At 41.2% G+C, this 56029-nt stretch carries 70 protein-coding genes, 3 pseudogenes and 1 other annotated feature (1 of these 74 cut by a window edge); of the genes and pseudogenes, 70 read left to right on the top strand and 3 right to left on the bottom strand.

Features of this window, described 5'->3' with window-relative positions; all coding sequences use genetic code 11:
• The 54 genes and pseudogenes from BLT_RS0120735 to rpsI (BLT_RS0120475) form a co-directional block, all read left to right on the top strand.
• Positions 1–314 carry the 3' portion of an NYN domain-containing protein gene (locus BLT_RS0120735; protein ID WP_017729616.1) on the top strand. Its footprint begins 196 nt before the window's first position, so the window shows 314 of its 510 coding nt (coding positions 197–510); its start codon lies beyond the left edge, outside the window; it ends in the stop codon at positions 312–314.
• A 79-nt stretch (positions 315–393) separates the two neighbouring features.
• Positions 394–1053 carry an RNA polymerase sporulation sigma factor SigH gene (sigH, locus tag BLT_RS0120730; RefSeq protein WP_017729615.1) on the top strand — a complete coding sequence of 220 codons (660 nt, stop codon included), beginning with the start codon at positions 394–396 and terminating at the stop codon, positions 1051–1053.
• Positions 1054–1224: 171 nt separating this feature from the next.
• The gene (rpmG, locus tag BLT_RS23515) at positions 1225–1374 is read left to right on the top strand and encodes a 50S ribosomal protein L33 (protein WP_081599712.1); all 150 of its coding nucleotides are present in this window, start codon (positions 1225–1227) and stop codon (positions 1372–1374) included.
• A gap of 300 nt (positions 1375–1674) precedes the next feature.
• Positions 1675–1869 carry a preprotein translocase subunit SecE gene (gene secE / locus BLT_RS0120725; RefSeq protein ID WP_017729614.1) on the top strand — a complete coding sequence of 65 codons (195 nt, stop codon included), beginning with the start codon at positions 1675–1677 and terminating at the stop codon, positions 1867–1869.
• 82 nt (positions 1870–1951) lie between these two features.
• The gene (gene nusG / locus BLT_RS0120720) at positions 1952–2485 is read left to right on the top strand and encodes a transcription termination/antitermination protein NusG (RefSeq protein WP_017729613.1); all 534 of its coding nucleotides are present in this window, start codon (positions 1952–1954) and stop codon (positions 2483–2485) included.
• A 158-nt stretch (positions 2486–2643) separates the two neighbouring features.
• Positions 2644–3069 (top strand): 50S ribosomal protein L11, encoded by a 426-nt coding sequence (rplK, locus tag BLT_RS0120715; protein WP_017729612.1) that lies wholly within the window; start codon positions 2644–2646, stop codon positions 3067–3069.
• A gap of 74 nt (positions 3070–3143) precedes the next feature.
• The gene (gene rplA / locus BLT_RS0120710; RefSeq protein WP_026105225.1) at positions 3144–3884 is read left to right on the top strand and encodes a 50S ribosomal protein L1; all 741 of its coding nucleotides are present in this window, start codon (positions 3144–3146) and stop codon (positions 3882–3884) included.
• 59 nt (positions 3885–3943) lie between these two features.
• Positions 3944–4077, top strand: a sequence feature (ribosomal protein L10 leader region).
• 38 nt (positions 4078–4115) lie between these two features.
• Complete coding sequence (gene rplJ, locus BLT_RS0120705; RefSeq protein WP_017729610.1) at positions 4116–4613, top strand: 50S ribosomal protein L10; 498 nt, start codon at positions 4116–4118, stop codon at positions 4611–4613.
• Between the two features lie 58 nt (positions 4614–4671).
• Complete coding sequence (gene rplL / locus BLT_RS0120700; protein ID WP_017729609.1) at positions 4672–5034, top strand: 50S ribosomal protein L7/L12; 363 nt, start codon at positions 4672–4674, stop codon at positions 5032–5034.
• Positions 5035–5155: 121 nt separating this feature from the next.
• Positions 5156–5761, top strand: coding sequence for a class I SAM-dependent methyltransferase (locus tag BLT_RS0120695; RefSeq protein ID WP_017729608.1), 606 nt, complete (start codon positions 5156–5158; stop codon positions 5759–5761).
• A 586-nt stretch (positions 5762–6347) separates the two neighbouring features.
• Complete coding sequence (gene rpoB, locus BLT_RS0120690) at positions 6348–9890, top strand: DNA-directed RNA polymerase subunit beta (RefSeq protein ID WP_017729607.1); 3543 nt, start codon at positions 6348–6350, stop codon at positions 9888–9890.
• Between the two features lie 132 nt (positions 9891–10022).
• On the top strand, positions 10023–13646 hold the full coding sequence (gene rpoC, locus BLT_RS0120685) for a DNA-directed RNA polymerase subunit beta' (RefSeq protein ID WP_017729606.1): 3624 nt from the start codon (positions 10023–10025) through the stop codon (positions 13644–13646).
• Positions 13647–13736: 90 nt separating this feature from the next.
• Positions 13737–13985, top strand: a complete 249-nt coding sequence (locus BLT_RS0120680; protein ID WP_017729605.1) for a 50S ribosomal protein L7ae-like protein — start codon at positions 13737–13739, stop codon at positions 13983–13985.
• Between the two features lie 113 nt (positions 13986–14098).
• Positions 14099–14518, top strand: coding sequence for a 30S ribosomal protein S12 (gene rpsL / locus BLT_RS0120675; RefSeq protein WP_017729604.1), 420 nt, complete (start codon positions 14099–14101; stop codon positions 14516–14518).
• Between the two features lie 56 nt (positions 14519–14574).
• On the top strand, positions 14575–15045 hold the full coding sequence (gene rpsG, locus BLT_RS0120670) for a 30S ribosomal protein S7 (RefSeq protein WP_017729603.1): 471 nt from the start codon (positions 14575–14577) through the stop codon (positions 15043–15045).
• Positions 15046–15096: 51 nt separating this feature from the next.
• Positions 15097–17175 (top strand): elongation factor G, encoded by a 2079-nt coding sequence (gene fusA / locus BLT_RS0120665; protein ID WP_017729602.1) that lies wholly within the window; start codon positions 15097–15099, stop codon positions 17173–17175.
• A gap of 126 nt (positions 17176–17301) precedes the next feature.
• On the top strand, positions 17302–18492 hold the full coding sequence (gene tuf, locus BLT_RS0120660; protein WP_017729601.1) for an elongation factor Tu: 1191 nt from the start codon (positions 17302–17304) through the stop codon (positions 18490–18492).
• A gap of 186 nt (positions 18493–18678) precedes the next feature.
• Positions 18679–19157, top strand: a pseudogene (gene tnpA / locus BLT_RS22515) (IS200/IS605 family transposase).
• 765 nt (positions 19158–19922) lie between these two features.
• Positions 19923–20231, top strand: a complete 309-nt coding sequence (rpsJ, locus tag BLT_RS0120650; RefSeq protein ID WP_017729599.1) for a 30S ribosomal protein S10 — start codon at positions 19923–19925, stop codon at positions 20229–20231.
• Between the two features lie 75 nt (positions 20232–20306).
• Positions 20307–20936 (top strand): 50S ribosomal protein L3, encoded by a 630-nt coding sequence (rplC, locus tag BLT_RS0120645; RefSeq protein WP_017729598.1) that lies wholly within the window; start codon positions 20307–20309, stop codon positions 20934–20936.
• Positions 20937–20961: 25 nt separating this feature from the next.
• Positions 20962–21585, top strand: coding sequence for a 50S ribosomal protein L4 (rplD, locus tag BLT_RS0120640; RefSeq protein WP_017729597.1), 624 nt, complete (start codon positions 20962–20964; stop codon positions 21583–21585).
• A complete protein-coding gene (gene rplW / locus BLT_RS0120635) occupies positions 21585–21875 on the top strand; it encodes a 50S ribosomal protein L23 (RefSeq protein WP_017729596.1) in 291 nt (96 codons plus the stop codon). Before rplD ends, rplW begins: the two co-directional genes overlap by 1 nt.
• Before the next feature lie 26 nt (positions 21876–21901).
• Positions 21902–22732: a 50S ribosomal protein L2 gene (gene rplB / locus BLT_RS0120630; protein WP_017729595.1), complete on the top strand. Its 831-nt coding sequence runs from the start codon at positions 21902–21904 to the stop codon at positions 22730–22732.
• A 60-nt stretch (positions 22733–22792) separates the two neighbouring features.
• Positions 22793–23071 carry a 30S ribosomal protein S19 gene (gene rpsS / locus BLT_RS0120625; RefSeq protein WP_017729594.1) on the top strand — a complete coding sequence of 93 codons (279 nt, stop codon included), beginning with the start codon at positions 22793–22795 and terminating at the stop codon, positions 23069–23071.
• A 25-nt stretch (positions 23072–23096) separates the two neighbouring features.
• Positions 23097–23438 (top strand): 50S ribosomal protein L22, encoded by a 342-nt coding sequence (gene rplV / locus BLT_RS0120620; RefSeq protein WP_017729593.1) that lies wholly within the window; start codon positions 23097–23099, stop codon positions 23436–23438.
• 3 nt (positions 23439–23441) lie between these two features.
• Positions 23442–24101 (top strand): 30S ribosomal protein S3, encoded by a 660-nt coding sequence (gene rpsC, locus BLT_RS0120615; RefSeq protein WP_017729592.1) that lies wholly within the window; start codon positions 23442–23444, stop codon positions 24099–24101.
• Positions 24102–24103: 2 nt separating this feature from the next.
• On the top strand, positions 24104–24538 hold the full coding sequence (gene rplP / locus BLT_RS0120610) for a 50S ribosomal protein L16 (protein WP_017729591.1): 435 nt from the start codon (positions 24104–24106) through the stop codon (positions 24536–24538).
• Positions 24528–24731 carry a 50S ribosomal protein L29 gene (gene rpmC / locus BLT_RS0120605; protein WP_017729590.1) on the top strand — a complete coding sequence of 68 codons (204 nt, stop codon included), beginning with the start codon at positions 24528–24530 and terminating at the stop codon, positions 24729–24731. Before rplP ends, rpmC begins: the two co-directional genes overlap by 11 nt.
• Before the next feature lie 16 nt (positions 24732–24747).
• The gene (gene rpsQ, locus BLT_RS0120600) at positions 24748–25008 is read left to right on the top strand and encodes a 30S ribosomal protein S17 (protein ID WP_017729589.1); all 261 of its coding nucleotides are present in this window, start codon (positions 24748–24750) and stop codon (positions 25006–25008) included.
• A gap of 37 nt (positions 25009–25045) precedes the next feature.
• Positions 25046–25414 (top strand): 50S ribosomal protein L14, encoded by a 369-nt coding sequence (gene rplN, locus BLT_RS0120595; protein WP_017729588.1) that lies wholly within the window; start codon positions 25046–25048, stop codon positions 25412–25414.
• A gap of 48 nt (positions 25415–25462) precedes the next feature.
• The gene (gene rplX / locus BLT_RS0120590) at positions 25463–25774 is read left to right on the top strand and encodes a 50S ribosomal protein L24 (RefSeq protein WP_026105224.1); all 312 of its coding nucleotides are present in this window, start codon (positions 25463–25465) and stop codon (positions 25772–25774) included.
• 26 nt (positions 25775–25800) lie between these two features.
• The gene (rplE, locus tag BLT_RS0120585) at positions 25801–26340 is read left to right on the top strand and encodes a 50S ribosomal protein L5 (RefSeq protein ID WP_017729586.1); all 540 of its coding nucleotides are present in this window, start codon (positions 25801–25803) and stop codon (positions 26338–26340) included.
• 30 nt (positions 26341–26370) lie between these two features.
• Entirely contained in the window at positions 26371–26556 is a 186-nt protein-coding gene (locus BLT_RS0120580) for a type Z 30S ribosomal protein S14 (RefSeq protein ID WP_017729585.1), read from the top strand.
• Positions 26557–26584: 28 nt separating this feature from the next.
• Positions 26585–26983, top strand: a complete 399-nt coding sequence (gene rpsH / locus BLT_RS0120575) for a 30S ribosomal protein S8 (RefSeq protein WP_017729584.1) — start codon at positions 26585–26587, stop codon at positions 26981–26983.
• A 33-nt stretch (positions 26984–27016) separates the two neighbouring features.
• Positions 27017–27553 (top strand): 50S ribosomal protein L6, encoded by a 537-nt coding sequence (rplF, locus tag BLT_RS0120570; protein ID WP_017729583.1) that lies wholly within the window; start codon positions 27017–27019, stop codon positions 27551–27553.
• A gap of 31 nt (positions 27554–27584) precedes the next feature.
• The gene (gene rplR, locus BLT_RS0120565; RefSeq protein WP_017729582.1) at positions 27585–27947 is read left to right on the top strand and encodes a 50S ribosomal protein L18; all 363 of its coding nucleotides are present in this window, start codon (positions 27585–27587) and stop codon (positions 27945–27947) included.
• A 21-nt stretch (positions 27948–27968) separates the two neighbouring features.
• The gene (gene rpsE, locus BLT_RS0120560; RefSeq protein ID WP_017729581.1) at positions 27969–28469 is read left to right on the top strand and encodes a 30S ribosomal protein S5; all 501 of its coding nucleotides are present in this window, start codon (positions 27969–27971) and stop codon (positions 28467–28469) included.
• Positions 28470–28482: 13 nt separating this feature from the next.
• A complete protein-coding gene (gene rpmD, locus BLT_RS0120555) occupies positions 28483–28671 on the top strand; it encodes a 50S ribosomal protein L30 (RefSeq protein WP_017729580.1) in 189 nt (62 codons plus the stop codon).
• A gap of 31 nt (positions 28672–28702) precedes the next feature.
• Positions 28703–29143, top strand: coding sequence for a 50S ribosomal protein L15 (rplO, locus tag BLT_RS0120550; protein WP_017729579.1), 441 nt, complete (start codon positions 28703–28705; stop codon positions 29141–29143).
• The gene (gene secY, locus BLT_RS0120545) at positions 29143–30435 is read left to right on the top strand and encodes a preprotein translocase subunit SecY (RefSeq protein WP_017729578.1); all 1293 of its coding nucleotides are present in this window, start codon (positions 29143–29145) and stop codon (positions 30433–30435) included. The genes rplO and secY overlap by 1 nt, the downstream gene beginning before the upstream one ends.
• 79 nt (positions 30436–30514) lie before the next feature.
• Positions 30515–31168 carry an adenylate kinase gene (locus tag BLT_RS0120540; protein ID WP_017729577.1) on the top strand — a complete coding sequence of 218 codons (654 nt, stop codon included), beginning with the start codon at positions 30515–30517 and terminating at the stop codon, positions 31166–31168.
• Entirely contained in the window at positions 31165–31914 is a 750-nt protein-coding gene (map, locus tag BLT_RS0120535; protein WP_017729576.1) for a type I methionyl aminopeptidase, read from the top strand. Before BLT_RS0120540 ends, map begins: the two co-directional genes overlap by 4 nt.
• A 268-nt stretch (positions 31915–32182) precedes the next feature.
• Positions 32183–32401 carry a translation initiation factor IF-1 gene (gene infA, locus BLT_RS0120530; protein WP_010896341.1) on the top strand — a complete coding sequence of 73 codons (219 nt, stop codon included), beginning with the start codon at positions 32183–32185 and terminating at the stop codon, positions 32399–32401.
• A gap of 96 nt (positions 32402–32497) precedes the next feature.
• A complete protein-coding gene (gene rpmJ / locus BLT_RS0120525) occupies positions 32498–32611 on the top strand; it encodes a 50S ribosomal protein L36 (protein ID WP_003322638.1) in 114 nt (37 codons plus the stop codon).
• A gap of 22 nt (positions 32612–32633) precedes the next feature.
• Entirely contained in the window at positions 32634–32999 is a 366-nt protein-coding gene (rpsM, locus tag BLT_RS0120520; RefSeq protein WP_017729575.1) for a 30S ribosomal protein S13, read from the top strand.
• Between the two features lie 21 nt (positions 33000–33020).
• Positions 33021–33413 carry a 30S ribosomal protein S11 gene (rpsK, locus tag BLT_RS0120515; protein WP_017729574.1) on the top strand — a complete coding sequence of 131 codons (393 nt, stop codon included), beginning with the start codon at positions 33021–33023 and terminating at the stop codon, positions 33411–33413.
• A gap of 166 nt (positions 33414–33579) precedes the next feature.
• On the top strand, positions 33580–34524 hold the full coding sequence (locus tag BLT_RS0120510) for a DNA-directed RNA polymerase subunit alpha (protein WP_017729573.1): 945 nt from the start codon (positions 33580–33582) through the stop codon (positions 34522–34524).
• Positions 34525–34650: 126 nt separating this feature from the next.
• Positions 34651–35013 carry a 50S ribosomal protein L17 gene (rplQ, locus tag BLT_RS0120505; RefSeq protein WP_017729572.1) on the top strand — a complete coding sequence of 121 codons (363 nt, stop codon included), beginning with the start codon at positions 34651–34653 and terminating at the stop codon, positions 35011–35013.
• Positions 35014–35221: 208 nt separating this feature from the next.
• Entirely contained in the window at positions 35222–36058 is an 837-nt protein-coding gene (locus tag BLT_RS0120500; protein ID WP_017729570.1) for an energy-coupling factor transporter ATPase, read from the top strand.
• Positions 36034–36903 (top strand): energy-coupling factor ABC transporter ATP-binding protein, encoded by an 870-nt coding sequence (locus BLT_RS0120495; protein ID WP_017729569.1) that lies wholly within the window; start codon positions 36034–36036, stop codon positions 36901–36903. Before BLT_RS0120500 ends, BLT_RS0120495 begins: the two co-directional genes overlap by 25 nt.
• A complete protein-coding gene (locus BLT_RS0120490; protein ID WP_017729568.1) occupies positions 36903–37700 on the top strand; it encodes an energy-coupling factor transporter transmembrane component T family protein in 798 nt (265 codons plus the stop codon). Before BLT_RS0120495 ends, BLT_RS0120490 begins: the two co-directional genes overlap by 1 nt.
• 18 nt (positions 37701–37718) lie before the next feature.
• Positions 37719–38471, top strand: a complete 753-nt coding sequence (gene truA, locus BLT_RS0120485) for a tRNA pseudouridine(38-40) synthase TruA (protein WP_017729567.1) — start codon at positions 37719–37721, stop codon at positions 38469–38471.
• A 229-nt stretch (positions 38472–38700) separates the two neighbouring features.
• Positions 38701–39138, top strand: coding sequence for a 50S ribosomal protein L13 (gene rplM / locus BLT_RS0120480; protein WP_017729566.1), 438 nt, complete (start codon positions 38701–38703; stop codon positions 39136–39138).
• 19 nt (positions 39139–39157) lie between these two features.
• Positions 39158–39550 carry a 30S ribosomal protein S9 gene (gene rpsI, locus BLT_RS0120475; protein ID WP_017729565.1) on the top strand — a complete coding sequence of 131 codons (393 nt, stop codon included), beginning with the start codon at positions 39158–39160 and terminating at the stop codon, positions 39548–39550.
• Positions 39551–39694: 144 nt separating this feature from the next.
• Here rpsI (BLT_RS0120475) and BLT_RS0120470 read toward each other — a convergent pair whose 3' ends face one another.
• Positions 39695–40204: a tyrosine-type recombinase/integrase gene (locus tag BLT_RS0120470; RefSeq protein WP_017729564.1), complete on the bottom strand. Its 510-nt coding sequence runs from the start codon at positions 40202–40204 to the stop codon at positions 39695–39697.
• 89 nt (positions 40205–40293) lie between these two features.
• Between BLT_RS0120470 and BLT_RS22510 the strand changes: the two genes are divergently transcribed.
• The 14 genes and pseudogenes from BLT_RS22510 to BLT_RS0120405 all read left to right on the top strand — a co-directional run bounded on the left by BLT_RS22510 (position 40294) and on the right by BLT_RS0120405 (position 53203).
• On the top strand, positions 40294–40461 hold the full coding sequence (locus tag BLT_RS22510; RefSeq protein WP_017729563.1) for a hypothetical protein: 168 nt from the start codon (positions 40294–40296) through the stop codon (positions 40459–40461).
• 575 nt (positions 40462–41036) lie between these two features.
• Positions 41037–41156, top strand: a pseudogene (locus BLT_RS23890) (ATP-binding protein); the annotation flags it as partial.
• A gap of 992 nt (positions 41157–42148) precedes the next feature.
• Positions 42149–43954: a DUF4954 family protein gene (locus BLT_RS0120455; RefSeq protein WP_236611123.1), complete on the top strand. Its 1806-nt coding sequence runs from the start codon at positions 42149–42151 to the stop codon at positions 43952–43954.
• A 1-nt stretch (position 43955) separates the two neighbouring features.
• On the top strand, positions 43956–44822 hold the full coding sequence (locus BLT_RS0120450) for an ATP-binding cassette domain-containing protein (protein WP_017729560.1): 867 nt from the start codon (positions 43956–43958) through the stop codon (positions 44820–44822).
• A complete protein-coding gene (locus BLT_RS0120445) occupies positions 44815–45441 on the top strand; it encodes a hypothetical protein (RefSeq protein WP_017729559.1) in 627 nt (208 codons plus the stop codon). Before BLT_RS0120450 ends, BLT_RS0120445 begins: the two co-directional genes overlap by 8 nt.
• A gap of 207 nt (positions 45442–45648) precedes the next feature.
• Positions 45649–45726: pseudogene (gene rpsI / locus BLT_RS23885) on the top strand (30S ribosomal protein S9); the annotation flags it as partial.
• Between the two features lie 294 nt (positions 45727–46020).
• The gene (locus BLT_RS0120440) at positions 46021–46791 is read left to right on the top strand and encodes an isochorismatase family protein (protein WP_338035662.1); all 771 of its coding nucleotides are present in this window, start codon (positions 46021–46023) and stop codon (positions 46789–46791) included.
• A gap of 113 nt (positions 46792–46904) precedes the next feature.
• Positions 46905–47888, top strand: a complete 984-nt coding sequence (locus BLT_RS0120435; RefSeq protein WP_017729557.1) for a Bug family tripartite tricarboxylate transporter substrate binding protein — start codon at positions 46905–46907, stop codon at positions 47886–47888.
• Between the two features lie 23 nt (positions 47889–47911).
• On the top strand, positions 47912–49417 hold the full coding sequence (locus BLT_RS0120430) for a tripartite tricarboxylate transporter permease (RefSeq protein WP_017729556.1): 1506 nt from the start codon (positions 47912–47914) through the stop codon (positions 49415–49417).
• Positions 49418–49439: 22 nt separating this feature from the next.
• Positions 49440–50072 (top strand): isochorismatase family protein, encoded by a 633-nt coding sequence (locus tag BLT_RS0120425; protein WP_017729555.1) that lies wholly within the window; start codon positions 49440–49442, stop codon positions 50070–50072.
• Positions 50073–50115: 43 nt separating this feature from the next.
• Positions 50116–50616, top strand: coding sequence for a tripartite tricarboxylate transporter TctB family protein (locus BLT_RS0120420; RefSeq protein WP_017729554.1), 501 nt, complete (start codon positions 50116–50118; stop codon positions 50614–50616).
• A gap of 229 nt (positions 50617–50845) precedes the next feature.
• Positions 50846–51283, top strand: coding sequence for a YbaK family protein (locus BLT_RS0120415; RefSeq protein WP_017729553.1), 438 nt, complete (start codon positions 50846–50848; stop codon positions 51281–51283).
• Positions 51284–51351: 68 nt separating this feature from the next.
• Positions 51352–52068: an N-acetylmuramoyl-L-alanine amidase CwlD gene (gene cwlD / locus BLT_RS0120410; protein ID WP_017729552.1), complete on the top strand. Its 717-nt coding sequence runs from the start codon at positions 51352–51354 to the stop codon at positions 52066–52068.
• 79 nt (positions 52069–52147) lie between these two features.
• A complete protein-coding gene (locus BLT_RS0120405) occupies positions 52148–53203 on the top strand; it encodes an Mrp/NBP35 family ATP-binding protein (protein ID WP_026105221.1) in 1056 nt (351 codons plus the stop codon).
• 65 nt (positions 53204–53268) lie between these two features.
• Here the strand turns inward: BLT_RS0120405 and gerD are convergent, their stop codons facing one another.
• Positions 53269–53892, bottom strand: a complete 624-nt coding sequence (gerD, locus tag BLT_RS0120400; RefSeq protein WP_017729550.1) for a spore germination lipoprotein GerD — start codon at positions 53890–53892, stop codon at positions 53269–53271.
• 146 nt (positions 53893–54038) lie between these two features.
• Between gerD and BLT_RS0120395 the strand changes: the two genes are divergently transcribed.
• A complete protein-coding gene (locus BLT_RS0120395; protein ID WP_026105220.1) occupies positions 54039–54623 on the top strand; it encodes a KinB-signaling pathway activation protein in 585 nt (194 codons plus the stop codon).
• A 24-nt stretch (positions 54624–54647) separates the two neighbouring features.
• On the opposite strand, the gene pdaB is transcribed toward BLT_RS0120395, so the two are convergent.
• A complete protein-coding gene (gene pdaB, locus BLT_RS0120390) occupies positions 54648–55406 on the bottom strand; it encodes a polysaccharide deacetylase family sporulation protein PdaB (protein ID WP_017729548.1) in 759 nt (252 codons plus the stop codon).
• A gap of 159 nt (positions 55407–55565) precedes the next feature.
• Between pdaB and BLT_RS0120385 the strand changes: the two genes are divergently transcribed.
• The gene (locus BLT_RS0120385) at positions 55566–55790 is read left to right on the top strand and encodes a hypothetical protein (protein ID WP_017729547.1); all 225 of its coding nucleotides are present in this window, start codon (positions 55566–55568) and stop codon (positions 55788–55790) included.
• Positions 55791–56029 lie beyond the last annotated feature (239 nt).

Genomic DNA, 56029 nt, shown 5'->3' with positions numbered 1-56029 from the left:
ACAACCACAGAGTTGATGTGATCTATACGAGAGAAAATGAAACGGCTGATGAACGGATTGAAAAGCTCGTCCGGCAGCTAAAACAAATCGATACACGCATTCATGTGGCCACGTCTGACTTTGCTGAGCAGTCGGTTATTTTTGGAAGCGGGGCGCTTCGTAAGTCAGCACGAGAACTTTTAATCGAAACAGAAATAGCAGAAAAGGGAATCGATAAAGCTGTCGAAATCGCAAAAAAACAGCGCCATTCGACAAAATTGCCTCTTAGTGACGAAATGGCAGAAATTTTTGAAAAATGGCGTCGAGGTGACTGAAACGCGGTTGACGCTCTAGAAAAACGTGCTATATAATGTTCCTATAATTTAGACAACAGCCAAGGTCGGAGGGATTATCGTGAGCATGGACCTTAAAGACACAGTAACGGTAATTAAGCCGAATGTTGACCAAGTTGAGGATGAGCGTTTAGTCAATAAGGTGCGTGAGGGAGACGGAGCGGCTCTTGAGTATTTAATCAAAAAATACAAGAACTTTGTCCGTGCAAAAGCTCGATCTTATTTTTTAATTGGCGCCGATCACGAAGATATTGTGCAAGAAGGCATGATCGGTTTGTATAAGGCAATCCGTGATTTTAAAGGGGACAAGCTTTCTTCCTTTAAAGCCTTTGCTGAACTGTGCATTACCCGTCAAATCATTACCGCTATTAAGACAGCGACCCGCCAAAAACACATTCCACTTAACTCCTATGTTTCTCTAGACAAGCCTTTGTATGATGAAGAGTCAGACCGTACGCTGCTCGATGTCATCTGCGGAAGCCGTGTCACTGACCCAGAAGAGCTTTTAATCAACCAAGAAGAATTTGATGATATTGAACTGAAAATGAGCGAAATCTTAAGTGAGCTTGAACGAAAGGTACTTATGCTCTACTTAGACGGACGATCCTATCAGGAAATCTCAGCTGATTTGAATCGTCATGTAAAATCAATTGATAACGCTTTACAAAGAGTCAAACGGAAGCTAGAGCGGTATGTTGAATTAAAGGGAGTCAGTTTATAATTCGTCAGAAAAGCGCTGTCTAGTCATGGAGGACAACGCTTTTCATTTTTGCCATTTAATCAAGGCAAATCTGTGCGCTGCTTTCCTGCTTGACATTTAGAAACAATTGACACTACTAATCTTGTGTGCTACATTGGGGTAGTCTGTACTATTGTCAAGTGGGAGGCGTTTATGGGGAGCAAAATAGTCTTAGCTTGTGAAAATTGTAAATCTCGCAATTATACAACACATGCAAATAAGCAAACCCATTCCGACCGCATGGAGATGAAGAAGTTCTGTAAGACTTGTAATCGTCATACGCTTCACTTAGAAACGAAGTAAAAAAGAAGCAGCGGTTGTTTTTTTGTATCTAAAAAAATGAATTTTCTGTGAAGCAAGTGTAAGATGACGACTGAGGCTTTCGTCAAATACGACGGTAAGCCAAGTCTTGTTTATACAACATTCAATAACGGTTTGCTCTTCCATTATGAATGAAAATGGCTCAAAAGATGATGCTCAGTATCACTTAATGAAGGCGCTGTAAGCGAAAGAGCTTCCTGGTTTCCTTATCTTAAGTTGGAGCGTTTTCCGAATAGAAGAGCAATCATTTGTCTATATTGATTGGTGCTGGAGGTGTCTGTCATGGCTGACGGCGTAAAAGGAATTGGTAAGTTTTTTCGTGATGTAGTGCAGGAGATGAAGCGTGTTTCGTGGCCAACTCGTAAAGAGCTGACTCGCTATACGTTGGTTGTTCTCGGTACGGTTCTCTTTATCACTGTGTTTTTTGCGATTGTGGACTTCGGGATTTCAACGCTCGTTCGTGAATTGCTCGGGTAATGTTCCTGATTTCATCGCTTTAAAAGATGTCGTACGGATTGAACCGAAGAGGAGGGAAGGACAAAAACCGTCCTAATTTACCATGGAAAAAAATTGGTATGTTGTTCATACGTATTCAGGGTATGAAAACAAAGTAAAAACAAATTTAGAAAAACGCGTTGATTCAATGGAAATGACTGATAAAATCTTTCGCGTGCTCGTACCTGTGGAAGAAGAAACAGAAGTGAAAAATGGTAAGAGTAAGTCGGTCTCGCGGAAAGTGTTTCCGGGCTACGTTTTGGTCGAGATGGTTATGACCGATGACTCTTGGTATGTCGTGCGAAACACACCAGGTGTAACGGGGTTTGTCGGGTCTGCTGGTGCTGGATCGAAACCGACACCTTTGTTACCAGATGAAGTGGATGCCATTCTTCGTCAAATGGGTATGGAAGAGCGCAAAGCCGAAGTTGATTTTGAGTTGAAAGAATCAGTGAAAGTGAAAGAAGGTCCATTTGCAAACTTCATTGGTACAATTGAAGAGATTCAAGTGGACAAGCAAAAGCTAAAGGTTCATGTCAATATGTTTGGCCGTGAAACGCCAGTGGAGCTTGATTTCACACAGATTGAAAAGATTTAGCGGAAAGACCTTGCGCTCTCAATCTGAAAGTGATAAAATTTTTATGTTTGATAATGGTTTATTCTATTGAACCATCGGGTGCATGAGTGCATCCGTTTTTTGAGTGGGAGGGTGTAAACACCCGGATAACCACATCACGGACTAAGGAGGTGTGTCACGTGGCTAAAAAGGTAATTAAAATGGTTAAATTACAAATCCCTGCTGGTAAAGCGAATCCAGCACCACCAGTTGGTCCTGCACTAGGTCAAGCAGGTGTTAACATCATGGGGTTCTGTAAAGAATTTAACGCTCGTACTTCAGATCAAGCTGGTCTTATCATTCCGGTTGAAATTACGGTATTTGAAGACCGTTCGTTTACATTCATCACGAAAACTCCACCTGCTGCTGTTCTTCTTAAGAAAGCGGCTGGAATCGAGTCTGGTTCTGGTGAACCAAACCGTAACAAAGTTGCAACAGTCAAGCGTGATAAAGTACGCGAGATTGCTGAAACAAAAATGCCAGACCTAAACGCAGCGAATGTTGAAGCAGCGATGCGTATGGTAGAAGGTACTGCAAGAAGTATGGGTATCGTGATTGAAGACTAATTGCTAAGGTTTGACGGAAGGTTGCGATTGAGGAGAAATTCCTTGCCTGGATGCCAGGCTCGCAACCTTTACTAGTGGGAGGTATAACCGCTAAAACCACAAACGAGGAGGAAAAAAGCATGGCGAAACGTGGAAAGAAATACCAAGAAGCTGTGAAGCTAATTGATCGTGAACAAGCGTACCAAGCAGACGAGGCAATTGAGCTTGTGAAAAAAGCATCAACTGCTAAGTTTGATGAGACGGTTGAAGTGGCAGTTCGTTTAGGGGTTGACCCTAAGAAAGCTGACCAACAAATCCGTGGAGCGGTTGTTCTACCAAACGGAACAGGTAAAACACAACGTGTTCTTGTTTTTGCAAAGGGTGAAAAAGCAAAAGAGGCAGAAGCTGCAGGAGCAGATTATGTTGGTGACGAAGATTTAATCAATAAGATCAACCAAGGTTGGTTTGAGTTTGACGTCATCGTTGCAACGCCTGACATGATGGCTCAAGTTGGTAAGCTTGGTCGTGTGCTTGGACCAAAAGGTCTTATGCCAAACCCCAAAACAGGTACTGTTACGTTTGAAGTTGAAAAAGCAGTAAATGAGATCAAAGCTGGTAAAGTTGAATACCGTGTCGACAAAGCTGGAAACATCCATGTTCCAATTGGGAAAGTATCTTTTGAAACAGCAAAGCTTGCTGAAAACTTCAGCACAATTATCGATACGCTTATCAAAGCGAAGCCTGCAGCTGCTAAAGGTACGTACTTGAAAAACGTTACCGTTTCATCTACGATGGGACCTGGTGTAAAAGTAAGTACTGTTGGATTAGTAAAGTAGGAGTTGACAATTAGTCACCCTTTTACGTATAATAGCTAAGGTGCAATTGCGCACCCAACTAAAGTTGAACATTCATACCGTAGACAGTAGGTGCGGATAACGCTTAATTTCCTACCGAGGTAAGCAATAGATGTTGTCTTTTGACTGACTTCTTATGCCCTCATGTCTACATGGGGGCTTTTTTGATAGCTTCTAAAAGCGGTATGGAACCAAACCACGGGAGGTGTAAAGATGAGCGTATTAGAACAGAAAAAACAAGTTGTATCAGAAATCGCAGCAAAATTACGTGATAGCAAATCGACAGTTGTCGTTGATTATCGTGGATTGAATGTTGCTGAAGTGACAGAACTTCGTAAACAGCTTCGTGAAGCTGGTGTTGAGTTCAAGGTATACAAAAATACACTTACTCGTCGCGCGACGGCTGAAGCTGAATTAACAGATTTGGACGCAAACCTTGTAGGGCCTACTGCTATCGCATTTAGTGCAGATGATGTGATTGCTCCTGCTAAGGTGCTTAACGAATTTGCTAAGAAGCACGAAGCTCTTGAAATCAAGGCTGGTGTGATTGAAGGACAAGTTGCAACAGTTGCAGAAATTAAGGCGCTTGCTGAGCTACCGTCTCGCGAAGGTCTACTTTCTATGCTTGCCAACGTACTTCAAGCGCCAATGCGTGGTTTCGCATTGGTTACAAAAGCAGTTGCCGATCAAAAAGAAGAGCAAGGCGCATAAGCTAACAGCTTTGGCAGTTAGTTAAAACAAATGAAAACGAAAATAGGGAGGATTTACAATGACTAAAGAACAAATCATTGAAGCGGTTAAAGAAATGACAGTTTTAGAACTTAACGATCTTGTAAAAGCAATCGAAGAAGAATTTGGTGTTACTGCTGCTGCTCCTGTAGCTGTAGCTGCTGCTGGTGGAGACGCTGGTGGTGCTGAGCAATCTGAATTTGACGTTGTTCTTGAATCTGCTGGTGCATCTAAAATCAACGTAATCAAGGTTGTTCGTGAAATCACAGGTCTTGGTCTTAAGGAAGCAAAAGCACTTGTTGACGGTGCTCCAGCTCCAATCAAAGAAGGCTTAGCGAAAGAAGAAGCTGAAGAAGCTAAAGCGAAGCTTGAAGAAGCAGGCGCTTCTGTAACTTTAAAGTAATCTTTCGTTTAAATTAAGAAAGGCTCGCGTTTTTCGCGGGTCTTTTTTTCTACTTTATCTCTCTCGGTAAAAGATAAGAAAGATAACAAACTGGTTTCCGATATAAAAGGAGTGGCTGTCGATGAGTGAGCATTACTATACAAACAAGCCTACAACTGAAAGCAACGAAAGAACCTGGTCTTTCCCGTTAAATGGTGAAACGTTTCGGTTCACGTCCGATCGAGGGGTTTTTTCCAAACAGGAGGTAGACTTTGGTAGCCGTTTACTGATTGAAGCATTTCATTCTCCGGACGTAGAAGGAGACCTATTGGATGTAGGTTGTGGCTATGGCCCGATTGGTTTGGCGCTAGCAAAAAGAGAGGTTGACAGAACGGTACATATGATTGATGTGAACGAACGTGCTGTCGCGCTTTCGAAAAAAAATGCAGAACAAAATGGTATTTCCAATGTGAACATTTATTTGAGTTCGCTGTTTGAAAAGGTTTCACACCAAAACTTCGCTGCCGTGGTAACCAACCCGCCGATTCGAGCTGGAAAAAAAGTTGTTCACCAAATCTTTGAAGAGTCTTACGAGTATCTAGTTAATGGAGGGATGCTCTGGACCGTGATTCAAAAGAAGCAAGGAGCCCCTTCGGCGATAGGGAAACTGCACACGCTTTATCAGCAGGTGGATGTTGTTACGAAAAAAAAGGGATACTATATTATTTGTGCAAAAAAAATTGACTGAGCCTATACTTTGTGTTAATGTTATTTAATGCGTATGAATACCCTTTTCTTTAAAAATGGTTTTTTGAAAAAGTCAAGGGAATTTGTTTGTATAAAAAAGGTAAGTTTTGGTTATCCTACTATAATCGGGGGATTGAACGGGAAATCATGGTTTATTTCTGAGCCTTTTTTCTTTTTACCCAGTTGGTGATAGGATACCGCCTCGGCCATCTGCACGTTTACGACGTTTAAGCGGAAGAAGGTATAGGGAGCCTTTTTGTACGTCTAGTACGAACACATCGCTTTAAGCTAGTCGTTTTATGTAAGTGTTTCACTTTACGAAACGTTGGTAAAGTGAGCTAACGAGTGTTTTGGTTCGATAAAAAGCAATCGTACTTTTTCGAGGTAAAAGGGCTTCTAGAACAAAATGTGTGTAGAAGGCTTTTTATTATCGCTGAGAGCACGTATGCTTTTCTTTCATGTTTAAGCCCTTGCGTCGAACGGTTAAGAACGATGAGGATCTCGCCTCATTATTCTTTTTTAACCAACAAGTTCAGACGTTTGTGCTTTTCATATTACTATAACGCGAGATTTGAGGGGTGAATCAGTTGACAGGTCAACTAGTTCAGTATGGACGCCACCGCCAACGTAGAAGCTATGCACGAATCAATGAAGTGCTGGAACTTCCTAACTTGATTGAAATCCAAACAGCTTCTTATCAATGGTTTCTTGATGAGGGACTTCGGGAAATGTTCCAAGACATTTCACCTATTCAAGACTTCACAGGAAATTTAGTTTTAGAGTTTATCGATTACAGTCTTGGAGAGCCTAAGTACTCAGTAGATGAGTCGAAAGAACGAGATGTGACGTACGCTGCACCTTTACGTGTGAAAGTTCGCTTGATTAATAAAGAGACAGGCGAAGTGAAGGAGCAAGAAGTCTTCATGGGTGATTTCCCATTAATGACAGAAACAGGTACGTTTATTATCAATGGGGCTGAACGTGTCATCGTTTCTCAGCTCGTTCGTTCACCTAGTGTGTATTATAGCGAGAAGACTGATAAGAATGGTAAAAAAGGCTTCACAGCAACTGTTATTCCAAACCGTGGTGCGTGGTTAGAGCTTGAAACCGACGCAAAGGATATTGTCTATGTTCGTATTGACCGTACAAGAAAAATCCCAGTGACGGTTCTTTTGCGTGCCTTAGGGTTTGGTTCTGATCAAGAGATCATTGATTTGCTTGGTGAAGACGAATATCTACGTAATTCATTAGAAAAGGATAATACGGACAGCACGGAAAAAGCGCTGCTTGAGATTTATGAGCGTCTACGTCCTGGTGAGCCACCTACTGTAGATAATGCAAAGAGCTTACTTGATTCTCGCTTTTTTGACCCGAAGCGTTATGATTTAGCCAATGTGGGTCGCTATAAAATTAATAAAAAGCTTCACATTAAAAACCGTCTATTCAACCAACGTCTAGCGGAAACACTTGTTGATCCTGAAACTGGAGAAGTCATTGCAGAAGAAGGAACGGTGATTGATCGCCGGACGCTTGACCGTATTCTTCCATACCTTGAAAATAACGTTGGTTTTCGACGGGTTCGTGCATCTGGTGGCGTAGTAGAAGATGAAGAAATTTATCTACAATCGATTAAAATTTACCCACCTGATGAGCAGGATGGAGAACAGCCGATTCGTATAATTGGGAATGGTCTTGTTGAAAAAGAAATCAAGAACATTACGCCAGCGGATATCATTTCCGCAATTAACTACTTCTTTAACCTTTTACATGGGGTCGGGGACACAGATGATATTGACCACTTAGGAAATCGTCGTCTTCGTTCAGTAGGTGAGTTGTTGCAAAACCAATTCCGTATTGGGTTATCTCGGATGGAGCGTGTTGTTCGTGAACGGATGTCAATCCAAGATCCGAACATGATCACACCGCAAGCGCTCATCAACATTCGTCCAGTCATTGCGTCGATTAAAGAGTTTTTCGGAAGTTCTCAGCTTTCTCAATTTATGGACCAAACGAATCCACTTGCTGAGTTGACCCACAAGCGTCGTCTTTCTGCCCTTGGACCAGGTGGCTTGACACGTGAGCGTGCAGGCTTTGAAGTTCGTGACGTTCACTATTCACACTATGGTCGTATGTGTCCGATTGAAACACCAGAGGGTCCGAACATTGGCTTGATTAACTCCCTTTCCTCTTATGCAAAGGTCAATGAATTTGGATTTATGGAGACGCCGTATCGTCGTGTTGATCCTGAAACAGGAAAAGTGACGTCTCAAATTGATTACCTTACAGCAGATGAGGAAGATAATTACGTTGTCGCCCAAGCGAATGCGAAATTAGCAGAAGACGGTTCATTTATCGAAGAAAATATTATTGCTCGTTTCCGTGGTGAGAATACCGTCGTTCCACGTAATCAAATTGATTATATGGACGTATCGCCTAAGCAAGTTGTTTCTGCGGCAACATCTTGTATTCCGTTCTTAGAGAACGATGACTCGAACCGTGCGCTTATGGGCGCGAACATGCAGCGTCAGGCCGTTCCGCTTCTTGTGCCTGAAGCACCGATTGTTGGTACGGGAATGGAGCACGTTTCTGCCAAGGATTCTGGAGCTGCAATTGTTGCGAAGTCACGAGGAATCGTTGAACGTGTTACGGCAAAAGAAATTTGGGTTCGCCGACTTGAAGAAGTTGACGGTAAGGAAGTAAAAGGTGATCTTGATAAATATCGTCTGCAAAAGTTTGTCCGTTCAAACCAAGGAACAAGCTACAACCAGCGTCCAATCGTTGCGGAAGGAGACGTTGTTGAAAAACGTGAAATTCTAGCTGACGGTCCTTCAATGGAAAAAGGGGAAATGGCCCTTGGTCGAAATGTCCTTGTTGCTTTCATGACATGGGAAGGTTACAACTATGAGGATGCGATCATTTTAAGTGAACGCCTTGTAAAAGATGACGTGTATACATCTGTTCATATTGAAGAGTATGAGTCAGAAGCTCGTGATACGAAGCTTGGACCAGAAGAAATCACACGTGACATTCCAAACGTTGGGGAAGATGCGTTAAGAAACTTAGATGAGCGTGGCATTATTCGTGTCGGTGCAGAAGTGAAGGATGGAGACATCCTTGTTGGAAAGGTTACGCCTAAGGGAGTAACGGAATTAACAGCAGAAGAACGCCTTCTACATGCTATCTTTGGTGAAAAAGCTCGTGAAGTTCGTGATACATCGCTTCGCGCTCCTCACGGTGGGGACGGAATTGTCCTTGATGTGAAAATCTTTAACCGTGAAGACGGCGATGAACTGCCACCAGGTGTGAATCAGCTTGTTCGTGTGTACATTGTGCAAAAGCGTAAGATTCACGAAGGTGATAAGATGGCCGGGCGTCATGGAAACAAAGGGGTTATTTCACGTATCCTACCGGAAGAGGATATGCCTTACTTGCCAGACGGGACGCCGGTTGATATTATGTTAAACCCTCTCGGTGTACCATCTCGGATGAATATCGGACAAGTGCTAGAGCTTCATCTTGGTATGGCTGCGCGTAAGCTTGGAATTCATGTTGCGTCTCCTGTATTTGATGGTGCTCGCGAAGAGGATGTATGGTCAACGCTTGAAGAAGCAGGCATGGCCCGTGACGGAAAGACGATTTTATATGATGGTCGAACAGGTGAACCGTTTGACAACCGTGTGTCGGTCGGTGTCATGTATATGATTAAGCTTGCCCACATGGTTGATGATAAGCTTCATGCTCGTTCTACGGGTCCTTATTCACTTGTTACCCAGCAGCCACTCGGCGGGAAAGCTCAGTTTGGTGGACAGCGTTTCGGAGAGATGGAAGTATGGGCACTTGAGGCTTATGGTGCAGCCTACACCCTACAGGAAATCTTAACGGTCAAATCGGATGATGTTGTTGGACGTGTAAAAACATATGAAGCGATCGTAAAGGGTGAAAATGTTCCTGAACCAGGTGTACCGGAATCCTTTAAGGTACTAATTAAAGAGCTTCAGTCACTTGGTATGGACGTTAAAATGTTGTCTAGCAATGAAGAGGAAATTGAAATGAAAGAGCTTGATGACGAAGATGAGCAGACGAGTGAAAAACTCAATTTGAACATTGAAACAAGCGAATCAAACGTTTAATAAAAATGTACTGACGAATCAAAGCTTTCAAAGTTACGACTTTGGAAGCTAGTTCGTCCTTTGCTGCTAATAGAGATGGACATCAAGTTTGCGTGTTGAAAAGGCATGGAAATCATAAGGGAGGTTGACCCCTTGATAGATGTAAATAACTTCGAATATATGAAAATTGGTCTCGCATCACCAAATAAGATCCGTTCGTGGTCTCGTGGAGAGGTGAAAAAGCCTGAAACGATTAACTACCGGACATTAAAGCCTGAAAAAGATGGGTTATTTTGTGAGCGAATTTTTGGACCACAAAAAGATTGGGAATGTCATTGTGGAAAGTATAAGCGTGTTCGTTATAAAGGCGTCGTTTGTGATCGTTGTGGCGTAGAAGTAACGCGTGCGAAAGTTCGCCGTGAACGTATGGGTCATATTGAACTTGCAGCGCCAGTATCACATATTTGGTATTTTAAAGGCATCCCTAGCCGCATGGGTCTTGTTTTGGATATGTCTCCACGTTCGCTTGAGGAAGTCATTTATTTTGCCTCTTACGTTGTAACAGATCCAGGTGATACGCCGCTTGAGAAGAAGCAGCTTTTATCTGAAAAGGAATACCGCTCATACTATGACAAGTATGGCCGCTCGTTCACTGCGCAGATGGGAGCAGAAGCGATTCGCAAGCTATTGATGGATATTGACCTTGAGAAGGAAGTTGACGCGCTGAAAGAAGAGCTGCTTACGGCGCAAGGACAGCGTCGCACACGTGCGATTAAGCGTCTTGAAGTTCTTGAAGCATTCCGCAACTCTGGTAACGAACCTTCATGGATGATTCTTGATGTGCTTCCAGTTATTCCGCCAGAGCTACGTCCGATGGTACAGCTTGACGGTGGTCGTTTTGCTACGTCTGACTTAAATGATTTGTACCGTCGTGTGATTAATCGTAACAACCGTTTGAAGCGTCTACTTGATCTTGGAGCGCCGAACATTATCGTTCAAAATGAAAAGCGTATGCTTCAGGAAGCGGTTGATGCATTGATTGACAACGGTCGTCGCGGTCGTCCTGTAACAGGACCAGGAAACCGGCCGTTAAAATCCCTCTCCCATATGTTAAAGGGGAAGCAAGGTCGCTTCCGTCAAAACCTACTTGGGAAGCGTGTTGATTACTCTGGTCGTTCTGTAATTGTTGTAGGACCAAACTTAAAAATGTACCAATGCGGATTGCCTAAAGAAATGGCGCTTGAGTTGTTCAAACCGTTTGTGATGAAAGAGCTTGTAAGTAAGGGCCTTGCCCACAATATTAAGAGTGCAAAACGTAAGGTTGAGCGTGTTCAGCCAGAAGTTTGGGACGTTCTTGAAGAAGTCATTAAAGAGCATCCTGTTCTATTAAACCGTGCTCCTACGCTTCACCGTCTTGGAATCCAAGCGTTCGAACCGACGCTTGTTGAAGGTCGTGCGATCAAGCTTCACCCACTCGTGTGTACAGCCTATAACGCTGACTTTGATGGTGACCAAATGGCTGTTCACGTACCTCTGTCTGCTGAAGCACAAGCGGAAGCACGTATTTTGATGCTTGCTGCTCAAAACATTTTGAACCCGAAAGACGGAAAGCCAGTTGTTACACCGTCCCAGGATATGGTTCTTGGGAACTACTATTTAACGATGGAACGAGAAGATGCAAAAGGCGAAGGTTCGATCTTTAAAGACACAAATGAAGCCCTCATCGCTTATCAGAATGGGTACGTACATCTTCATACTCGTGTCGCCATTCCGGTCGCTTCTCTAGGGAAATCAACCTTTAAAGAAGAGCAATATGATCAATTGCTTCTAACAACTGTTGGAAAGCTCATTTTTAATGAAATTTTGCCTGATTCATTCCCTTATGTGAATGAACCAACGGAAACAAACTTACAAATTGAAACACCACAAAAATATATGGTTCCAAGTACGACAAACGTAAAAGAGCTGTTTGCTGAGCGTGAGATCGTTCCGCCATTTAAAAAAGGCTTCCTTGGAAACATTATTGCTGAAGTGTTTAAGAAGTTTAAAATAACGGAAACATCAAAAATGCTTGACCGTATGAAAGACTTAGGCTTTAAGTTTTCGACTAAAGCAGGGATTACGGTTGGTGTAGCTGATATCGTCGTACTTGCTGAAAAGAAAGAGATTCTTGCTGATGCTGAAAACAAGGTTGAGCGAGTACTAAAGCAATTCCGCCGTGGTTTGATCACAGAGGAAGAGCGTTATGACCGCGTTATCTCGATTTGGAGTGAGGCGAAGGATGTCATTCAAGATAAGTTAATGGGCACATTAGATAAGCGCAACCCAATCTTTATGATGAGTGATTCTGGTGCCCGTGGTAACGCATCAAACTTTACACAGCTTGCTGGTATGCGTGGGTTGATGGCGAATCCATCTGGTCGAATTATTGAATTACCGATTAAATCAAGTTTCCGTGAGGGCTTAACGGTTCTCGAATACTTTATCTCGACACATGGTGCACGTAAAGGTCTTGCTGATACAGCCTTGAAGACGGCCGATTCAGGTTACCTAACACGCCGTCTTGTCGATGTTGCACAGGATGTTATCGTTCGATCTGACGATTGTGGAACAGATAGAGGTTTGGACGTTTCAGCAATCAAAGAAGGAAACGAAGTAATTGAGGATCTTTACGATCGTCTTGTTGGACGTGTTGCCTTCAAGACAGTGCGTCATCCTGAAACGGGTGATGTACTTGTGAAGAAAAATGAATTAATTCACGAAGACATTGCAAAAGAAATTGTAGACGCTGGTGTTGAGCAAGTTACGATTCGTTCTGTCTTTACGTGTGACACACGTCATGGTGTTTGTAAAAAATGTTACGGTCGTAATCTTGCAACAGGTAGCGATGTTGAAGTCGGCGAAGCAGTTGGGATTATCGCTGCTCAATCCATTGGTGAGCCTGGTACACAGTTAACGATGCGTACCTTCCATACTGGTGGGGTTGCTGGAGACGATATTACACAAGGTTTGCCACGTATCCAAGAGCTCTTTGAAGCGCGAAATCCAAAAGGGCAAGCAGTTATCTCTGAGATTGAAGGGGAAGTTACCCACATTAAAGAGACGGATAAGCGCGAGGTTACAATCCAAGGAGAAATGGAAACGAAAACCTACGCCATCCCATATGGCGCTCGTATTAAAGTGAAAATTGGAGATGTCGTTGATTCTGGTCAAAGCTTGACAGAAGGTTCGATTGATCCGAAAGAGCTTTTAAAAGTGCGTGGTGTTACAGGCGTCGAAGAATACTTGCTGCGTGAGGTTCAAAAAGTATACCGCATGCAAGGGGTTGAAATCGGCGATAAACACGTCGAAGTAATGGTTCGCCAAATGCTTCGTAAAATTCGTGTCATTGACGCTGGGGATACGGACGTTCTTCCTGGTTCTCTCATTGAAATTCAGCATTTTAACGATGAAAACCAAAAAGTATTACTTGCAGGCAAACGTCCGGCTACAGGTCGTCCAGTACTTCTTGGGATTACGAAAGCTTCTCTTGAAACGGATTCCTTCTTATCTGCTGCATCATTCCAAGAAACAACACGTGTTCTTACCGATGCCGCAATTAAAGGAAAACGTGATGAGCTTCTTGGCCTGAAGGAAAATGTCATTATCGGAAAACTAATTCCAGCAGGTACAGGGATGTCTCGCTACCGCAATTTAAACATTATCACTGAATACGATAAAGCCGAAGAAAATGCAGTGGATGAATCATTAGTAGAAGCAACCGTTACGCAAGAATAATTTTATTTGAGAAGTGGTTGACACGTAAAAAGCCGAGTGATATGATATCAAAGTGTGCCTGAGAAACCTGTAGCTTTTGGAGGATGAACGATGTCTTATGATAAAGTGTTACAGGCAAACGGCCTAGTAATAGGTATGAAACAAACGTTGAAGGCGCTAGAGCTCGGAGAGGTGTTTGAGGTCTTAATTGCGAAAGATGCGGATCCTCGCATTATCTACAAAGTAGAGACATTAGCAAAGGTCAAACAAATCCCCGTTGTTTACGTCGATTCGATGAAAAAGCTTGGTAAGGCTAGTGGAATTGACGTAGGTGCAGCCACTGTTGCTTTAAAAAAGTAAACCATGTTTTTGCCTTGCGGTGCCATCTGCCTGGCAAAAACTTTACTTTTGCACAAATATGAACCACCAGGATCGGTGGTCTTAATCTTTGCATAAGGAAGGGAGGAAACATCATGCCTACAATTAATCAGCTCATCCGTAAAGGACGTCAAGCGAAGATCAAAAAGTCTGATTCACCAGCACTTAATAAAGGCTACAACAGCTTCAAAAAAGTGCAGACAAACGTATCTTCACCACAAAAGCGTGGTGTATGTACACGTGTTGGAACTATGACACCAAAGAAGCCGAACTCAGCGCTTCGTAAATATGCTCGTGTACGTTTGACAAACGGAATTGAGGTTACTGCATACATCCCAGGTATTGGACATAACCTTCAAGAGCACAGTGTTGTGCTTATCCGTGGAGGGCGTGTAAAAGACTTACCAGGGGTACGTTACCACATCGTCCGTGGTGCACTTGACACTGCAGGTGTTCAAGATCGTATGCAAGGCCGTTCTAAATACGGAACAAAGAAACCAAAAGAGAAAAAATAATCTTTTGAGCTTTAATTAGTAAGTAAACTATCTATTTGCTGAAAGGAGGAAAAACTATGCCTCGTAAAGGACCGGTTGCTCGTCGTGATGTATTACCAGATCCTATTTATAAGTCAAAGCTTGTTACTCGTTTAATCAACCGTATTATGGTTGATGGAAAGCGTGGTATCGCGCAAAAGATTCTATATAATGCGTTTGAACTTGTGAAAGAGCGCAGTGGAAAAGATCCTATGGAAGTATTCGATCAAGCACTTAAGAACATCATGCCTGTTCTTGAAGTAAAAGCTCGTCGTGTTGGTGGTGCAAACTATCAAGTACCGATCGAAGTGAAGCCTGAGCGTCGTACGACATTAGGTCTTCGTTGGTTAGTAAACTATTCTCGTCTTCGTGGTGAAAAAACGATGGAAGAGCGTTTAGCTAACGAAATTCTTGATGCTGCTAACAATACAGGTGCATCTGTTAAGAAACGTGAAGATACACACAAAATGGCTGAAGCGAACAAAGCGTTTGCTCACTACCGTTGGTAAGATTCTATCTCTATTAAATACTTTGATTGAAAGAGGAAGGAGAAATAACCCATGGCTAGAGAATTCTCCTTAGAAAATACGCGTAATATCGGCATCATGGCTCACATCGATGCCGGTAAAACGACAACAACAGAGCGTATTCTTTTCTACACAGGTCGTATTCATAAGATTGGTGAAACTCACGAAGGAGCTTCCCAAATGGACTGGATGGAGCAGGAGCAAGAGCGTGGAATCACAATCACGTCTGCTGCAACAACAGCCCAATGGAAAGGCTATCGTGTAAACATCATCGATACTCCTGGACACGTAGATTTTACCGTAGAAGTAGAACGCTCTTTACGCGTATTAGACGGAGCTGTTGCGGTTCTTGATGCTCAATCTGGGGTTGAGCCGCAAACAGAAACAGTTTGGCGTCAAGCCACAACATATGGTGTACCTCGTATCGTGTTCGTTAACAAAATGGACAAAACAGGTGCTGACTTCTTGTACTCTGTAGGTACTCTTCACGACCGTCTTCAAGCAAATGCTCACCCGATTCAATTACCAATCGGTGCAGAGGATAACTTTGAAGGTATCATCGATTTGATCGATATGGTTGCTTACTTCTACGAAGATGACCTTGGAACTCGTACGGAAGCAAAAGAAATTCCTGATGAGTACAAGGAAAAGGCTCAAGAACTTCATGAAAAACTAGTTGAAGCTGCTGCTGAACTAGATGAAGAGCTTATGATGAAATACTTAGAAGGTGAAGAACTAACAAAGGAAGAGCTTAAAGCTGCTATCCGTAAAGGAACTTGTAACGTTGAGTTCTTTCCTGTTATTTGTGGTTCTGCATTCAAGAACAAAGGTGTTCAGCTTATGCTTGATGCTGTTCTTGATTACCTGCCTTCACCACTTGATGTACCTGCAATCAAGGGAGTTGTTCCTGATACTGAAGAAGAAGTAACACGTAAACCTGGTGATAATGAGCCATTTGCTGCTTTAGCATTTAAGGTTATGACAGACCCTTATGTTGGTAAGCTTACTTTCTTCCGTGTATACTCAGGTACGCTTGAATCAGGTTCTTATGTTAAAAACTCTACTAAAGACAAGCGTGAGCGTGTCGGACGTATCCTTCAAATGCATGCGAACTCCCGTGAGGAAGTTTCAACAGTTTACTCAGGTGACATCGCTGCTGCAGTTGGTTTAAAGGATACAACAACAGGGGATACACTTTGTGATGAAAAGAATCTTGTTATTCTTGAATCAATGGAATTCCCTGAACCAGTTATCTCTCTTTCTGTTGAGCCAAAATCTAAGGCTGACCAAGATAAGATGGGCATGGCTTTAGCGAAGCTTGCAGAGGAAGACCCAACATTCAAAACTCACACAGATGAAGAAACAGGACAAACGATCATCGCTGGTATGGGTGAGCTTCACCTAGACATCATCGTTGACCGTCTCAAGCGTGAATTCAAAGTTGAGGCAAATGTTGGTGCACCTCAAGTATCTTATCGTGAAACGATCCGTCAAACTGCTCAGGTTGAAGGTAAGTTCGTCCGTCAATCTGGTGGTCGTGGACAATTCGGTCACGTTTGGATTGAGTTTTCTCCAAATGAAGAAGGTGCTGGTTTCGAATTTGAAAATGCGATTGTCGGTGGTGTCGTTCCTCGTGAATACATCCCATCTGTACAAGCAGGTTTAGAAGAAGCGCTTGATAACGGCCTTTTAGCAGGGTATCCTGTAATTGACATTAAAGCAAAGCTTTATGATGGTTCTTACCATGATGTCGACTCTAGTGAAATGGCGTTTAAGATTGCTGCTTCAATGGCATTGAAAAATGCGAAATCAAAATGTAACCCTGTTCTTCTTGAGCCAATGATGAAAGTTGAAGTCGTTGTTCCTGAAGAATACATGGGTGACGTAATGGGTGATATCACGTCTCGTCGTGGTCGCGTTGAAGGCATGGAAGCTCGTGGAAACGCCCAAGTTGTTAGAGCGTTTGTTCCTCTTGCTGAAATGTTCGGATATGCAACATCCCTACGTTCTCGTACGCAAGGTCGTGGAACCTATTCTATGGTCTTTGATCACTACGAGGAAGTACCTAAGAGCATCTCTGAAGAAATTATTAAAAAGCAAACAGGTGCTTAATTTTAGCTAGAGATTGTTTCGATAGGTGATTTGTTGTAAGCTAAGAAAGGTGGTATTTGAAAAATGGGTACTCACCTTTCTTACCCATAAAATTTTAATTTTGTCTATTAAGGGAGGAAAAGATTCATGGCTAAGGAAAAATTTGACCGTTCCAAAACACATGCCAACATTGGTACAATTGGACACGTTGACCATGGTAAAACAACTTTAACAGCTGCTATCACAACTGTATTAGCTAAGCGTTCTGGTAAAGGTACTGCAATGGCGTATGACGCAATCGATGGTGCTCCGGAAGAGCGTGAGCGTGGTATCACAATCTCAACTGCACACGTTGAGTATGAAACTGAAAACCGTCACTATGCACACGTTGACTGCCCAGGCCATGCTGACTATGTTAAAAACATGATCACTGGTGCTGCTCAAATGGACGGTGGTATTCTTGTTGTATCTGCTGCTGATGGCCCAATGCCACAAACTCGTGAGCACATCCTTCTTTCTCGTCAAGTAGGTGTACCTTACCTTGTTGTATTCCTTAACAAGTGTGACATGGTAGACGACGAAGAACTACTTGAATTAGTAGAAATGGAAGTACGTGACCTTCTTTCAGAGTACGACTTCCCTGGTGATGACGTACCAGTAATCAAAGGTTCTGCTCTTAAAGCTCTTGAAGGAGATGCTGAGTGGGAAGAAAAAATCATCGAACTTATGAATGCTGTTGATGAGTATATCCCTACTCCAGAGCGTGATACTGAAAAGCCATTCATGATGCCAGTTGAGGATGTATTCTCTATCACTGGTCGTGGAACAGTTGCTACTGGTCGTGTTGAGCGTGGTCAACTTAACGTTGGTGATGTTATCGACATTATCGGTTTAACTGAAGAGCCAAAATCAACGACTGTAACAGGTGTGGAAATGTTCCGTAAGCTTCTTGATTATGCTGAAGCTGGTGACAACATCGGTGCACTTCTTCGTGGTGTAAGCCGTGAGGAAGTTCAACGTGGTCAAGTACTTGCTAAGCCGGGTACAATCACTCCACACACAAACTTCAAAGCTGAAGTTTACGTTTTATCAAAAGAAGAAGGCGGACGTCACACACCATTCTTCTCTAACTACCGTCCACAGTTCTATTTCCGTACAACTGACGTAACTGGAATTGTACAACTTCCAGAAGGTGTAGAGATGGTAATGCCTGGTGACAACATCGAGATGACAGTTGAACTTATCGCACCTATCGCTATCGAAGAAGGTACGAAGTTCTCTATCCGTGAGGGTGGACGTACTGTTGGTGCTGGTGTCGTTGCATCTATCCAAAAGTAATAAGCTAATATGTGAATCCCCTTGGCTGCTTGTAAGCTAAGGGGATTTTTGTTTGTAAAAAAGAAACCCCTAGGCCTAGCCTAGGGGTTCCGGGTCGTTTACAGCAAGGTATAAAAAAACTCATCCCTGGTGCTAAAATATATTTGGTTCGCCAACCAATATAATAGCTTACGGGGGAGTTTTTTTATGTCTAAAGACAGTAACAGTTTAGTGCATACGAAATGGAATTGTAAGTATCACATTGTATTCGCGCCATAATATAGAAGACAAGCGATATACGGAAAGCTAAAAAAGATATAGGAGAAATTTTGAGGAAATTATGTGAAAGAAAAGGGAGTAGAAATTATAGAAGCAACGGCATGTAAAGACCGCATACATATGTTAGTAAGTATTCCGCCCAAGATAAGCGTGTCAGCGTTTGTCAGGTATTTAAAGGGGAAGAGTAGTTGAATGATATTTGCCCGACATGCAAATCAAAAATATCGATACGGAAATCGGAAATTTTGGTGTACTGGATTTTATGTGGATACAGTCGGAAGAACTAAGAAAGTAATAGAAGAATATATTCGAAATCAAATCCAAGATGATATAGTCGCGTAAGTTTATTAGAATATGTAGGCCCGTTTACAGGGGAAGAAGTGAAAAAGAAGAGAAGAAAAAAATAAGGCAGGTCTGGCCAGTAGAAGTAGTACACATGGTGAACCGTTCACTAGCCCTTTAGGGTTTGGTCAGTAACAAAGGCTTCCAGCGTGGAGCAAAGAGGCTGGGACAAAACGAACGTGTACGATTGAGAAGGCGAACAATGCACAACCTTAGCGAAGTATATTTCCGAAGCGAATGCAATGCATCAACGATCATGACGTTCGGATTTCTTATCAATAAAAACTCTTTTGTCCCAGCCCCTTTGATTTGTGTCATGCCATGGTAGAATGCCGACAGTAAATACGGAAATCATAACGAGCGCAACACTGACCGATATGTATTGTGTGCGATGGAATAAAACTGCAATGATTTTAGTCAATGACAAATGGCTATATCTAACATACGACAGCATTGAGAATTACCATAAGTAGAGACATTTAAAGATTTCATACGTTTACTTGTTGGTTTTCTTCTATATAAATAGTGCAGTGTTTGTTGAGCGGTTTTAGCTGAAAAAGGACGATTGTTTATCGCCCAAAATAAAAGGAGGAAACGCCCGATCCGCTATTGCTTTCCATTAAAGAAGCCCTTATAATAGAAAAAGTGTGGCCAATGCAGATTTACACTTGCTTTGGGTTTTTTACTTGTGTATAATATTGAATGTTGGTCACTGACAGCGATGATGTGGAAGGTTGCTGATACACCCGGCCCCTTTGCCATGGCAGGGTGTAAGGAAATTTTCACGGAGTATGTCTATTTTAAAAATGGACGATAAAGGAGGGGCTATAATGGCAAAGCAAAAAATTCGCATTCGTTTAAAAGCTTATGATCACAGAGTTCTTGACCAATCTGCTGAAAAGATTGTAGAGACTGCGAAACGTTCAGGTGCTAGTGTATCTGGGCCGATCCCGCTTCCGACAGAAAAATCTGTCTACACAATTCTTCGTGCGGTGCATAAATACAAGGATTCACGTGAGCAATTTGAAATGCGTACACATAAACGCTTAATCGATATTGTGAACCCAACACCACAAACGGTTGATGCGTTAATGCGCTTAGATCTACCATCTGGCGTAGATATCGAAATTAAACTTTAATTTTAATATAGACCACAGTCACTGTGGATAAGTAATGGCAAAAAAATAATTTGTTTTATACAGGAGGTGTGACGGATGTCCAAAGGAATCTTAGGAAGAAAAATTGGTATGACTCAAGTATTTGCTGAAAATGGTGAAGTTATCCCAGTAACCGTTATTGAAGCTGAGCCAAATGTTGTTCTTCAAAAGAAGACTGTTGATTCAGATGGCTACGAAGCCGTTCAATTAGGTTTTGCTGACCAGAAAGAAGCAAATGCAAATAAGCCAGCGACTGGCCATGCTGCAAAAGCAAGCACGGCGCCTAAGCGCTTCATCAAGGAAATCCGTGGCGTAAATCTTGACGAGTATGAAGTCGGTCAAGAAGTGAAGGTTGATACATTTGCTGAGGGAGATGTCGTTGACGTAACAGGTACGTCAAAAGGGAAAGGTTTTGCCGGTTCAATTAAGCGCCATAACCAATCTCGCGGACCTATGTCTCACGGTTCTCGTTATCACCGTCGTCCTGGTTCAATGGGTCCAGTTGATCCAAACCGTGTTTTCAAAGGGAAAGCACTTCCAGGTCGTATGGGTGGAGATCAAGTAACTGTTCAAAACCTTGAAATTGTAAAAGTTGATACAGAACGCAATCTTCTTCTCGTAAAAGGAAATGTTCCTGGTGCGAAAAAAAGTTATGTAACGATCCAAACTGGAGTTAAAGTAAAATAAACAAACATAGAAAGGAGGACACATCATGCCGAAAGTAGCATTATTCAACCAAGCAGGTTCTCAAGTTGGGGACATCGAGTTATCTGACACAGTGTTTGGTTTAGAGCCAAACGAGAGTGTTTTACATGACGCTGTTGTGATGCAACAAGCTTCACTTCGTCAAGGTACTCATAAAACAAAAGGACGTTCAGAAGTGCGTGGTGGCGGTCGTAAGCCATGGCGCCAAAAAGGTACAGGACGTGCGCGCCAAGGTTCCATTCGCTCACCTCAATGGGTTGGTGGTGGAGTAGTATTTGGCCCAACGCCTCGTAGCTATAGCTACAAGCTTCCGAAAAAGGTTCGTCGCTTAGCAATTAAATCTGCCCTTTCTAGCAAAGTGAAAGCAGAAGAAATCGTAGTGGTAGAAAACCTTGCACTAGAAGTACCAAAAACAAAAGAAATGGCTAACATTCTTTCTAACTTATCTGTAGACAGCAAAGCGTTGGTTGTCACTGCTGATTATAATGACAATGTTGCATTGTCTGCACGTAACATCCCTGGTGTTACATTTCTAACAGCTGATGGTGTCAACGTACTTGATGTACTTAAGCATGATAAGCTTATCATTACGAAAGAAGCAGTCGAGAAGATAGAGGAGGTGCTTGCATAATGTCAAACGCTCGTGATGTCATTAAGCGCCCCGTCATTACAGAACGTTCTACAGACCTTATGTCTGAGAAGAAATATACTTTCGAAGTAGACGTTCGTGCTAATAAGACTCAAATCAAAGATGCGGTTGAAGAAATCTTTGATGTTAAAGTAGAAAAAGTTAACACAATGAATTACAAAGGGAAGTTCAAGCGTTTCGGTCGTTACACGGGCCATACTGCTCGTCGTAAAAAAGCCATTGTTACACTAACACCTGAGAGCAAAGAACTCGATTTCTTTGAAGGTATCTAAGTTTAAAAGAGAAGGAGGGAAAAAACATGGCGATTAAGAAGTACAAACCGACCAGTGCCGGTCGTCGTGGAATGTCAACATTAGACAACAGAGAAATCACGACTGATAAGCCGGAAAAGTCGTTGCTCGCTCCTTTACACAAGAAAGGCGGACGCAACAACCAAGGTAAATTGACAGTTCGTCACCAAGGTGGTGGCCACAAGCGTCAATACCGTATTATTGACTTCAAACGCAACAAAGATGGAATTCCAGGCCGCGTTGCTACGATCGAATATGATCCTAACCGTTCTGCAAATATTGCTCTTATCAACTACGCTGATGGTGAGAAGCGCTATATTCTTGCGCCTAAAGGCCTTAAAGTAGATATGGTTATCGAATCAGGCGCTGAGGCGGATATCAAGGTAGGTAACGCATTACCACTTAAAAATATCCCAGTGGGTACGGTTATCCACAACATTGAGTTGAAGCCAGGAAAGGGTGGACAGCTTGTACGTTCTGCTGGAACGGAAGCTCAACTTCTTGGTAAAGAGGGGGACTACGTACTCGTACGTCTTAACTCTGGTGAAACTCGTTACATTCTAGCTACTTGCCGTGCAACAATTGGTCAAGTAGGTAACCTAGAGCATGAGCTTGTGAACATTGGTAAAGCAGGTCGTTCTCGTTGGTTAGGCAAGCGCCCAACTGTACGTGGATCTGTTATGAACCCGAACGATCACCCACACGGTGGTGGTGAAGGTAAAGCTCCAATCGGACGTAAGTCTCCAATGTCTCCATGGGGTAAACCAACTCTTGGATACAAGACTCGTAAGAAGAACAAAGCATCCGACAAGTACATTGTACGTCGTCGTAAAAAATAACGGGGTTGCGCTGCGGTTCTATTCTAGAACCGTGGGCCAATCACGAAGGGAGGTACTCAAATGGGTCGTAGCTTAAAAAAGGGACCTTTTGTCGATGATCATTTAATGAAGAAAGTCGAAGCAATGAACGAAGCAGATGATAAGAAAGTGATTAAGACTTGGTCTCGCCGTTCAACGATTTTCCCTGAATTCATCGGTCACACGATCGCTGTCTATGATGGACGCAAGCATGTACCGGTTTATATTTCTGAAGATATGGTTGGTCATAAGCTTGGTGAATTCGCACCTACTCGTACGTATAAAGGCCATGCTGCTGATGACAAGAAAACAAGACGTTAAGTGAGTAAGAGAGGAGGTCCTGTCCATGCAAGCTAAAGCTGTAGCAAAACAAGTGCGTATTGCTCCTCGTAAGGTACGCCTCGTTGTTGACCTTATTCGTGGCAAGCAAGTTGGTGAGGCAATTGCAATTCTTCGTCATACACCAAAGGCTGCGTCACCTGTTGTGGAAAAATTGCTTAACTCTGCGATTGCGAATGCGGAGCACAATTACGAAATGGAACCAAACAACCTCGTAATCAGTGAAGCATATGTAAATGAAGGTGTAACGCTTAAACGTTTCCGTCCACGTGCAATGGGACGTGCAAGCCGCATTAACAAACGCACAAGTCATATTACGATTGTTGTAACAGAAAAGAAGGAGGGATAAAGCGTGGGTCAAAAAGTTAATCCGGTCGGGCTTCGAGTTGGCATTATTCGTGACTGGGAGTCTAAATGGTACGCTGAAAAAGATTACGCTGATCTACTTCACGAAGATATTAAAATTCGTGAATACATTGAGAAGCGTTTAAAAGATGCATCTGTATCTAAAGTTGAAATCGAACGTGCTGCAAACCGCGTAAATATTACAATTTCTACTGCTAAGCCTGGTATGGTGATCGGAAAAGGCGGTTCTGAAGTTGAAGCATTACGCAAAGCACTAAATGAATTAACGGGCAAACGAGTTCACATTAACATCTTCGAAATCAAGCAAGCTGACTTAGATGCGAAGCTTGTTGCTGAGAACATCGCTCGTCAATTAGAAAATCGTATTTCGTTCCGTCGTGCAATGAAGCAAGCAATCCAACGTACAATGCGTGCAGGTGCAAAGGGTATTAAAACTCAAGTATCTGGTCGTCTTGGTGGTGCAGATATCGCACGGGCAGAACACTATAGCGAAGGAACTGTTCCACTTCACACGCTTCGTGCTGATATTGACTATGGTACAGCTGAAGCTGATACAACTTACGGTAAGTTAGGTGTGAAAATCTGGATTTATCGTGGTGAAGTCCTTCCAACGAAAGGAACGAACAAAGAGGAAGGAGGCAACTAATCATGTTATTGCCAAAACGTGTGAAATATCGTCGTGAACACCGTGGAAAAATGCGCGGTCGTGCAAAAGGTGGCACTGAAGTACATTTCGGTGAATATGGTCTTCAAGCTCTTGAAGCGTCTTGGATTACAAACCGTCAAATCGAAGCTGCTCGTATTGCAATGACTCGTTACATGAAGCGTGGCGGTAAAGTTTGGATTAAAATTTTCCCGTCAAAGCCTTACACTGCTAAGCCGCTTGAAGTACGGATGGGTTCTGGTAAAGGGGCACCTGAAGGATGGGTAGCTGTAGTAAAGCCAGGAAAGATTATGTTTGAGATCTCTGGTGTTTCTGAGGAAGTGGCTCGTGAAGCGTTGCGTCTAGCTTCTCATAAGCTACCTGTAAAATGTAAGTTTGTAAAACGCGAAGAAGTGGGTGGTGACGCAAATGAAAGCTAATGAAATCCGTAACTTAACCACTGCTGAAATTGAGCAAAAGACAAAGGCTCTAAAGGAAGAGTTGTTTAACCTTCGCTTCCAACTAGCGACTGGACAACTTGATAACCCAACCCGTATTCGTGAAGTTCGTAAAGCAATTGCGCGTGCGAAGACTGTATTGCGTGAACGTGAGCTTGGAATTAACAACGGCTAAAAAGGAGGTTTGCTGAATGGAACGCAACCAACGTAAAGTATATACGGGGCGCGTTGTTTCTGACAAAATGGATAAGACAATTACTGTTCTTGTCGAAACATATAAGAAAGACCGCCTTTATGGAAAGCGTGTGAAATACTCTAAGAAGTTTAAAGCACATGATGAAAACAATAGCGCTAAGATTGGCGATATCGTTAAAATTATGGAAACTCGTCCGCTTTCAAAAGATAAACGTTTCCGCTTAATTGAAATCGTAGAAGAAGCGGTTATTATCTAAATAGATGTAGTCTCGATCCGAAGGGAGGTAAGTTCGAATGATTCAACAAGAAACCCGTTTAAAGGTTGCTGACAACTCTGGTGCACGTGAAGTTCTTTGTATTAAAGTTCTAGGTGGTTCTGGTCGCAAGACAGCTAACATTGGTGATATTATTGTTTGTTCGGTGAAACAAGCAACACCAGGTGGCGTTGTCAAGAAAGGTGACGTTGTTAAAGCGGTTATCGTACGTTCAAAGAGCGGTGTTCGCCGTAACGATGGTTCATACATCAAGTTTGACGAAAATGCTGCTGTTATTGTTCGTGACGATAAGAGCCCACGCGGTACTCGTATTTTCGGACCAGTTGCACGTGAACTTCGTGACAACCAATTCATGAAGATCGTGTCTCTTGCTCCAGAAGTTCTTTAATAGATAATGATTGAAAGGCCCTGTCAAGGAGGTGCGAACATGGCGAAGATGCATGTCAAAAAAGGTGACACAGTGAAGGTCATCTCTGGTAAAGACAAAGGGAAACAAGGCGTGGTTTTAGAAGCGTATCCGAAAAAGAATCGCGTGCTTGTAGAAGGTGTTAACATTGTCAAGAAGCACGCGAAGCCATCTCAAGATAATCCACAAGGTGGAATCTTGAATCAAGAAGCGGCAATTCATGCTTCAAACGTTATGCCTATTGATCCTAAGAGCGGTGAACCTACTCGTGTAGGTTATAAAGTAGAGAACGGCAAAAAAGTACGTATTGCAAAGAAGTCTGGCGAAGCTTTAGATAAGTAGTCAGAGGGTGAAAGGAGGTCAAACGCATGAATCGTCTTAAAGAGAAGTATCAAAATGAAATCGTACCTTCTCTCATGGAGAAGTTTAACTATTCATCTATTATGGCGGTGCCTAAACTTGAAAAGATCGTTGTGAACATGGGTGTAGGTGACGCTGTATCAAACGCAAAGGTGCTAGATAAAGCAGTTGAAGAACTAACTGAAATCACTGGTCAAAAGCCAGTTGTCACAAAAGCGAAGAAATCAATTGCTGGTTTCAAACTTCGTGAAGGCATGCCAATCGGTGCGAAGGTTACTCTTCGTGGTGAGCGTATGTATGAATTTCTTGATAAGTTAGTTTCTGTTTCATTACCACGTGTACGTGACTTCCGTGGAATTTCTAAAAAAGCATTTGACGGTCGTGGTAACTATACGCTTGGTGTGAAAGAGCAATTAATTTTCCCTGAGATTGATTATGATAAAGTCGATAAAGTTCGTGGTATGGACGTTGTTATCGTTACAACAGCAAAAACCGACGAAGAAGCACGTGAATTATTGACTCAAATGGGTATGCCATTCCAAAAATAATCGACGACGTGTCGAAGAGGAGGGAAAACGTTGGCAAAGAAATCTATGATTGCAAAGCAAAAGCGTGCACACAAGTATAAAGTACAAGAATACACAAGATGTGAGCGTTGCGGTCGTCCTCATTCAGTCATGCGTAAGTTTAAATTATGCCGGATTTGCTTCAGAGAACTTGCTTACAAAGGGCAAATTCCTGGCGTGAAAAAAGCAAGCTGGTAAGCCCCAGAACGGGAAGGAGGTTAAACACATGGTGATGACAGATCCTATTGCAGATATGCTGACTCGCATTCGTAATGCGAATACAGTGCGTCATGAGAAGCTTGAACTACCTGCTTCAAAGGTAAAAAAGGAGATCGCTGAAATCCTTAAGCGTGAAGGTTTCATTCGTGACTATGAATTCATTGAAGATAACAAGCAAGGTGTAATCCGCATCTTCTTAAAATATGGTACAACAAACGAGCGTGTTATTACTGGTCTTAAGCGTATCAGTAAGCCAGGGCTTCGCGTATATGCGAAAGCAGGCGAACTACCTCGTGTACTTGGCGGTCTTGGTATCGCGATTGTTTCAACATCTAAAGGTGTAATGACAGACAAGGAAGCACGTCAGCAGCAAGTTGGCGGAGAAGTATTAGCGTACGTTTGGTAATACAATCCTTGAAATGAATGGAGGTGTCGTAGAATGTCTCGTGTCGGTAATAAACCGGTGGTAATTCCAAGTGGAGTAACGATTACTCTTAACGAGAACTTGCTAACAGTTAAGGGTCCTAAAGGTGAATTAAAGCGTGAACTTCACCCTGATATGAAAATTACGATTGAAGAGAACCAAGTAACAGTTGAGCGTCCTTCTGATGTGAAGGAACACCGTGCACTACATGGTACAACTCGTAGCTTAATTAACAACATGGTTGAAGGTGTTTCAAAAGGCTATGAAAAAGCTTTAGAGCTTATCGGTGTTGGGTATCGTGCATCGAAATCTGGTCAAAAGCTTGTTCTTAACGTTGGGTACTCTCACCCAGTAGAAATTGTTCCTGAAGCAGGAATTGAAATCGATGTTCCTTCTAACACAAAAGTTGTTGTAAAAGGAATTGACAAAGAACGCGTAGGAGCAGTTGCTTCAAACATCCGTTCAGTACGTCTTCCTGAACCATACAAAGGCAAAGGAATTCGCTATGAGGGCGAATACGTACGTCGTAAAGAAGGTAAGACTGGTAAATAAAAGATAAGTTAACGGAAAGGAATGACGTTCAATGATTACGAAGGCTAATAAAAATGTGGCTCGTAAAAAGAGACACGCGCATGTTCGTCGTACTGTAACAGGTACACCTGAACGTCCACGCCTCAACGTTTTCCGTTCTTCTAAGCACATTTACGCACAACTCATCGATGATGTGAACGGCGTAACTGTAGCGTCTGCTTCAAGCCTTGATAAAGAGCTTAAGTTAGAGAATGGTGGCAACGTTGAAGCTGCAAAGCAAGTTGGAGAACTTGTTGCAAAGCGTGCACTTGATAAAGGATACAAAGTTGTCGTATTTGACCGTGGTGGATACGTGTATCACGGACGTGTGGCAACTCTTGCAGATGCAGCCCGTGAAGCTGGGTTGCAATTTTAATGAACAAAGGAGGGAAAACGAATGCGTCGTATTGACCCTAATACGTTGGAACTTGAAGAGAAAGTTGTTGCCGTCAATCGTGTAGCAAAGGTCGTAAAAGGTGGACGTCGTTTCCGTTTTGCTGCATTGGTTGTTGTTGGCGATAAAAACGGCCATGTTGGATTCGGTATGGGTAAAGCACAGGAAGTTCCTGAGGCAATCCGTAAAGCGGTAGAAGATGCGAAGAAAAACCTTGTTGAGGTACCAGTTGTTGGAACAACGATTCCACACGAAATTATTGGACACTTTGGAGCAGGTCGAGTACTACTTAAGCCAGCTTCTGAAGGTACAGGGGTTATTGCTGGTGGACCGGTTCGTGCGGTTCTTGATCTTGCTGGTGTCGGCGATATCCTTTCAAAATCTTTAGGCTCAAACAACCCTATCAACATGGTTCGTGCTACAATGCAAGGCCTTAAAGAATTAAAGCGTGCTGAGGAAGTTGCAAAACTTCGCGGTAAAACTGTGGAAGAACTGTTAGGATAAGGAGGGAAACCAAATGGCTAAGAAATTAGAAATTACCCTCACTCGTAGTCTGATTGGTCGTCCAGAAAACCAACGTGTAACGGTAAAAACACTTGGTTTGCGTAAAATGCACCAAACAGTTGTACAGGAAGATAATGCAGCGATTCGTGGGATGATCAACAAAGTATCACATTTGTTAACAGTTAAAGAAATCGAAGCATAATCGATCAATTTATACATGAGGAGGTGTCAACATGAAACTTCATGAGTTGAAGCCTGCAGAAGGATCTCGTAAAGTGCGTAACCGCGTAGGGCGTGGTATTGGATCTGGAAACGGAAAAACGGCTGGTAAAGGACATAAAGGGCAAAACGCTCGTTCAGGTGGCGGTGTTCGTCTTGGATTTGAAGGGGGTCAAAACCCATTATACCGTCGGTTACCAAAACGTGGTTTCACGAATCCTACACGTAAGGTGTTCTCGCTTGTAAATCTTGAAACACTTAACCGTTTTGAAGATGGAACAGAGGTAACTCCTGAACTTCTTATCGAAACAGGTGTCGTGAAGAACGTCAAGGATGGCATTAAGATTCTTGGTAATGGTAAGCTCGAAAAGAACTTAACTGTAAAAGCTAACAAGTTTTCTGCTAGTGCAGTTGAGGCAATCGAAGCAGCTGGCGGGAAAACTGAGGTGATTTAATGTTCCGAACGATCTCCAACATTATGCGAGTGGGTGATTTACGCCGGAAGGTTATTTTCACCCTACTCATGCTCATTGTATTTCGAATTGGGAGCTTTATTCCTGTTCCTGGATCGAATCGAGATGCTCTTGACTTTATGGACCAGGCGAATGCCTTTGGCTTTTTAAATACGTTTGGTGGTGGAGCATTAGGGAACTTCTCGATTTTTGCAATGGGTATAATGCCATATATCACAGCATCAATTGTCGTCCAATTGCTTCAAATGGATGTCGTGCCGAAATTTGCTGAGTGGGCAAAACAGGGCGAGGCTGGCCGACGTAAGTTAGCCCAGTTCACCCGCTATGGGACGATCGTTTTAGGTTTCATTCAAGCACTAGGAATGTCAGTCGGGTTTAATAGTTTATTCCCGGGATTAATTCCGAATCCTAGTGTACCAATGTATTTATTTATTGCGCTTGTGCTAACAGCAGGAACGGCCTTCTTAATGTGGCTTGGTGAACAAATCACGGCCAAAGGAGTCGGGAACGGGATTTCAATCATTATTTTTGCAGGTATCGCTGCAGGAATTCCGAATGGTCTAAATCAAATTTACGTTTCGCAAATCCAAGATGCAGGAGATCAGCTTTTCTTGAGCATCGTGACAATCCTTCTTCTGGCACTTGCCGTTTTAGCGATTATTGTTGGTGTTATCTTCGTCCAACAGGCGTTACGTAAAATCCCTGTTCAATATGCAAAACGTCTGGTAGGTAGAAATCCAGTGGGTGGTCAATCTACTCATTTACCATTAAAGGTAAATGCAGCAGGGGTTATCCCAGTAATCTTTGCAATGTCACTCTTTCTATTCCCGCCTACAGTTGCTGGTTTCTTTGGAACTGACAATGAAATCGCTGCATGGATCGTTCGCGTATTTGACTATACTGAGCCAATCGGTATGATCTTTTATGCGGCGTTGATTATTGGTTTTACGTATTTTTATACATTTATCCAAGTCAACCCAGAGCAGATGGCAGAGAATTTGAAAAAGCAAGGTGGATACATTCCTGGAATTCGACCGGGTAAGACAACACAGGCCTATATTACACGTATTTTGTATCGGTTAACGTTTGTTGGGGCTTTGTTTCTTACAACAGTTGCGATTATTCCAGTTTTCTTTACTCAGTTTATGGAGCTGCCGCCAGCTATTCAAATTGGTGGAACTGGTTTGTTAATCGTTGTTGGTGTAGCATTGGATACGATGAAACAGATTGAAAGTCAATTAATTAAACGTTCTTATAAAGGCTTTATTAAGTAACGAAGGGCAGGAAAGAGAAGAGAAGTGTTTCTTCCTGTTCGCCTTCTGTTCTTATATCGGAGCGATGGAGGGGATCGACATGAATCTGATTCTTATGGGGCTTCCTGGTGCCGGGAAAGGTACACAGGCAGAACGAATTGTAGAAAAGTATAACATCCCACATATTTCAACCGGTGATATGTTCCGTGCTGCTATTAAGGAAGAAACGGAACTTGGGATGAAAGCAAAGTCGTTTATGGACGCTGGTGAGCTTGTGCCAGATGAAGTAACGATTGGAATCGTGCGAGAACGCCTTAGCAAAAGTGATTGTGAGAATGGTTTCTTATTAGATGGATTTCCACGTACCGTTGCTCAAGCAGAAGCGCTTGAAAAGATGCTAGCTTCTATGGAACGTCAGCTTGATTACGTCCTTAACATCGATGTACCAGAGCAGCTATTAATGGATCGCTTAACAGGTCGTCGTGTGTCACCTACATCTGGAAGAACCTATCACGTCATGTTCAACCCTCCTAAGGTTGAAGGCATCTGCGATGTAGACGGTAGTGAGTTGATTCAACGCGATGATGATAAGCCTGAAACTGTAAAAAAACGTTTAGAGGTCAATCAAAAACAGGCACAGCCACTCATTGATTTCTACACAGAAAAAGGTTATCTGAAAAACATCAATGGTGATCAAGACATCAATAAGGTGTTTGAAGATATTGACCAACTTCTGAAAGGACTCTCTGCATGATTATTAGTAAGACAGAGCGAGAAATTGAAATCATGCGAGAAGCTGGCAGAATTGTTGCTTTGACCCATCAGGAGTTAAAGAAACACATTCAGCCTGGAGTTACAACAAAGGAATTAGATGAGATTGCAGAGAAGTTGATTCGTTCATACGGAGCAACACCTTCTTTCAAAGGCTATAATGGTTTTTCAGGTAGCATCTGCGCTTCAGTAAATGAAGAATTGGTACATGGGATTCCAGGTAAAAGGGTGCTCAAAGAAGGGGATATCATCAGTGTTGACATCGGTGCAAAATACAACGGCTACCACGGCGATTCCGCATGGACGTATGCCGTTGGAGAAATATCAGAGGAAGACCAAAGGTTACTTGATGTAACTGAAGCGTCTCTCTACAAGGGATTGGAAGAAGCAAAGCCAGGTGAGCGATTGTCAAATATCTCTCATGCGATTCAATCATATGTGGAACCTAAAGGATACTCGATTGTTCGTGAGTATGTTGGGCATGGAGTCGGGCAAGACTTACATGAAGATCCACAAATCCCTCACTATGGTCCTCCTGGTAAAGGGCCGCGTTTGAAGCCAGGCATGGTACTTGCTATTGAACCGATGGTAAACGCAGGTTCTCGATATGTGCGAACGTTATCTGATAACTGGACAGTTGTAACAGTTGATAAGAAAAACTGTGCACACTTTGAGCATACGATTGCGATCACTGAAACTGGGTATGAAATTTTAACAAAGCTAAGCTAAAAGGTAATGACAGTGGGATAACACTGGGCTAAGAGTGATCCGAATGATAAAGGTCGAGATCAAGACTAGTTTAATGGTATGATTAAACGTGTTATTCATTTCGCTAATTATCTGAGTGAAAAGCATAATACCTGAACAGCTTGCATATCTTTCATCCGTCGCTTGCTTCTGCTTTGAAATAACAGGGTGGTTACAAGCAGAATGGGAAGGGTCGCGATCACCAGGTTTTCAATAGAGTTCTGATTTACTGAAGGAAGGAGGAGCATTCATGGCCAAGGAAGACGTAATTGAAGTGGAAGGAACGGTTATTGAACCCCTTCCAAATGCAATGTTCCGTGTTGAACTTGAGAATGGTCATAAAATTTTAGCTCATGTTTCTGGAAAAATTCGCATGCATTTCATTCGAATTTTACCAGGAGATAAAGTAACCGTTGAGCTATCACCTTATGATTTAACTCGTGGAAGAATCACGTATCGATACAAGTAAGAGGTCACTTAAGGACGAATGTCTGAGAAGGATATTCGTATTTCGTAATAAAAATAACGAATGAGGCACTCCGTATTATCAAGGAGGTAAATAAAGATGAAGGTAAGACCATCAGTCAAGCCGATTTGTGAAAAGTGTAAAGTCATCCGCCGTAAAGGTACGGTTATGGTTATTTGTGAAAATCCGAAGCACAAACAAAAACAAGGTTAACATTCAAGGAGGTGTTTAGTGCATGGCACGTGTTGCAGGTGTCGATATTCCTCGTGATAAGCGAGTCGTAATCTCATTAACTTACATTTACGGAGTCGGTAAAGCAAAAGCTGCTGAGATCCTAGAAAAAGCGAACGTTTCTGAAAATACGCGCGTTCGTGATTTAACAGAAGAAGAATTAGGCCGTATTCGTGAAGTCATTGAAGGATACAAGGTTGAAGGTGACCTTCGTCGTGAAGTTTCATTGAATATCAAGCGTCTAATCGAAATTGGTTCTTATCGTGGCATTCGTCATCGTCGCGGTTTACCAGTTCGTGGTCAAAACTCTAAAAACAATGCTCGTACGCGCAAAGGTCCTCGTCGTACAGTAGCGAATAAGAAGAAATAAGTAAGGGAGGTAGCATAAAACATGGCTAAGAAAACGAATACTCGTCCAAAGCGTCGTCAACGTAAAAACGTTGAGTCTGGTGTAGCACACATTCGTTCTACATTTAACAACACGATTGTGACAATCACAGATGTTCACGGTAACGCAATCTCTTGGGCTAGTGCGGGTGCATTAGGATTCAAAGGTTCTCGTAAGTCCACACCATTTGCTGCGCAAATGGCTGCTGAAACGGCTGCAAAGGCTGCAATGGAGCATGGCATGAAGACAATCGAAGTATCTGTAAAAGGCCCTGGTGCTGGTCGTGAAGCTGCGATTCGTTCATTGCAAGCTGTTGGACTCGAAGTGAACATGATTAAAGATGTCACTCCTGTTCCTCATAACGGCTGCCGTCCGCCAAAACGTCGTAGAGTGTAAGAAATCAATCATTGTATAGATTTCCTGAAAGTGTCAATAATGGGTAAGACGAGTTTATCCAGGTTGGCAAAAAGGTGAAACGGTTGGGAACGGCCTAATGGGGAATTCCGGTTAGGCTTTCCTGGCAGTCTACCGGAGTTCGACGTTTTGAAGGAGGGTTTGTTTAATGATTGAAATCGAAAAGCCAAATATTGAAACGATTGAGATTAGCGAAGACGCTAAATATGGAAAATTTATCATTGAGCCACTAGAGCGTGGATATGGGACAACTTTAGGGAACTCCTTACGTCGTATTCTTCTCTCCTCACTTCCTGGCGCTGCCGTAACTTCTGTTCAAATTGATGGTGTGTTGCATGAATTCTCGACGATTGAAGGCGTTGTAGAAGATGTCACGACGATCATTTTAAACTTAAAGAAGCTAGCGTTAAAAATCTATTCAGATGAAGAAAAAACGCTTGAAATAGATTTCCAGGGTGAAGGCGTAGTAACGGCTGGTGATTTAACTCACGATAGTGATGTAGATGTGTTAAATCCTGACCTTCATATTGCAACATTGACTAAGGGGGCTCATCTCCACATGCGTCTTGTCGCAAAGCGTGGACGCGGATATGTTCTTGCTGAAGGAAATAAGAATGATGATCAACCAATTGGCGTTCTTCCGATTGACTCGATCTACACACCAGTATCACGTGTGAATTACCAAGTGGAAAATACGCGTGTCGGCCAAGTAACTAACTATGATAAACTAACCCTTGATGTTTGGACTGACGGAAGTATCCGGCCTGAAGAAGCAGTTTCTTTAGGTGCGAAAATCCTTACGGAGCACTTGAATATTTTTGTTGGCTTAACGGACCAAGCGCAAAATGCTGAAATCATGGTTGAAAAAGAAGAGGATCAGAAAGAAAAAGTCCTTGAAATGACGATTGAGGAGCTTGATCTTTCCGTCCGTTCTTATAACTGTTTAAAGCGTGCTGGCATTAATACGGTGCAAGAGTTAACGCAAAAAACAGAAGAAGACATGATGAAAGTACGGAACCTTGGGCGTAAATCTTTGGAAGAAGTACAAGAGAAGCTTGGTGAGCTTGGACTAGGTCTTCGTAAAGAAGAATAGGCGGGCTTGGACATACTTTCCTTGAACCCTTTCATTTTTATTGTGTTTAAAGATGAATTTTTCATGTAAGCAGGTTCTGCTTTTTTGTTCTGAGGCAGAATACGTTACAAAGGAGGGAAAACGAACATGGCATATGCAAAATTAGGTCGTGACAGTGCTGCTCGTAAGGCATTGTTCCGTGATTTAGCTACTGACCTTATCATCAACGAGAGAATTGAAACAACTGAAGCAAAAGCAAAAGAGTTGCGTTCAATCGTAGAAAAAATGATTACGCTTGGTAAGCGTGGTGACTTGCATGCTCGTCGTCAAGCTGCGGCATTCATTCGTAGAGAAGTGGCGGATGAGGAGTCTGGTCAAGACGCAATCCAAAAGCTATTCTCTGATATTGCGACACGTTATGAAGACCGTCAAGGTGGATACACTCGTATTCTTAAAATTGGTCCACGTCGTGGAGACGGAGCACCAATGGTGATTATCGAGCTTGTATAAGTTGATGTCTAAATAAGAGAGTCAAGATATGAGGCGACAAAGGGCAGGACAGGATCTGAGCAAGTTATACGCTCTGACTCTGGAGCCCTTTTTTGTTTTTATCGAGAAAAATGGAGTGAGAGGGTAAGGACAAGGCAGCTTAGAAAGTTATTTTGTTGTATAAATGGACAAAAAAGACGTCGGGAGAAGACCATAGGTGGGTGATGGAATGGGACAAGGATTTTCCTTTCAAAATGTAACCTTTCACTATGAAGGGACAGAAAAACAAGTCATTAAAGGTATGGACCTTCACATTGAAAAAGGACAGTGGGTTTCTGTCGTTGGCCCAAATGGTTCAGGAAAATCAACGATGGCAAAGCTTATGAACGGTCTTTTGCTTCCAACAGAAGGCAGTATTACGTTTGATGCGTTGTCCATTCTAGATGAAGAAGAGAGATGGGCAATTCGTAATCGAGTAGGGATGGTATTTCAAAATCCTGAGCATCAATTTGTTGCGACAAAAGTACGAGACGACCTGGCGTTTGGGATGGAAAATAGGGGTTTTTCCCGAGACTTGATGCTTGAACGGATTGAAACAGTAGCTAAGCTGGTTGGAATCGACGAATTGCTTGAACAGGAACCACATCGATTATCAGGGGGACAAAAGCAACGTGTTGCAATTGCAGGAATTCTTGCCATTGAACCAGAGGTTATCATTTTTGATGAAGCAACCTCTATGCTCGATCCAAGCGGCCGGAAGGATATTCTTAAGACGATGCAGATGCTCCATGAGCGGGGAATCACACTCCTATCCATTACTCATGACGTGGAAGAAGCCGTTTGCGCAGAGCGTGTTCTCGTCCTTGATCAAGGACAAGTCGCTATGGATGGACCACCTCAGGAGGTATTTCAGAACAAGGATGTTCTTTCTGTGTATGGACTTGACGTCCCTTTCTCTTTTCAGCTTCAAGAAGCACTTGCCGAAAGAGGAATTGAGCTTGGACCATCACTTTTAACTGAAAGGGAGGTGGTCGAGGCATTATGGACATTGAAGTTAAACAGTTAGAGCATCGTTATATGCAGGGGACACCGTTTGAAAAGATTGCCTTATCGGATGTTACGCTTTCTATCCCATCGGGCTCTTATACAGCGATTATTGGTCATACAGGATCTGGAAAGTCGACGCTCGTTCAGCATTTCAACGGGTTGATCAAACCCTCTCACGGTCAAATTAAGATCGGCCAACATACAATTGAAGCTGGGAAGAAGCCGAAGGAGCTTCGGGAATTACGCCGAAAAGTAGGGCTTGTCTTTCAGTATCCGGAGCATCAGCTGTTCGAAGAAACGGTTGCCAAAGACATTTGCTTTGGACCGATTAATTTCGGGCTCTCGGAACAAAAGGCATTGAAGCGGGCTAAAGAAATCTTACCCCTTGTTGGACTTTCAGAGGACCTATTAGAAGTGTCTCCTTTCGATTTAAGTGGTGGTCAGATGAGACGTGTTGCCATCGCAGGCGTTTTAGCCATTCAGCCAAGTGTGCTCATTCTAGATGAACCAACGGCAGGCTTGGACCCGGCTGGCCAGCGTGCAATCATGAAGATGTTCTATGAGCTTCATCAGGAAAAAGGTATGACCACTGTGCTTGTAACCCATAACATGGCCGATGCTGCTGCCTACGCCGATCATATTATCGTGATGAATGAGGGGAAGGTTGCAGCACAAGGTGACCGTTTAACGGTTTTTACCCATGTGGAAATGCTGCAGGAGCTGGGTTTAGATGTACCTAACACGCTCCGCTTTCTCCAAGCGGTGAAGCAACGATTTCAGTTAGAGCATGTTCCTGCTTTGTTTACGGTTGATGAGCTTGCTGACTATATGAAGATGCTTCTTGAAGAAGGGGGAGCACGCTAATGTTTCAAAGCATTATTATCGGACAGTTTGTTCCAACCAATTCACCATTGCACCATATGGATCCCCGGTCAAAGCTCATTTCTATCTTTTTGCTTGTTGCGATTATTTTCTTAGCAAACAGCTGGGTCAGCTATAGTATGCTCATTGCCTTTACTATCATCTTAGTGCTCTTATCAAGAGTTCCTGTTTCCTTTATCTACCGAGGGATGAGACCTATCTTTTGGCTCGTTTTTATCACACTTCTTGTCCACCTTATCATGACGAAGGAAGGACCTGCTGTGTTTGCAATCGGTGGGTTTACCATTCATGAAGCGGGTATCATAAATGGAGTGTTTATCTCATTACGCTTGTTAACGTTAGTGATTATTACGTCTTTGCTTACGTTAACAACAACGCCAATTCAAGTGACTGATGGGCTTGAAACACTTTTGGGTCCATTAAAACGCCTTGGGGTCCCGACTCATGAGCTTGCCCTTATGATCTCGATTGCCCTTCGATTTATCCCGACCTTTTTACAGGAAACGGAAAAAATTATGAAGGCGCAAATGGCAAGGGGTGTTGATTTTACAGCTGGACCGTTGCGGGAGCGATTTAAAGCAGTGATTCCGTTGCTCATTCCTTTGTTTTTAAGTGCATTCAAGCGTGCGGAGGAGTTAGCATTGGCAATGGAAGCGCGGGGATATCGCGGCGGTGAAGGACGAACGAAGCTTCGGGAACTGAAGTGGAGAGGGGCAGACACGGCTGGAATTGTCATTGTTCTTCTATTTGGAGTCGGCCTGTTTTTACTGCGGGCATAAAAAGAAGGTGAGTTTGATTTGGAACGCATTTGTTGTGTGATCGCTTATGAAGGAACAGAGTTTTTTGGATATCAAAAACAACCGAATAAACGTACGGTACAATCGGTACTAGAAAAGGCGCTTGCGACCATTCATAAGGGACAATTGATCGGCGTGACGGCATCTGGACGAACCGATACAAACGTCCATGCCCAAGGACAGGTGATCCATTTTGATACACCTTTAACGATTCCTGAAACAAAATGGCCTCAAGCCATCAATGTCCACTTACCAAAGGATGTCCGAATTCTCGCCGCAAAAAGCACCTCAAAGGATTTCCATGCCCGTTTTTCAGCAAAAATGAAGGAGTACCGCTATCGGGTGCTCGCACAGCCTCAAGAGGATGTTTTTAAGCGGAGGGTGACATACCATGTTCCGACGCCATTAAATATAAAAGCCATTCAAGCAGCAGCTAAGTATCTTGAAGGCACACATGACTTCACTTCCTTTTGTGCTGCAAAAACAGAGGTACAGAACAAAGTGCGAACGGTAAAAAGCGTGAAGGTCTGGCAAGAAGACAATGAAATTATCTTCTCAGTGATTGGAAACGGCTTTCTCTACAATATGGTGCGCATCATCGTTGGAACACTTCTTGAGGTCGGCGCTGGAAAAAGAGAGGCGAAGGAGCTTCCCTTCATTTTAGCAGAAAAGAACCGAGCAATGGCTGGAAAGACGGCACCTGGTCATGGATTAACACTATGGTCGGTTAGTTATGACGAGTCAGCTGATTGAGGAACCTTTTAGCTCTTGCTTTCAGTGAGATCAAAAAAGAGAATCGGTTTTCTTTAAAACAACGAATCCTAGTGTAACATGCTGTTGACATTGGTATTCCAATGTTATATGATGTTAGATGGTAATTCTGATCCCACTAGCCCCGGGTGACGGAATGTTACAATTGACGTGTTTAATATCTTGAATAGTAAGTTAAGAACGTGAACGTTTTTCTTAGGAGGGAAAATTAATGCGTACAACATATATGGCAAAGCCAAATGAAGTTGAGCGTAAGTGGTATGTAGTAGACGCTGAAGGCCAAACTCTTGGTCGTCTTGCTTCTGAAGTTGCATCGATTCTTCGTGGGAAGCATAAGCCTACTTTTACTCCACATGTAGATACAGGTGACCATGTCATCGTCATTAATGCAGAAAAAATTGAGTTAACTGGCAACAAATTAAACGATAAGATTTATTATCGTCACAGCGGTCATCCAGGTGGATTGAAGCAAACGACAGCTGGTGACATGCGCGCTAACAAGCCTGAGCGTATGTTAGAGCTTGCCATCAAAGGAATGCTTCCAAAGAATACACTGGGACGTAAGCAAGGCATGAAGCTTCATGTATATGCTGGTAGCGAACACAAACATCAAGCACAAAAACCAGAAGTTTACGAACTTCGTGGCTAATTGATAGGAGGGTATTATTTTGGCACAAGTACAATATTACGGTACAGGTCGCCGCAAGCACTCAGTTGCTCGTGTACGTCTATTGCCTGGCGACGGTCGTATCGTTATTAACGGTCGTGAATTAGACGAATATTTCAATCTTGAAACGTTAAAGCTTATTGTTAAGCAACCACTTGTTGAAACAGGAATTGAAGGTCAATATGACGTTCATGTAAATGTTAATGGTGGTGGTTACACAGGACAAGCGGGCGCAATCCGTCACGGTGTTGCTCGTGCACTTCTTCAAGTCGATCCTGAGAACCGTGCAGCACTTAAGAGCGCTGGCTTCTTAACTCGTGACGCTCGTATGAAAGAACGTAAGAAATACGGTCTTAAAGCAGCCCGTCGTGCTCCTCAGTTCTCAAAACGATAAGTTTTTATGTTTTCCAAAACCCTCAACCGCTTATGGTTGGGGGTTTTCCTATTTTATGAGGTGCTGTAAAATCGTCCAAATTCGTACACGTAATATACACATAATATACGGGTAATATACAAAGATTTTTAAAGAGAAAGCCGCTTATTCAAGCGTATCTATCGCTATAAGCAGCTGTTCAATATCCTTGTGTGTATAGACTTTGTCTGTGATGTCTTTCGAGGCGTGGTCTATGATTCGTTTGATAGACAGTTTATTTGCCCCTGCGTTGTCCATGAGCGTAGCAAATGTATGTCTGCAATCGTGTGGTCTATGCTCTAATTCTAATTGCTCCATAACTTTTTTCCATCTTTCGTGATAGTAGACATAGTAACTCATTTTTTGGTTTTCGTGATTGGTAACTAAGTATTCATTGTTTGGATCCATACGAGCTTCAATTAAGTGATGTATCTTTTTATGAATAGGAATGACCCTATTCGTTTGAATATCTGTATGGCCGAGCCGGGCTTGTACATCTTTGATGGAAGCACCAGTTACAAGCAACAAACTGGCATGTGTATGCCTAAAGACGTGAACATTTATTTGTGGCAGCTCCGGGTTTTTTAAATAAATCCTTTCTAGCTTTTCATTTAAGTAACAAATAATCCATTTCATGTTTCAAATGATTATAGACCGTAAAGATGGGCTGCTTATCATCAGCTAGTTTCGGCAACGTGACATAATCCATCGGATCGGGGAGGTTTATGACGAAAAAGCAATGTTGTGAGTTTATGGGCATTTCTTTTGGTCATTTGCAAAAATTAGAAAAACTTGGCTTATTAATTTTTGAGTTAAAAGGTAAGGTGCTCGTCGATCGTGAGGTTGTTATTAAATTCGTAAGTAAATATAAAAAAGTTGAAAACCTGATATAAAATAATTAAATCGCTAGCAGGCGATATATAAACAAGGAAACTATGGCTGAATGAGGGTCAATACATCGAAGGATAAGTAAAACCATGTGTTAACTAAAGAAGAACACATGGATTTCAAGGGTTCTATCTATGAGTGTGAGAATGAATGGAAAGAACAAAAGCATTTGTTCGGTCACAATCATACAGAACAGAAGATGTAGTCGATTATCTCCCAAATTGGTTGGAAGATAGTCGGCTTTTTTCTATTGATGAAATCCCTTTAAAAATCTCAGGAAGGGAGACTCGTGATATTCCCCGCGATTTTAAGCGTTCCGAACAAGTAAATAAAGTCATCGGATATTTTATATTAAATTTTAGCTCAGTCACAGAACAAAGTAGCGGTCGTTTTGAGGCAGCCTTTTCCCTTTTAGACTTGCTTCGACGTGACCCCTTGATACGAATGGATTTAGCTGTTCCTATTTTGCCTGTGACCCCAGGGACAGCGCAAGGAAATTTGAGGGAAAAAAGGAACAAAGCAGGAACAAAAATCACAGCAAATAAACATATGAATCTGGGACGAAATATCCCTGTGATTAGGCATTACAACGGCTATTTTAGATCGTTTACTACATCGTGTGGAAGTCATACAGGGTGGAGAAAATGAGGAAAGCCATCGTATGAAAAATCGGAAAAGCATCTTTTCAGCAGAAGTGTAAAAAGGAAACGGGCAAAAAGTGTTAAATTCGACTTGACGTCTACAAATGTGAGATAATAACAAAAAAAGAGGGATTTGGTAGGTAGAAACTTCTTTTAATAGGATTATTAAGTAGTGCAATTCTACTTATGATTCCATTTTCTGCAGGAGCAACTGAAGAAACGCCAGGTCTAGATGGTGGACCACCAATTCACGGGTAAACTCTGTTTTTTAACTTAGCACTCTTAAAAAAAGATATATAAATCTCTTTTTCTGTGATGCTCCCGGCATGTGATTTTGTTGTTTTGATAATTGTCTATTTAAAAACCTTTTAAACATTAATATATTAATCGTTGAGTATACTAAAAAGGTATTAAGCTCTTTTTCAACGTTGTAATAATGAACCAATAACATCAAAATATACTTATACTAAACAAATAAAATGGCAAGGCTTTAAAGTTATAATACACGATAAAATTTTGAGATTCACGCCATCATCCTTTATTTTTGCCACCAGATATAAAATTGAATAAAGCATTTTTATCAAGACATTAAAGTTACAAAATGCTGTACTAGAGTGCAAGCTAAAGATTAAATGATTATCAATTTTGAAAGGATACCTCAAACAGTCGGTTCTAGAGGTGCTGTAAGAATTACAGTATATTAGTAATATTGCAAAAAATTATTGATTGAAAACTAGAAGTTGGGAAGTGAGAAAATTAATTTTACTTTGCTTCCCTACTTCAATTTTTAATACAAATTGAAAATTAGTTTTTATATAAAAAAATATATAACTTAGTTGTTTCGTTATTTAATTATTATCCTCTAGGGAGCGGGTGAAAGAAAGTGCGATGGGTGCTACTTTATCGCTTTTATTTAAAAAGAATAGGTCAAAGTAAGCTTTATGTAATGGCAAGTATAACCTTCTTCCTATTATTAATAATCCGGCTAGCGTTATTTTTTACTAATCCTCATGGGAGGGAAGAGTACGGAAACCTTCTAAGTGAAATAGCCATGATTGTTCAAATTGTGTCAATATTTTATATGGTATTTTTCTATAGCCTATTTTCCCGAGAATTACTTTATGGAGTTCATTCCTTTTTTGTTGATGGATATAGGATATTGTTGGAAAAAGTTAGTGCAATGTTTATTGCTCATTTTATCGTTCAGTGTTGCATGTTATTTTTTGTTTATGGAATATATACAATAATTTATTTATTAGTGGGTATCGAGAATTCAGAGATTTATTTGTCTATGTTTAGGTTTTTATATATTTATATGCTCGCTCCATTAATATTAACACTGATTTATGGTGTATTGGTTGCTATGCTCTTGGGAACTAAAAAAATCAGCTTTTTTGCTATATTATTTTTGTGGATAATAACAGGAAGTGTTAGTACGGAAGTGTTTTTTCCATTCTTTAGTACAGTGCAAGCAAACGAATTGAAGTCGTTACTTTTCATTGGAATGAATAATATTATGTTAGTATATAAACCTTTTATAGGTTTTGATGTACATTGGGGGAATGAACTAAAGTTGATATCTTGGTTCCTCATTTTTCTAGGAATAATTTTGTTATCCTCGCTACGTTGGACAATTAGAACCAGAGAGCGAAGGTTAGTTATTAATGTATTGTTAGCTGTTTTAGTTCTCTTCACAGTAACCTCGTACAGTGCAGTAAAATTAAGTATGAAGGCTTTTAGTACTGCTGATAACACCATAGAGACAGACTACTATATGAATATTGAAGAGACCGAGTCAGATCTGCGATATGAAATTGACTCATACGTGATATCTATGGAAGGTACACATGTATCTGTAGAGGTGAATCTTTCCCATTTGGATACACTAGAACCGACCTTCCAGCTATACCATGCTTATCCAGTGAGAGAGATTATAGCAGATGGAGAACAGGTTGATTTTGAACGTAGTGGAGATATTATCAGGATTTTCTTAATATCAGACAGCTCCTCGCTGACATTTCATTATAATATAGTTGATACTAATTTTGTTCCTATTAAAGAAGGAAGGACAGTATTATTAGCAAATTATGCTTGGTATCCTAAAAAGAGAGCGTCACATATGTATGAGTTTAATGAATATATAGACTGGATTCAATTGAGTGAACACTTTTTTAACCAAGAGAGTTATCACTTTACATTAGAATCAGAAGAGGTACTTTTCAGTAACTTACAGAGACAAGGGGAATTATACAAGGGGGAGGCCGAAGCTTTAACCATTATTGCAGGTCAAGGAAATCAACTCATATATGGAGATTACCGAATAACATACCCAGCAGACTGGCCCAATATGAAAGAAAGGGTCCCTACAGTATTATCACAATTAGAGGTAACCTTGAATGAAGCGCAGCAACTAGCTCCAACACTAGTACAGTCGTTACCTAAGAAAATTGTTTTTTCTAATTATGGACTATCCTCTTTACTTACAACTGACCATCTCGTATACAATACTGGATACCCTGGTTCTGTTGATTCATATGATACTATGAAGGACTTTCAAAAGAGAATACTTCAACTTGCTGTTCCAAAAAAAGGGTCGGATAAGTTGCATGGGGAATGGGTAAATATGGCGAGTCAATTTCTTCGTAAAAAGCTTGAACTACCTATTGAGCTTGAAGGAAGAAGTATGGAATCATATCATTTACCAAAAGTTGAACAGGAAATTATCGAAGGTCTCTACCAACATTATTACCAACTCAGTTTTGAACAACGTCATAAATTTTTAAAAGACTGGTATGAAGAGATGGACAATACATGGGATTGGGAAAAGGTGGATAAATTAATAAAGGAGTGGAGGTAGTTTGGAAATTCAGGTTCAAAGCCTTTCAAAAGTAGTAAAAAAACAGCAAATATTATCTAATGTTACACTTTCTTTTACAGGGGTTTATGGACTGATAGGGCCTAATGGGGCTGGGAAGACTACTCTAATGAAGATCCTAGCTAGTCTTACAGACTTTAATTCGGGTAGTGTGTTTATAGATAAAAAGTTGATTAGCACTGGTAAATATATTAAGCAAAATGAGCAAATTGGATATTTACCTCAAGATTTTATGGTTTATCCGGAGCTTAAAATGTATGATGTACTTGAACATATAGCCATTCTCCAAGATAAAAAGCCTTCTATTTCATATCATAAACAAATAATTGAGGTGGTTGAACAGGTAAATTTATCTGAGCATTTATACAAAAAAATGTCTGAATTATCTGGTGGAATGCGAAGGCGTGTTGGAATTGCGCAACTTCTTTTGCGAAAGCCAACTATTCTACTTTTTGATGAGCCTACAGCAGGCTTAGACATCGAGGAGCGTATACGTTTTCGTAATCTTCTAAAGCAGTTAGGCAAGCAGCATACAGTAATTATTTCTTCTCATATTGTTGAAGATATAGAATTTCTATGTACCAAAATTGGTGTAATCAAAAATGGACAAGTACTCTTTGAAGGAGAACCGGGGGAATTAAAACAAAAAGCAGCTGACTGTACATTCGAAATAAAAGCATCTTTATCAGAATTGGATGAAATTATTTCTACAAAAGAGGTTGTACAAATGGATGATGAACTTTCTCATATTATTGTTCGTATATTATCAGATAAACCTATAGGAAAATCTGTAAACCCTCGTTTGATGGATGGTTATCTTGCATTACTTAAAGAGGATACATATGAATAAGATTACTCATTTATTTATATTCGACCTTAAGTTACTTCGTTATTTGTATATTTTTCCTTTCTTGTTCTATGGGCTTAGCTTCTTCCTAATACTATTATTTGGAGAAAGGTTCGACGATCCATTCATGCCGTATATATCTGTACAGGGCTTAGCTGTACCAATGGCAGGATGGCATCTAGTTTTCATTTATAATAGTGTATTTGAAGAAGGTTCAAAAGAGACATTGATCCGTTATTACCGGAAGAATATTATATTCGATATTACTAGGCATTTCTTATTACATGGGATTTTTATCTCCTTATTGACTAGCTTAACTATATCTTTGAAGGGGATTGATTTCTTTTCTGGTGTTTTATTCGTTCACCTCCTTATGCTTTACATATTTTTTCTATTAATAGGAATAGCAATTCTAAGTGCTACTGAAAGTTTAGATATTACACTAGCTATCATAGCTGCTTATACTTTTATTGAAGTAATCACCCAAGGTACTTTTATGCCCTGGCCTCATTTATTTATATTCGAAGAACCTGTAAATAATCTTTCCCTTTACTTAACTTTTTTCTCACTTATGGCAGGGATCATTTATTCAATTATTCAATTGTGGGTGAAATTCAAATAATCCTTATGATCAAAACCATGGTGTTTCATTGAGCATTTGGGCAACAGCATAAATCTAAAAATAAATACCCAAATCGGTTTCCTGTATATAGCCTGCCAGCGTATTTAATTTGAATACCCTTTGTGTAAAATGAAAAAAAATACCATAAAACACTAAAAGGGAAGAACGTTGTTTTAAAGCGGTTTATGAACTCCCATTTAATAGGGAAGAAATCCGTCTTTGAAAGAGCGTAAGAAATACGGTCTTAAAGCAGCCCGTCGTGCTCCTCAGTTCTCAAAGCGTTAAAAAACCTTATATACCAAGGGTTTTCCCTCTTTGCTCTTATGGAGCAGGGAGGGTTTTTTATTGGTTAAAAATGAAATTCAATGATAGTTGCTAACCGCTCTAATCGTTCGGCACTCCATTAGCGTTAAAAACTCATCTATTCCTGCATTATAAATTTTTCACAATAAAAACTAAACTAAAATTTAATAAAATAAAGATTATTTAGAAAATTCAATTGACATTTTTATAATATCTCAGTAATATTTCATTATAATAAGTTTGTATAAGTTTGTATAAGTTTGATGCACTGGGGGGATTTGTATTTTTATCACTATTAAAGAAGCAGCCAGTTTATTAGGGATTTCTACGGCCACTTTACGACGCTTGGAAAAAGACGAAGAAGTAAAGGGATACGGAATTCGTGTGTATTATACACCTGGGGGACAAAGAAGATATTTAAAATCAGAAATTGAACAGTTCTATTTGAATAATAAAGGTTTTGCAGGCCGAATTGGTTTTGGAGAAAGACCGGCATTGCTGGTCATTGATTGTATCAATGCATTTACAAGTAAACAGTCACCCTTAAGTGGAGATTGGGACGAAGAAATAAAAAAGATTAATATGCTGATAACTGCAGCGCATAAAGCAGGATGTCCGGTTATTTTTTCCCACTCGTATTATGTAGGTGACAGTCAAGGAATGCACCTTTTTTCAAAAAAAATTAAAGGGATAGAAGCGCTTGAGTTAAATTCTGATGGGGTTAAATTAGATCCGAGAATGAAAGCGATTAAAAGTGATAACCATATTTATTCCAAATTTCTTTCTGTATATTATCAAACAGAATTATTGGAAATTTTAGAAAATAATCATTGTGATACATTGATTATTTCTGGCTTTTCTACAAGTGGTTCCGTTCGTGTTGTGGCATCAGAAACCATTCAGTATGGAATCAAGCCAATTGTTCCATTGGAGGCTGTAGGAGATCGAGATATCCATGTACATCGAAATAATTTAGCGGATATTGAGAGGAAAGTTGCTGATGTATTACCTGTAACAGAAATTATTGATTATTTAAATAGTAAATAGAATTTAATTGTAAAAGTGAAGGTCTAGTAAACAAGGTATAAAGGGGTATTCTTAACTATTCATAAATAACTGAATAGTTGAAAATAAATATAAAAGCAAAGGGGATGTATGATTTGTATTTGAAAAAGAGTGTACTATTATTAGCTTTAACGGCAATTATGATTTTGAGTGCATGTTCAAATTCAAGTTCCGGTGAGGGGGAAGCAGTAAGTTTCCCAAATGAAAACATTACTTATGTTGTTCCTTATGGAGCAGGTGGAGGGTTTGATAGTGTTTCTAGAATGATTTCACCTTTTTGGGAAGAGACTTTGCCTGGGGATGTAAATATTGTTGTTGATAATAGGCCTGGTGGTGGTGGAAATACAGGACTTGGGACTATATATAATGCTGAACCTGACGGGCATACGGTAGGAATTCTTAATCTACCAGGAGATGTAGTCAATCAGCTATTGGATCAAGCCTCATACGATCTAAATGAGTTCGAATACATTGGGCGTATGAGTGATACTTATTATATTGCAGCTACTCCAATCGATTCTGAATTTAATTCACTAGAAGACGTGCAAAATGCTGAGGGTATTTTAGTAGGAACCGCCCCTGTATCATCTACAGCAGGTCTTGGTGCGGTACTCGCTTCGGAAACATTAGGTTTTGATGCAACGATTGTTCCTCATCCAGACAGTTCTGAAGCTTTGTTATCAGCCTTACAAGGAAATGTAGATCTTGTACAATTTCCATATAACATTATATTGGATTCTGTATTAAATGGCGATTTAAAACCGTTATGGGTATATGCAGATGAACGTCATCCAGAATTGCCAGATGTTCCGACAATTGCAGAATTAGGCTATCCCGACTTGCTTGAATCCGTTATTGGTCAGATGGTTCTTGTGACGACACCAGGAGTACCAGAGGAAACACTTGATGTCCTACGTGAAAGTTTTTATGAAGCGCACAGTAATCCTGATTTCCAAGAACAACTACTCGAAACAGGCGACCCTGGTACGTATGCCGATCATGAAGAATCTGCTGAATTATCGAGAAATGCATTAGAACAGTTTGAACCACTTACTGACATCATCAGGAGCTATCAATAATTCTTAAATGGTGGGAGGATAATATGTTAGAAGCGATACCTTCAGTATTAACAGAAATTTTTACTGGGTTTTCATTACTTTATCTTATATTTGGTGCAATTTTAGGGATTATATTTGGTATCCTACCAGGATTGGGAGGACCACAAGTATTGGTACTCCTTCTTCCTGTTACAATAGGTATGGATACTTCAGATGCACTATTAATGTTAATTGGGGCTTCAGGAGCTGTCCCTTTGGGAGGTTCTTTAACATCAATTTTATTAAACACACCAGGTACACCTCAAAATGCCGCTACTGTATTTGATGGATATCCTTTAACCAAGCAAGGGAAAGCGGGGGAAGCGATAGGTGCAGCTTTAGCTGCTTCTTTGCTTGGTGCAGTGGTTGGGGTTATTGCTCTTACATTAATCCTTCCCGTAGGTAGCCAAATTGTATTAGCATTTTCCTATCCAGAATATTTTATGCTCGCGTTTATGGGGTTATGTATGATCTCCGCTTTGTCTGAAGGTTCTTTGTGGAAATCTCTAATTGCGTGTAGCATCGGATTGATGCTTGCTTTTGTTGGTTTAGACCCAGTTGTTGGGGCCACACGTTATACGTTTGGTATTGATTATTTGTGGGATGGAATTAAACTAGTACCAGTATTAATTGGTTTGTTTGCCATTGCTGAGTCAGTAGATCAATTAATGAGCAGAAAAGGTGGTTTGTTAACCCAAGAGGTTAAAGCTTCATACACTAGTATTTTCAATGGAGTTAAAGCCGTCTTTCTTCATTTTAATTTGTTCATGCGAAGCAGTTTGGTCGGGGTATTTGTCGGGTTGATTCCTGGTGTTGGTGGTTCAATTGCTAATTTTATGGCTTATGGACAAGCGGTAGCTTCTTCAAAAAATCCAGAAACATTTGGTAAGGGAGATATTCGTGGTGTCATTGCTCCAGAATCTGCAAATAATGCTAAAGATGGGGGTTCTCTTGTTCCGACTTTGATTTTTGGTATTCCAGGGAACTTAGATATGGCTGTTTTACTGGGGGCATTTGTCATTCACGGTATCCAACCAGGTCCTCGTATGATTACAGACAACCCTGACGTCATTTTAGTATTGATTTATGGATTACTTATTGCCAATGTTATCGTTACTTTATTCGTATTGTTCACAGCTATACCGCTTGTCAAGATTACGAGAATAAAAGCAACATATATTGCGCCTGTTATCTTGGTATTAGCGATTATCGGTGCGTATGCTACAAACGGTGTCATTGGGGATGTTATTGTAGCACTTATTTTTGGGTTGGTCGGTTATATAATGAAATTATATGGCTATTCTAGAGTGGCACTTATCATTGCTCTTGTGTTAGGCGCAATGGTGCAGCAATATTACCAACAGACGATTATTGTTTTTGGAGGAAGCTCATTTTTCACGAGGCCTATTTCACTTATTTGCTTTATAATCGCTATTTTTATTTTATTTGCTCCGTTTATTAAGAGCAAATTGAATGCTAGAAAGAATTCAGATATAACATTAACGAAATAATGATTTTAAAGGAGGAACTTTCATGCCTATTTGGGATGATCTATTGAGTGACAAAGATCAAAAGGCTTTTGATAAAGCAAACATGGGGAGAGAAACCATAAGCATAGGTGAGCGTCCAGCTCTTTTAATTATTGACATGTCGTATGGTTTTGTAGATAGCGAATACCGTTTAGGTAGCTCGGAAGCAGGTTATCCAACCGTTAATAATATTAAAGAGCTTATTCCTTTCGTACGCCAAAAAGGGTTTCCCATTATTTATACCACAGGCTTTTCGGAAGAATATGAAGCAGGTAACGGTCGCTGGAAAGGTGGGGTACCTAAAGTTGAGAGAGAGATTGAGATCGTGGCAGATCTTAAGCCAGAGCCAGAGGATATTGTTTTGCAGAAACGTCGACCTAGCGGATTTTTCGGTACGAATTTAGTTGATATGTTAATTTATCATCAAGTTGATAGCTTAATTGTAACTGGAATGAGTACAAGTGGTTGTGTAAGAGCTACAGTTGTTGATGCTTTCTCTTATAATTATAAAGTTCTAGTACCTCAGGAATGTGTAGGGGACAGATCATCTCTTTCTCATAAAGTTAGCCTCTTAGATATTCATATGAAATATGGTGATGTAATATCATTGGAACATTTGAAAAACAAGTTACTGTGAAGGTTATTTACAAAGATAACGATAGCAGAGGGAGGGAAGTTTATTGAAGTTTTCAGGAAGAAGTTTATTTTCTTTGCTCATTTGTATGATAATGGTTGTATTGGTGATAGACGTATTTAACTATAATCCTAATGCTAGATTATTCCCTTTGGTCGTAGGGACAGTGGCTTTCTTTTTAGCCTTAATTCAGTTTTTAGTTGATGCTTTTCCGTCAATGCGAAGATTATTCCCTTTTGTTGTCGAAAAAGGTGTCTTTACTGCAAAGCCTTTACAGGGCGTGCATAATGAAAGCAAAAAGACTGAAACAGAGCAAGAAAGCATGAAGGAAAATGAACTGCTTAAAATCACATTAATTTTTTCTTGGTTAATCGGTTTTGTTTTACTGTTTAATTATTTTCATTACCTCGTTGCTGTTTTTCTCTTCCTTTTTACATTCATTTGGCTCTTCTCAAAAGAAAATCCAAAGATTGCTCTCGGAATTTCAGTGGGAATGTGCGGTTTTTTGTTTTTGGTTTTCGACTTATTGTTGGGTGCTAATTTATAAAATTAGGTTATGTTCATTTGTTTCTTGTTATGCATTTCTATGCAAAAACCCCCTTGTTCGTTGCATCAGGCGTTTTTTTTATGAAAAACTTAAATACATTTGATCGTTTTGAGTTTGGTTAACAAAATCAATCCCTCATACGTGGTGAATATCGACAAGATTTCCACTGCATGAGCTCCCTGCTCTCTTTTGATACTAAAACAAAAGACAAAAAGGGAGTGTGAGTGTTGTGACGGTTATCAGTACGTTCTCTCAGAAGAAGCGAGAAAAGCAGTGGAAATTTGAACGTAAGGTGTTGCGGGAACTTAAATTAGTTCATGTGAAAAAAGATATTCAGGAGCAATTCCAATCGATTGTGCCTTTTCACTTTTTAACTCATCCATTTTTGATGGACCCTTGTACAGACATGGCCATTGATGCCTATTTATTAGGAGCAGAATACAGCCGATTTGGTTATTTTGGTGAAACGATCGAACAAGTAAAAAAACGTTGCCATGACGAAGTAACAGAGCTGTCTCATTATGTGTTCGATCTTCTCCATGGCTGGTATAGCGAATCAGATTTTATTCTTGATTCCCTAAAAATCGCTTCGGAAGTCTTTGTCGACCGATGGTGGGAACGAGGCTTTCACGAAGGTGAAAAACGCTACCGCTTACGGCTGCATTAAAAAATCGCTTCATAAATTCATCCTTGTCCCAATATATATAGAAAGAAGTGGACGAGGAGGGGTTGGAGATGAAAAGATGGCTAAAAGCAGGAGCGTTTGCCCTCGCTGTTGTTGGGCTGCTCTTAGTGGTTCAAAACCAGCTTATTAGCAATGATTCGTGGTCTGCGTGGAATCTTCCCTTATCAGGAAAAGTGATTATCCTTGACCCCGGACACGGAGGTATAGATGGAGGCGCGGTTTCACAAGGAGGAACCCTTGAGAAAGATATCACATTATCCATTAGTAACAAGACACGGGATTATTTGCAGGAGGCTGGTGCGCTCGTTCTTATGACGCGAGAGGAAGATCGTGATTTAGCTGATCCGAATACAAGCAAAGTTCGACAACGAAAAGTACAGGATTTAAAACGGCGGGTGGAGCTGGTAAATGGCTCTGGTGCAGATATGTTTGTTAGTATTCATTTGAATGCGATTGCCTCATCAAGGTGGAGTGGGTTTCAAGCGTTTTACAATCGCGCGATTCCAGAAAATGAAGAAATCGCACGTTTTATTCAGAATGAAATCAAACGAAACCTTGAAAATACAGAGCGGCTAGCAAAGCCGATTCACAATGTATTTTTGCTCAAGCATGCTGAGATACCTGGCGTTCTTGTCGAAGCAGGGTTTTTATCCAATCCTTCAGAAGCCGAGCTTTTAAAAACAGAAGCGTATCAACAAAAGGTGGCAGCTTCCATTTATCAAGGAATTATTCGCTATTATACGAATGAACCGACACCAACATCCTAATCAGCGTGCAAACGGATTCACGGTATTATGTGTGCCTGTGCTATACTAGGCTTATAACTGTAAAAGGATGGTGTCTGTGTTGTTGACCGAAGAAATTGTACTCAATGCACTTAAGCGAGTCAAAGACCGCGATTTAAATAAAAGCATTGTCGAAACAGGCGGCGTTAGAGAAATAAAGCTAAAAGATAACGATGTGAGCGTGAAGATTGCATTAGCGAAAACGGGTACGGCTGAACAGATGGAAGTACAGCAAGAGATCGTTAATGTGTTAAAAGGGGAAGGGGCAAATTCTGTCGGTCTTCGCTTTGACGAACTAACGGAGGAAGAAATCGCTCAGCAGGGAGGGCTGCCAGAAACAGCTTTTGAAGGACCAGCCCTGCTTGCGCCAAATAGTCCTACAACCTTTATTGCGGTGACAAGTGGTAAAGGTGGAGTAGGGAAATCAACGGTTTCTGTCAATTTAGCTACTACGCTTGCTCGTCTCGGAAAGAGAGTCGGTATTATTGATGCCGATATTTATGGATTTAGTGTTCCGGATATGTTTGGGATTGAAACCCGACCGAAAGTAGTGGGAGACAAAATCTTTCCTGTTGAACGGTTCGGTGTGAAAGTCATATCGATGGGGTTTTTTGTAGAGGATAATGCACCCGTTATTTGGAGAGGGCCGATGCTAGGTAAAATGCTGAACAATTTCTTCACAGAGGTGGAATGGGGAGAACTCGATTATTTAATTCTCGATTTACCACCAGGTACAGGTGATGTGGCACTTGATATTCACACGATGCTTCCGCATTCGAAAGAAATTCTTGTCACAACGCCTCATGCGACAGCAGCCTTTGTTGCAGCCCGTGCTGGTGCAATGGCCATTAAGACGAACCATGAGATTCTTGGTATTGTCGAGAACATGGCTTATTTTGAAAGCAAGACAACAGGGGAAAAAGAGTATGTGTTTGGTCGTGGTGGTGGTGAACGTCTAGCAGAAGAGTTAAAGACAGAAATCCTCGGAAAAATTCCACTTGGACAGCCTGACATTGACGAAGAGGATTTTGCACCATCCGTTTATGCGGCAGACCATCCAATTGGTCAAATGTATACCGAGATTGCCAAGCGTGTGATTAAAAAAAATGAACAATAAAAAGTAGGCTGGCCCATGAGTCTTTGTCCCTTTTAGGAACTTAGTTCATGAGCCAGCCTTTTTTATTAAGAACCATCACCTCCGCCGGATTCACCTTCGCCTTGCTCCTGGCCCCCTCCGCTCTGCTCTTGCTTTTGCATCTGTTTTTCTGCAACTCTTGAGAGGATTTCGTTCACTTTTGCAACAAAGAATGGACTTTCAAAGGCTTCCGACATGACGGTCATTACCTGTTGGCGGTACTCCTTTGATTTAAATAGATCGAGAACAGCCTGCTCCATTTCAGGGTTTTTCATGATATCCATCATCATCTGCTGATATTCTGGGTCTTTCATTAAGGCTTTAATTATTTTTTCGTTTTCTGTCTGTAAGCTTTCGGCAAAGGTTTTTGCGAACTCAGGATCTTTCATCGTGTCTTGCCAGAACTTTTTTCCTTCCTCAGAGGTGAGTGTATTCTGTATGGTCTGTTTAATAAAGGCATTATCCATAACTAAATCCTTACGCATTTCTTCATCTGTCATTAGCTCTTGAATGGCTTTTTTTCCTTCATCGGTTTTAAGCATATCGACCATCATTTTCTTTGTGTTTTCATAATCGGGGCCATTTTCGCCACTGTTTTCTGTTGCAGCACATCCCCCTAATAAAATCAAAATCATGACAAAAACAACTTTGAGCAGTTTCGAAGTTCTCATGCCTGCTGCTGCCCCTTTCGCTCATTTTGTCATTAATTTGAGATATTTCGTTAGAATTTATGCATCAGTTCTTGAGAACGACTGGCTTTTTATTGGACTGATTGATACAATCATGTAAGCAAGGTTGAAAGATGGAGGAAGATCTTTTGAATACGAGAAAAGTCGTTTATCTGTTTTTTACCACATTATTAATCGGGAGCATCAGTGGCGCCTTTGTCGGGGTTCTACTGGATTTTTCCATGTATACGAGCGAAGGGTTCATGAACTTCATTTTTGGTCTCATATGGCTTTTAGGAATTAGTGCTGCATTTAGCTTAATTGCACAGATGGGCTTTTTTGCTTATTTAACGCTTCACCGTTTTGGACTAGGATTATTTAAGTCTGCAAAGCTATGGAATAATGTACAGATCGTCCTTATTGCCTTTGTTGTATTTGATTTAATCTATTTGCGTTACATGGCCTTTGCCACAGAACAAGAGACAATTCTTTCCTATATGGTTATGCCGCTTTTACTTTTGGCTTACGGATTGGTTGTAGCTTATGTAAAGAGCAAAGATACAAATGCAGGTGCGTTTATTCCAGCTCTATTCTTTATTGTCGTTGTGACATCCATCGAATGGGTACCAGCGCTTACAGTCAACGATCCAAAATGGCTATGGATTTATTTCACACCGTTAATTACGGCAAATACTTGGCAGTTGTTAGTCTTGCACAGGCTGCAGCGTAGCTAAAAAAGGTCGAGCTTAGCTCGGCCTTTATTCGATCTCTTCACTGTTGGCGTGACTATTCGCCATCAGCTCTTCAACGGAACGGAAGACGTATCCTTTCTCCCGAAGCTGATCAATAATAATTGGTAGAGCTTTGTGGGTTTGTTTCACAGAGTCAGAAGCGTGCATTAAAATGATATCGCCAGGGTTCGTTTCGTTAACCACTTCCTCTACAATAACATCGACTCCTGGGTTTTCATAGTCTCGAGAGTTGACGCTCCAGTGTACAATCGTATAGTCAAGGGAAGAAGCTAATTGAAGAACACGCTTATCAAAATCACCGTTTGGCGGTCGTAAAAGGGTAGGCTTTTCTCCTGTTAGTTCTGTTAACACGAGTTGACTCGTTCGTAAGTCTTTTCGAATTCTTTCGTCTTCCCAGGCTGTGTAGCTTTTGTATTGATAGCCGTGACTGCCAATGGCATAACCTGATTCTTTGATTTTCGCTAGTAAATCGGGATAGCGCTCAGCCCAAGAAGCAGAGACGAAAAACGTCGCCTCATTAACCTTTTTTTGCTTCAAAACATCTAGAATGGGTTCGACCCTTTTTTCTCCCCAACTAAGATTAAATGTCAGGGCAACTTCTTTTTTTTCGATTTCGGCTCGGTAAAAAGCTTGAGGTCCATCAGGTGTCGAAAAGACCATCAGTTGGGTGCGTTCGACATACAGAAGTCCTGCAGAAAAAAATGCAGCGGTGATAATAATGGATAATTGCTTTAAATGTTTTGCTTGAAAAACCCATATGAACATATTACTCCCCCCATACCGCCATTTACTTCATACATATTCATAGGAGGACAAGATATGAATAAAAAGAAAAGGATTAGAAAATAATCTTAATACAAATTACGATTTGGCATGATTAGGAATTGTCATTCAATCTTTCTTTTAAGATAGGAAGTGGTCTGAATGCTAGGGTTTTTACTAAATCATAAAGAAACACTTGAGATTGAATACTTACTAAAAAGGGAAATGGAGGAGTTACTTTTAGATTTATCGGATCCTCGAATTGATGAGGTTGTAAAACGAGCGATCGTGGAGAAGTATCAAATTGTTTTCGGGATCTATAAACGACTTGCTTCCCCGAAAGAACAATTGAAATACATGTTAAATAGTCGGAAAAAATCTCCTTAAGAAGTCTTCGTGCTTCCCTGAAAAAGATGTTGACGCAATACCTTGTCCGTGATATATTTGAAAATACCTTATCGAACAGAGCATTTCATTCAAATTTTTGATAAAAAAGTGTTGACGTGATTTTGCTGTTCTGATAACATGATAAGAGTCGTCAAACGGCGACATTGAAAAAAACAGTTCTTTGAAAACTGAACAAAAGCCAAGCGTAATAAGAGATACAAGGTATCTCGTCAATGAAT

The organism is Halalkalibacterium ligniniphilum (assembly GCF_000334155.1).
GTDB classification, from domain to species: Bacteria; Bacillota; Bacilli; order Bacillales; family Bacillaceae_D; genus Halalkalibacterium; species Halalkalibacterium ligniniphilum.
The sequence above is the reverse complement of the archived record's forward strand: the minus strand, read 5'-3'. Positions and strand labels throughout refer to the sequence as shown.

Bases quoted from the DNA above. Each gene is read 5' to 3' on its own strand.
- gerD (WP_017729550.1), bottom strand. From the start codon at position 53,892: ATGAGAACTTCGAAACTGCTCAAAGTTGTTTTTGTCATGATTTTGATT.
- rplN (WP_017729588.1), top strand. From the start codon at position 25,046: ATGATTCAACAAGAAACCCGTTTAAAGGTTGCTGACAACTCTGGTGCA.
- BLT_RS0120695 (WP_017729608.1), top strand. From the start codon at position 5,156: ATGAGTGAGCATTACTATACAAACAAGCCTACAACTGAAAGCAACGAA.
- BLT_RS0120540 (WP_017729577.1), top strand. From the start codon at position 30,515: ATGAATCTGATTCTTATGGGGCTTCCTGGTGCCGGGAAAGGTACACAG.
- rpsS (WP_017729594.1), top strand. From the start codon at position 22,793: ATGGGTCGTAGCTTAAAAAAGGGACCTTTTGTCGATGATCATTTAATG.
- rplR (WP_017729582.1), top strand. From the start codon at position 27,585: ATGATTACGAAGGCTAATAAAAATGTGGCTCGTAAAAAGAGACACGCG.
- rplX (WP_026105224.1), top strand. From the start codon at position 25,463: ATGCATGTCAAAAAAGGTGACACAGTGAAGGTCATCTCTGGTAAAGAC.
- infA (WP_010896341.1), top strand. From the start codon at position 32,183: ATGGCCAAGGAAGACGTAATTGAAGTGGAAGGAACGGTTATTGAACCC.
- BLT_RS0120445 (WP_017729559.1), top strand. From the start codon at position 44,815: ATGAATAAGATTACTCATTTATTTATATTCGACCTTAAGTTACTTCGT.
- rpsL (WP_017729604.1), top strand. From the start codon at position 14,099: ATGCCTACAATTAATCAGCTCATCCGTAAAGGACGTCAAGCGAAGATC.
- rpsM (WP_017729575.1), top strand. From the start codon at position 32,634: ATGGCACGTGTTGCAGGTGTCGATATTCCTCGTGATAAGCGAGTCGTA.
- BLT_RS0120470 (WP_017729564.1), bottom strand. From the start codon at position 40,204: ATGAAATGGATTATTTGTTACTTAAATGAAAAGCTAGAAAGGATTTAT.
- rplB (WP_017729595.1), top strand. From the start codon at position 21,902: ATGGCGATTAAGAAGTACAAACCGACCAGTGCCGGTCGTCGTGGAATG.
- rplC (WP_017729598.1), top strand. From the start codon at position 20,307: ATGTCCAAAGGAATCTTAGGAAGAAAAATTGGTATGACTCAAGTATTT.
- rplM (WP_017729566.1), top strand. From the start codon at position 38,701: ATGCGTACAACATATATGGCAAAGCCAAATGAAGTTGAGCGTAAGTGG.
- rplW (WP_017729596.1), top strand. From the start codon at position 21,585: ATGTCAAACGCTCGTGATGTCATTAAGCGCCCCGTCATTACAGAACGT.
- fusA (WP_017729602.1), top strand. From the start codon at position 15,097: ATGGCTAGAGAATTCTCCTTAGAAAATACGCGTAATATCGGCATCATG.
- nusG (WP_017729613.1), top strand. From the start codon at position 1,952: ATGGAAAAAAATTGGTATGTTGTTCATACGTATTCAGGGTATGAAAAC.
- rpsH (WP_017729584.1), top strand. From the start codon at position 26,585: ATGGTGATGACAGATCCTATTGCAGATATGCTGACTCGCATTCGTAAT.
- BLT_RS0120455 (WP_236611123.1), top strand. From the start codon at position 42,149: ATGATTGTTCAAATTGTGTCAATATTTTATATGGTATTTTTCTATAGC.
- BLT_RS0120430 (WP_017729556.1), top strand. From the start codon at position 47,912: ATGTTAGAAGCGATACCTTCAGTATTAACAGAAATTTTTACTGGGTTT.
- tuf (WP_017729601.1), top strand. From the start codon at position 17,302: ATGGCTAAGGAAAAATTTGACCGTTCCAAAACACATGCCAACATTGGT.
- secY (WP_017729578.1), top strand. From the start codon at position 29,143: ATGTTCCGAACGATCTCCAACATTATGCGAGTGGGTGATTTACGCCGG.
- rpsQ (WP_017729589.1), top strand. From the start codon at position 24,748: ATGGAACGCAACCAACGTAAAGTATATACGGGGCGCGTTGTTTCTGAC.
- rplQ (WP_017729572.1), top strand. From the start codon at position 34,651: ATGGCATATGCAAAATTAGGTCGTGACAGTGCTGCTCGTAAGGCATTG.
- rpmJ (WP_003322638.1), top strand. From the start codon at position 32,498: ATGAAGGTAAGACCATCAGTCAAGCCGATTTGTGAAAAGTGTAAAGTC.
- rplL (WP_017729609.1), top strand. From the start codon at position 4,672: ATGACTAAAGAACAAATCATTGAAGCGGTTAAAGAAATGACAGTTTTA.
- rplD (WP_017729597.1), top strand. From the start codon at position 20,962: ATGCCGAAAGTAGCATTATTCAACCAAGCAGGTTCTCAAGTTGGGGAC.
- BLT_RS0120490 (WP_017729568.1), top strand. From the start codon at position 36,903: ATGTTTCAAAGCATTATTATCGGACAGTTTGTTCCAACCAATTCACCA.
- BLT_RS0120510 (WP_017729573.1), top strand. From the start codon at position 33,580: ATGATTGAAATCGAAAAGCCAAATATTGAAACGATTGAGATTAGCGAA.
- BLT_RS22510 (WP_017729563.1), top strand. From the start codon at position 40,294: ATGACGAAAAAGCAATGTTGTGAGTTTATGGGCATTTCTTTTGGTCAT.
- rplF (WP_017729583.1), top strand. From the start codon at position 27,017: ATGTCTCGTGTCGGTAATAAACCGGTGGTAATTCCAAGTGGAGTAACG.
- BLT_RS0120500 (WP_017729570.1), top strand. From the start codon at position 35,222: ATGGGACAAGGATTTTCCTTTCAAAATGTAACCTTTCACTATGAAGGG.
- BLT_RS0120495 (WP_017729569.1), top strand. From the start codon at position 36,034: ATGGACATTGAAGTTAAACAGTTAGAGCATCGTTATATGCAGGGGACA.
- rplO (WP_017729579.1), top strand. From the start codon at position 28,703: ATGAAACTTCATGAGTTGAAGCCTGCAGAAGGATCTCGTAAAGTGCGT.
- rpmG (WP_081599712.1), top strand. From the start codon at position 1,225: ATGGGGAGCAAAATAGTCTTAGCTTGTGAAAATTGTAAATCTCGCAAT.
- rpmD (WP_017729580.1), top strand. From the start codon at position 28,483: ATGGCTAAGAAATTAGAAATTACCCTCACTCGTAGTCTGATTGGTCGT.
- rplV (WP_017729593.1), top strand. From the start codon at position 23,097: ATGCAAGCTAAAGCTGTAGCAAAACAAGTGCGTATTGCTCCTCGTAAG.
- rpsJ (WP_017729599.1), top strand. From the start codon at position 19,923: ATGGCAAAGCAAAAAATTCGCATTCGTTTAAAAGCTTATGATCACAGA.
- BLT_RS0120425 (WP_017729555.1), top strand. From the start codon at position 49,440: ATGCCTATTTGGGATGATCTATTGAGTGACAAAGATCAAAAGGCTTTT.
- secE (WP_017729614.1), top strand. From the start codon at position 1,675: ATGGCTGACGGCGTAAAAGGAATTGGTAAGTTTTTTCGTGATGTAGTG.
- rplJ (WP_017729610.1), top strand. From the start codon at position 4,116: ATGAGCGTATTAGAACAGAAAAAACAAGTTGTATCAGAAATCGCAGCA.
- rpsK (WP_017729574.1), top strand. From the start codon at position 33,021: ATGGCTAAGAAAACGAATACTCGTCCAAAGCGTCGTCAACGTAAAAAC.
- pdaB (WP_017729548.1), bottom strand. From the start codon at position 55,406: ATGTTCATATGGGTTTTTCAAGCAAAACATTTAAAGCAATTATCCATT.
- map (WP_017729576.1), top strand. From the start codon at position 31,165: ATGATTATTAGTAAGACAGAGCGAGAAATTGAAATCATGCGAGAAGCT.
- cwlD (WP_017729552.1), top strand. From the start codon at position 51,352: ATGAAAAGATGGCTAAAAGCAGGAGCGTTTGCCCTCGCTGTTGTTGGG.
- rpsG (WP_017729603.1), top strand. From the start codon at position 14,575: ATGCCTCGTAAAGGACCGGTTGCTCGTCGTGATGTATTACCAGATCCT.
- rplE (WP_017729586.1), top strand. From the start codon at position 25,801: ATGAATCGTCTTAAAGAGAAGTATCAAAATGAAATCGTACCTTCTCTC.
- rplP (WP_017729591.1), top strand. From the start codon at position 24,104: ATGTTATTGCCAAAACGTGTGAAATATCGTCGTGAACACCGTGGAAAA.
- BLT_RS0120680 (WP_017729605.1), top strand. From the start codon at position 13,737: ATGTCTTATGATAAAGTGTTACAGGCAAACGGCCTAGTAATAGGTATG.
- rpsE (WP_017729581.1), top strand. From the start codon at position 27,969: ATGCGTCGTATTGACCCTAATACGTTGGAACTTGAAGAGAAAGTTGTT.
- rpmC (WP_017729590.1), top strand. From the start codon at position 24,528: ATGAAAGCTAATGAAATCCGTAACTTAACCACTGCTGAAATTGAGCAA.
- BLT_RS0120385 (WP_017729547.1), top strand. From the start codon at position 55,566: ATGCTAGGGTTTTTACTAAATCATAAAGAAACACTTGAGATTGAATAC.